48 protein-coding genes and 2 pseudogenes (1 of these 50 running past the window's edge) are annotated in these 57,059 nt (G+C 64.6%); 30 read left to right on the top strand and 20 right to left on the bottom strand.

Annotated elements, in window-relative coordinates:
- The first annotated feature begins 354 nt into the window (after positions 1-354).
- Positions 355-2,163 carry an ABC transporter ATP-binding protein/permease gene (locus JOY50_RS25225; protein WP_132845833.1) on the top strand — a complete coding sequence of 603 codons (1,809 nt, stop codon included), beginning with the start codon at positions 355-357 and terminating at the stop codon, positions 2,161-2,163.
- A 46-nt stretch (positions 2,164-2,209) separates the two neighbouring features.
- On the opposite strand, the gene JOY50_RS25230 is transcribed toward JOY50_RS25225, so the two are convergent.
- The 7 genes from JOY50_RS25230 to JOY50_RS29135 form a co-directional block, all read right to left on the bottom strand.
- On the bottom strand, positions 2,210-3,406 hold the full coding sequence (locus JOY50_RS25230; RefSeq protein WP_138736912.1) for an MFS transporter: 1,197 nt from the start codon (positions 3,404-3,406) through the stop codon (positions 2,210-2,212).
- Between the two features lie 75 nt (positions 3,407-3,481).
- On the bottom strand, positions 3,482-5,122 hold the full coding sequence (gene prpR, locus JOY50_RS25235; RefSeq protein WP_132845838.1) for a propionate catabolism operon regulatory protein PrpR: 1,641 nt from the start codon (positions 5,120-5,122) through the stop codon (positions 3,482-3,484).
- Between the two features lie 30 nt (positions 5,123-5,152).
- Complete coding sequence (locus JOY50_RS25240; RefSeq protein ID WP_132845840.1) at positions 5,153-5,926, bottom strand: SDR family NAD(P)-dependent oxidoreductase; 774 nt, start codon at positions 5,924-5,926, stop codon at positions 5,153-5,155.
- A gap of 15 nt (positions 5,927-5,941) precedes the next feature.
- On the bottom strand, positions 5,942-7,126 hold the full coding sequence (locus tag JOY50_RS25245) for an acetyl-CoA C-acyltransferase (protein WP_028613422.1): 1,185 nt from the start codon (positions 7,124-7,126) through the stop codon (positions 5,942-5,944).
- Between the two features lie 34 nt (positions 7,127-7,160).
- Positions 7,161-9,263: a 3-hydroxyacyl-CoA dehydrogenase NAD-binding domain-containing protein gene (locus tag JOY50_RS25250; protein WP_138736909.1), complete on the bottom strand. Its 2,103-nt coding sequence runs from the start codon at positions 9,261-9,263 to the stop codon at positions 7,161-7,163.
- A gap of 87 nt (positions 9,264-9,350) precedes the next feature.
- A complete protein-coding gene (locus JOY50_RS25255) occupies positions 9,351-11,138 on the bottom strand; it encodes an acyl-CoA dehydrogenase C-terminal domain-containing protein (protein ID WP_138736908.1) in 1,788 nt (595 codons plus the stop codon).
- Positions 11,139-11,249: 111 nt separating this feature from the next.
- Positions 11,250-13,907, bottom strand: coding sequence for a LuxR C-terminal-related transcriptional regulator (locus tag JOY50_RS29135; protein WP_310738234.1), 2,658 nt, complete (start codon positions 13,905-13,907; stop codon positions 11,250-11,252).
- 275 nt (positions 13,908-14,182) lie between these two features.
- Here JOY50_RS29135 and JOY50_RS25270 point away from each other — a divergent pair, with 275 nt between their 5' ends.
- The 10 genes from JOY50_RS25270 (at position 14,183) to JOY50_RS25315 (ending at position 23,366) form a co-directional block, all read left to right on the top strand.
- Entirely contained in the window at positions 14,183-15,232 is a 1,050-nt protein-coding gene (locus JOY50_RS25270; RefSeq protein ID WP_132845849.1) for a phosphotransferase family protein, read from the top strand.
- The gene (locus JOY50_RS25275; RefSeq protein ID WP_132845851.1) at positions 15,229-15,591 is read left to right on the top strand and encodes a DUF6285 domain-containing protein; all 363 of its coding nucleotides are present in this window, start codon (positions 15,229-15,231) and stop codon (positions 15,589-15,591) included. The genes JOY50_RS25270 and JOY50_RS25275 overlap by 4 nt, the downstream gene beginning before the upstream one ends.
- On the top strand, positions 15,584-16,303 hold the full coding sequence (locus JOY50_RS25280) for a histidine phosphatase family protein (RefSeq protein WP_138736906.1): 720 nt from the start codon (positions 15,584-15,586) through the stop codon (positions 16,301-16,303). Before JOY50_RS25275 ends, JOY50_RS25280 begins: the two co-directional genes overlap by 8 nt.
- A 29-nt stretch (positions 16,304-16,332) precedes the next feature.
- Entirely contained in the window at positions 16,333-17,511 is a 1,179-nt protein-coding gene (locus JOY50_RS25285) for an acyl-CoA dehydrogenase family protein (protein ID WP_049275174.1), read from the top strand.
- On the top strand, positions 17,508-18,266 hold the full coding sequence (locus JOY50_RS25290; protein ID WP_132845855.1) for an SDR family NAD(P)-dependent oxidoreductase: 759 nt from the start codon (positions 17,508-17,510) through the stop codon (positions 18,264-18,266). The genes JOY50_RS25285 and JOY50_RS25290 overlap by 4 nt, the downstream gene beginning before the upstream one ends.
- A 159-nt stretch (positions 18,267-18,425) precedes the next feature.
- Positions 18,426-19,406, top strand: a complete 981-nt coding sequence (locus JOY50_RS25295) for a quinone oxidoreductase (protein WP_028613431.1) — start codon at positions 18,426-18,428, stop codon at positions 19,404-19,406.
- Positions 19,407-19,419: 13 nt separating this feature from the next.
- Positions 19,420-20,268 carry a TauD/TfdA family dioxygenase gene (locus JOY50_RS25300; protein WP_243056039.1) on the top strand — a complete coding sequence of 283 codons (849 nt, stop codon included), beginning with the start codon at positions 19,420-19,422 and terminating at the stop codon, positions 20,266-20,268.
- A gap of 97 nt (positions 20,269-20,365) precedes the next feature.
- Positions 20,366-21,700 (top strand): MFS transporter, encoded by a 1,335-nt coding sequence (locus JOY50_RS25305; protein WP_016485854.1) that lies wholly within the window; start codon positions 20,366-20,368, stop codon positions 21,698-21,700.
- The gene (locus JOY50_RS25310) at positions 21,697-22,359 is read left to right on the top strand and encodes a DsbA family oxidoreductase (protein ID WP_243056040.1); all 663 of its coding nucleotides are present in this window, start codon (positions 21,697-21,699) and stop codon (positions 22,357-22,359) included. Before JOY50_RS25305 ends, JOY50_RS25310 begins: the two co-directional genes overlap by 4 nt.
- Complete coding sequence (locus JOY50_RS25315; RefSeq protein WP_132845861.1) at positions 22,356-23,366, top strand: YeiH family protein; 1,011 nt, start codon at positions 22,356-22,358, stop codon at positions 23,364-23,366. Before JOY50_RS25310 ends, JOY50_RS25315 begins: the two co-directional genes overlap by 4 nt.
- Positions 23,367-23,383: 17 nt before the next feature.
- On the opposite strand, the gene JOY50_RS25320 is transcribed toward JOY50_RS25315, so the two are convergent.
- A complete protein-coding gene (locus JOY50_RS25320; protein WP_132845864.1) occupies positions 23,384-24,439 on the bottom strand; it encodes an AraC family transcriptional regulator in 1,056 nt (351 codons plus the stop codon).
- Between the two features lie 244 nt (positions 24,440-24,683).
- Here JOY50_RS25320 and JOY50_RS25325 point away from each other — a divergent pair, with 244 nt between their 5' ends.
- The 7 genes from JOY50_RS25325 to JOY50_RS25355 all read left to right on the top strand — a co-directional run bounded on the left by JOY50_RS25325 (position 24,684) and on the right by JOY50_RS25355 (position 35,103).
- The gene (locus tag JOY50_RS25325; protein ID WP_132845866.1) at positions 24,684-25,250 is read left to right on the top strand and encodes an alpha/beta hydrolase; all 567 of its coding nucleotides are present in this window, start codon (positions 24,684-24,686) and stop codon (positions 25,248-25,250) included.
- Positions 25,251-25,332: 82 nt separating this feature from the next.
- Complete coding sequence (locus tag JOY50_RS25330) at positions 25,333-27,198, top strand: DUF1302 domain-containing protein (protein WP_138736901.1); 1,866 nt, start codon at positions 25,333-25,335, stop codon at positions 27,196-27,198.
- 33 nt (positions 27,199-27,231) lie between these two features.
- The gene (locus JOY50_RS25335) at positions 27,232-28,590 is read left to right on the top strand and encodes a DUF1329 domain-containing protein (protein WP_132845870.1); all 1,359 of its coding nucleotides are present in this window, start codon (positions 27,232-27,234) and stop codon (positions 28,588-28,590) included.
- A 64-nt stretch (positions 28,591-28,654) separates the two neighbouring features.
- Positions 28,655-29,731, top strand: a complete 1,077-nt coding sequence (locus JOY50_RS25340; RefSeq protein WP_132845872.1) for a YCF48-related protein — start codon at positions 28,655-28,657, stop codon at positions 29,729-29,731.
- Between the two features lie 30 nt (positions 29,732-29,761).
- The gene (locus tag JOY50_RS25345) at positions 29,762-32,287 is read left to right on the top strand and encodes an RND family transporter (RefSeq protein WP_132845874.1); all 2,526 of its coding nucleotides are present in this window, start codon (positions 29,762-29,764) and stop codon (positions 32,285-32,287) included.
- A gap of 45 nt (positions 32,288-32,332) precedes the next feature.
- Complete coding sequence (locus tag JOY50_RS25350) at positions 32,333-33,973, top strand: fatty acid--CoA ligase (RefSeq protein ID WP_243056041.1); 1,641 nt, start codon at positions 32,333-32,335, stop codon at positions 33,971-33,973.
- Positions 33,974-34,035: 62 nt separating this feature from the next.
- Positions 34,036-35,103, top strand: coding sequence for a 3-keto-5-aminohexanoate cleavage protein (locus JOY50_RS25355; protein ID WP_132845879.1), 1,068 nt, complete (start codon positions 34,036-34,038; stop codon positions 35,101-35,103).
- 227 nt (positions 35,104-35,330) lie between these two features.
- Here JOY50_RS25355 and JOY50_RS25360 read toward each other — a convergent pair whose 3' ends face one another.
- The 3 genes from JOY50_RS25360 to JOY50_RS25370 all read right to left on the bottom strand — a co-directional run bounded on the left by JOY50_RS25360 (position 35,331) and on the right by JOY50_RS25370 (position 37,423).
- Positions 35,331-35,645, bottom strand: coding sequence for a DNA-binding transcriptional regulator (locus JOY50_RS25360; protein WP_132845881.1), 315 nt, complete (start codon positions 35,643-35,645; stop codon positions 35,331-35,333).
- A complete protein-coding gene (locus JOY50_RS25365; protein ID WP_192902514.1) occupies positions 35,632-35,952 on the bottom strand; it encodes a transcriptional regulator in 321 nt (106 codons plus the stop codon). The genes JOY50_RS25360 and JOY50_RS25365 overlap by 14 nt, the downstream gene beginning before the upstream one ends.
- Before the next feature lie 187 nt (positions 35,953-36,139).
- Entirely contained in the window at positions 36,140-37,423 is a 1,284-nt protein-coding gene (locus JOY50_RS25370) for an arsenic transporter (RefSeq protein WP_243056042.1), read from the bottom strand.
- Positions 37,424-37,712: 289 nt separating this feature from the next.
- Here JOY50_RS25370 and JOY50_RS25375 point away from each other — a divergent pair, with 289 nt between their 5' ends.
- From JOY50_RS25375 to JOY50_RS25395, 5 genes are all read left to right on the top strand, one after another.
- Complete coding sequence (locus tag JOY50_RS25375; RefSeq protein WP_132845885.1) at positions 37,713-39,953, top strand: TonB-dependent siderophore receptor; 2,241 nt, start codon at positions 37,713-37,715, stop codon at positions 39,951-39,953.
- A gap of 157 nt (positions 39,954-40,110) precedes the next feature.
- Positions 40,111-40,398 (top strand): iron transporter, encoded by a 288-nt coding sequence (locus JOY50_RS25380; protein WP_132845887.1) that lies wholly within the window; start codon positions 40,111-40,113, stop codon positions 40,396-40,398.
- The gene (locus JOY50_RS25385) at positions 40,395-41,915 is read left to right on the top strand and encodes a PepSY domain-containing protein (protein ID WP_243056043.1); all 1,521 of its coding nucleotides are present in this window, start codon (positions 40,395-40,397) and stop codon (positions 41,913-41,915) included. Before JOY50_RS25380 ends, JOY50_RS25385 begins: the two co-directional genes overlap by 4 nt.
- A complete protein-coding gene (locus JOY50_RS25390; protein WP_132845891.1) occupies positions 41,912-42,250 on the top strand; it encodes a DUF3325 domain-containing protein in 339 nt (112 codons plus the stop codon). The genes JOY50_RS25385 and JOY50_RS25390 overlap by 4 nt, the downstream gene beginning before the upstream one ends.
- A gap of 111 nt (positions 42,251-42,361) precedes the next feature.
- Positions 42,362-42,901: a histidine phosphatase family protein gene (locus tag JOY50_RS25395; RefSeq protein ID WP_138736895.1), complete on the top strand. Its 540-nt coding sequence runs from the start codon at positions 42,362-42,364 to the stop codon at positions 42,899-42,901.
- A 3-nt stretch (positions 42,902-42,904) separates the two neighbouring features.
- Here JOY50_RS25395 and JOY50_RS25400 read toward each other — a convergent pair whose 3' ends face one another.
- Together JOY50_RS25400 and JOY50_RS25405 are read right to left on the bottom strand one after the other, a co-directional pair.
- Positions 42,905-43,690, bottom strand: coding sequence for a sulfite exporter TauE/SafE family protein (locus JOY50_RS25400; protein ID WP_132845896.1), 786 nt, complete (start codon positions 43,688-43,690; stop codon positions 42,905-42,907).
- Positions 43,691-43,795: 105 nt separating this feature from the next.
- Positions 43,796-44,389 carry a helix-turn-helix domain-containing protein gene (locus tag JOY50_RS25405; protein WP_028613450.1) on the bottom strand — a complete coding sequence of 198 codons (594 nt, stop codon included), beginning with the start codon at positions 44,387-44,389 and terminating at the stop codon, positions 43,796-43,798.
- A gap of 114 nt (positions 44,390-44,503) precedes the next feature.
- Between JOY50_RS25405 and JOY50_RS25410 the strand changes: the two genes are divergently transcribed.
- From JOY50_RS25410 to JOY50_RS25420, 3 genes are all read left to right on the top strand, one after another.
- A complete protein-coding gene (locus tag JOY50_RS25410) occupies positions 44,504-45,640 on the top strand; it encodes an FAD-binding oxidoreductase (protein ID WP_243056044.1) in 1,137 nt (378 codons plus the stop codon).
- 12 nt (positions 45,641-45,652) lie between these two features.
- A complete protein-coding gene (locus tag JOY50_RS25415; protein ID WP_132845902.1) occupies positions 45,653-46,030 on the top strand; it encodes a RidA family protein in 378 nt (125 codons plus the stop codon).
- Positions 46,031-46,124: 94 nt separating this feature from the next.
- Entirely contained in the window at positions 46,125-47,189 is a 1,065-nt protein-coding gene (locus JOY50_RS25420) for a hypothetical protein (RefSeq protein ID WP_132845905.1), read from the top strand.
- 152 nt (positions 47,190-47,341) lie between these two features.
- On the opposite strand, the gene JOY50_RS29360 is transcribed toward JOY50_RS25420, so the two are convergent.
- From JOY50_RS29360 to JOY50_RS25430, 3 genes and pseudogenes are all read right to left on the bottom strand, one after another.
- Positions 47,342-48,082 (bottom strand): methyl-accepting chemotaxis protein, encoded by a 741-nt coding sequence (locus JOY50_RS29360; protein ID WP_405046011.1) that lies wholly within the window; start codon positions 48,080-48,082, stop codon positions 47,342-47,344.
- Between the two features lie 114 nt (positions 48,083-48,196).
- Positions 48,197-49,273 (bottom strand): annotated as a pseudogene (mcpA, locus tag JOY50_RS29365) (methyl-accepting chemotaxis protein McpA); the annotation flags it as partial.
- Between the two features lie 97 nt (positions 49,274-49,370).
- Entirely contained in the window at positions 49,371-50,249 is an 879-nt protein-coding gene (locus JOY50_RS25430) for a LysR family transcriptional regulator (RefSeq protein WP_132845911.1), read from the bottom strand.
- Positions 50,250-50,351: 102 nt separating this feature from the next.
- Here JOY50_RS25430 and JOY50_RS25435 point away from each other — a divergent pair, with 102 nt between their 5' ends.
- Positions 50,352-50,780: a PACE efflux transporter gene (locus tag JOY50_RS25435; protein ID WP_132845913.1), complete on the top strand. Its 429-nt coding sequence runs from the start codon at positions 50,352-50,354 to the stop codon at positions 50,778-50,780.
- A 12-nt stretch (positions 50,781-50,792) separates the two neighbouring features.
- On the opposite strand, the gene JOY50_RS25440 is transcribed toward JOY50_RS25435, so the two are convergent.
- From JOY50_RS25440 to JOY50_RS25455, 4 genes are all read right to left on the bottom strand, one after another.
- A complete protein-coding gene (locus JOY50_RS25440) occupies positions 50,793-51,854 on the bottom strand; it encodes a hypothetical protein (protein WP_132845916.1) in 1,062 nt (353 codons plus the stop codon).
- Between the two features lie 234 nt (positions 51,855-52,088).
- Complete coding sequence (locus tag JOY50_RS25445; protein WP_132845919.1) at positions 52,089-52,757, bottom strand: GntR family transcriptional regulator; 669 nt, start codon at positions 52,755-52,757, stop codon at positions 52,089-52,091.
- Between the two features lie 16 nt (positions 52,758-52,773).
- Positions 52,774-53,478, bottom strand: coding sequence for a FadR/GntR family transcriptional regulator (locus tag JOY50_RS25450; RefSeq protein ID WP_019470739.1), 705 nt, complete (start codon positions 53,476-53,478; stop codon positions 52,774-52,776).
- A gap of 44 nt (positions 53,479-53,522) precedes the next feature.
- A complete protein-coding gene (locus JOY50_RS25455; protein WP_049276862.1) occupies positions 53,523-54,836 on the bottom strand; it encodes a C4-dicarboxylate transporter DctA in 1,314 nt (437 codons plus the stop codon).
- Between the two features lie 458 nt (positions 54,837-55,294).
- Here JOY50_RS25455 and JOY50_RS29370 point away from each other — a divergent pair.
- From JOY50_RS29370 to JOY50_RS25465, 3 genes and pseudogenes are all read left to right on the top strand, one after another.
- A pseudogene (locus tag JOY50_RS29370) lies at positions 55,295-55,624 on the top strand (PAS domain-containing protein); the annotation flags it as partial.
- An 87-nt stretch (positions 55,625-55,711) separates the two neighbouring features.
- Positions 55,712-56,860: a methyl-accepting chemotaxis protein gene (locus JOY50_RS25460; protein ID WP_405046012.1), complete on the top strand. Its 1,149-nt coding sequence runs from the start codon at positions 55,712-55,714 to the stop codon at positions 56,858-56,860.
- Between the two features lie 13 nt (positions 56,861-56,873).
- A protein-coding gene (locus JOY50_RS25465; RefSeq protein ID WP_132845925.1) for a bifunctional diguanylate cyclase/phosphodiesterase crosses the window boundary here: on the top strand, positions 56,874-57,059 show its beginning. Its footprint extends 1,503 nt past the window's final position; only the first 186 of its 1,689 coding nucleotides appear in the window; the start codon lies at positions 56,874-56,876; its stop codon lies beyond the right edge, outside the window.

Here is a 57,059-nt window from a genome sequence, read left to right on the forward strand (position 1 = left end):
GATGCATCGCCGATGGTAGTGTGGGGTTTCCCCATGTGAGAGTAGGTCATCGTCAAGATTCATTTCGCAAAACCCCTATCTGCGCATGCAGGTAGGGGTTTTGTCTTTGTGGGCGAAAAATCCGGCCAGCTTGAATCCCTGTGGGAGCGGGCTTGCCCCGCGAACACGGGCGAAGCCCGTGCCATCCACCGCACTGCCTGTTTCGCGGGCACGCCCGCTCCCACAGTGATCGCGCCGGTCTTTCTACTGGGAAGCAGGCCGCCTCACCGCCAATCATGAAATGTCTGTCATACACGTCTGGTAAACCCCGAGGCAATGCTACGCTCGCGGAAATACTCAGCACGGATACCCACCATGGACATGAACTGGCACCAGGCCCTGCAAGAGAGCCTGAGCTGGCTGGCAATCGCCTCGTTCATCACGCTTGTTTGCTTTACCGCTGCCGCGACGCTAGCTGTACGTTGCACGCGCTGGGGCAACCAGTTCTGGCAACTTGCCGGGCCCTATTTCAGTTTCAGGCGCAGTTGGCGGCCACTGTTGGTGTTTGCACTGCTGCTGGTGTTAACGCTGTTCTCGGTCCGCCTGAACGTGCTGTTCTCATTTTGGTACAACGGCTTCTACAGCGCCTTGCAGGGCCTTGATCAGGCCGCTTTCTGGTACATGCTCGGGGTCTTTGCCGTATTGGCCACTATCCATGTGCTGCGCTCGCTGTTCACCTTCTATGTCACCCAGGCATTCAGCATCCACTGGCGGGTCTGGCTGACCAAGCGCCTGACCCACGACTGGATGCACGGCGATGCCTACTACCGGGGTCAGTTTCTCGCCGAGCCGGTGGACAACCCTGACCAGCGTATCGAGCTGGATGCCAATGCATTTGTCACCAACTCGGTAACCCTGGCCCTGGGCGCGGTCAGTGCGCTGGTGTCGCTGGTGGCGTTCACCGGGATCCTCTGGGCGCTGTCGGCACCGCTGGCGGTTGCCGGGGTGGAAGTCCCCCGGGCAATGGTGTTCGCCGTTTACCTGTATGTCATCGTCGCCACCTGGATTGCCTTCCGCCTGGGGCGCCCGTTGATCCGCTTGAACTTTCTTAACGAGAAGCTCACCGCCAACTTTCGTTATGCGCTGATGCGCCTGCGCGAGAATGCCGAGAACATTGCCTTCTACCAAGGCGCCTTGGTAGAGCGGGGCACGTTGTTGGGCCGCTTTGGCGCCTTGATCGTCAATGCCTGGGCGCTGGTGTTCCGGAACCTGAAATTCAGCGGTTTCAACCTGGGGGTTAGCCAGATTGCCGTGGTGTTCCCGTTTATCCTCCAGGCCCCACGCTTCTTCAGCGGGGCGATCAAGTTGGGTGACGTGATGCAGACCGCCCAGGCCTTTGGCCAGGTGCAGGATTCGTTGTCGTTCTTCCGCGAATCTTACGACGCGTTCGCTCAATACCGGGCCACCCTCGACCGCCTGACCGGTTTTCTCGATGCCAACGAGCAGGCAAGCGCTTTGCCGCGTGTCACCACCGAGGCTCAGGAACATGCGCTGGAAATCACAGATCTGCAGGTACTGCGCCCGGACGGGCAGCCCCTTGTCACTGATCTTGGCCTGAGCCTGCACGCTGGCCAGGCACTGTTGATCAAAGGCCCGTCGGGCAGTGGCAAAACTACCCTGCTGCGAGCCCTGGCAGGCCTTTGGCCGTACGCTGCAGGTGAGGTCAAGCGCCCGCTAGGCCATCAGGCGTTGTTCTTGTCGCAGCGTCCCTACCTGCCGCTGGGCGACTTGCGGACGGTCATCGCCTACCCGGCAGCCAGCAAGCCCGAGGACGAAGGGCGGATGCGGCAGGCCCTGCGCCAGGTCAATCTGGCTCATCTGGCCGATCGGCTGGAGGTCAGTTGCGACTGGTCGCACATTCTTTCGGTGGGCGAGCAGCAGCGCCTGGCGTTCGCCCGGGTGCTGTTCAACCGGCCCCAGGTGGTGTTCCTCGACGAGTCCACCTCGGCAATGGACGAAGGGCTAGAGCACGCCCTGTATTCACTGTTGCGCACGGAAATGCCGGGCGCGCTGTTGGTCAGTGTTGGCCATCGCAGCACGCTGGCGGCGTTCCACACTCACCGGTTGGAGGTAGATGGGCATGGGGGCTGGTCGTTGCTCAAGCAGGAACCGGCGTTGGCCTAGTCGGGATTGAAGGGCTAATCGCCGCCCAGACCCGCTCCAGGCGCGCTCAACGCAGCAGCATCACCCCCACCAGGGTGGTGCTCGCAAGCCCTGCACCGACCAGGAAAGTTGCCTGGAACCCCGCACCATCCCACAGCAACCCTGCCACCACACTGGCCACCAGCAGTGCCACCCCGGTCAGCAGGTTGAACAGGCCAAAGCCGGTACCGCGCAGGTTGGCGGGGGCGCTGTCGGCGATCATGGCAGCAAAAATACCCTGGCTGAAGCCCAGGTGCAGGCCCCAGGCGGCAACCCCCATGGCCAGCCCGGCCCAACCAGGCAGGAGGGCCAGCAGCAGGTCGGCGCAGATCAGCAACCCCAGCCCCGCCATCAGCACGCCGCGCCGCCCCAGGCGGTCTGACAGCACCCCGGCAGGGTAGGCAGACACCGAGTAGGCCAGCGCCATCAGCACCAGCACCGCCGGCGCCCACATCGGCGCCAGCCCCATGTCCTGGGCGCGCAGCAGCAGGAAGGCCTCGCTGAAGCGGGCGAGGGTGAACAATGTGGCCAGGCCGATCAGCCGCCAGTATGCCGGGCCCAGGCGTACCCGTTCGTGCAGCGCCAGCAGTGCGCGCACGGGCCGGGTCGTGGCCGGCGTTTCAGGTTCGCGCACGAAGGCGATGAGGATATACACCGCCACGAACGCCGGGATCACCGCCACCCAGAACACCGTCTGGAAGTGGCTCGCGGTCAGCCACATCAGCACGATCGCCAGCAATGGCCCGAGGAGAGCGCCAACCGTATCCAGCGCCTGACGCAGCCCGAAGGCGGCGCCACGCAACTCGGGGGGCGTGACATCCGCCACCAGCGCGTCGCGCGGCGCTCCACGAATGCCTTTGCCGACCCGGTCGACGAACCGTGCTGCGGTCAGCCACACCAGCCCCGAAGCCATGGGGAAGACCGGCTTGGTCAGCGCGCCCAGGCCATAGCCGAGCACCGTTAGCAGCTTGCGTTTGCCCAGGCGGTCGCTGAGGGCACCGGAAAACACTTTGGTGATCGAGGCAGTTGCCTCGGCGATACCTTCGATAACGCCCACCGCCACCACCGAAGTCCCGAGCACGGTGACCATGTACAGCGGCAGCAGGGCGTGGATCATCTCCGAGGAAATGTCCATGAACATCGACACAAAACCCAGCGCCCAGACACTGCGCGGGATCTTTGGCAGCGTTCGGGTGGCGGAGCTGCTTTCTTCATTGCTGCGCATCTGGGGTCTCGTCAGCGTTGCCACGTTGAAACTGTAGGAGCCCACACGCAGGATGCAAACCGCAACCAGCAGCGCTCAGGCCAGCCTGCGCACCCGTCGCCAGACGGTACTGCGGCTGACCCCCAGGCGCCGTGCGGCCTCGTGCATGTCGCCATCGCAGCAGTCCAGCACCTGGCGCGCATGGGCCGTTTCGGCTGCTTTGCCCAGGCTGCGCAGGTTGTCAGTGGCGGCAGGGGGCAGGTTCACCGCTGCAGCCACGCCGGCCTCGAAGAGCTCCGGGAACAGCGTGGCCAGATCGACCTCGTCACCGTGGCCCAGCGTACCCAGGCACAAGGCCACTCGCTCTGCGATGTTCTCCAGTTCTCGAATGTTGCCCGGCCAAGGGTGACGCAGCATCAGTGGCAGAAGCTTCTGTATCTGCTCGTCGCTTGAAGGCGGCAAGCGACCGGCACGGCAGTGACGCGCAAGCAGGGCATTGAACAGCGGCAAGATGTCTGCAATCCGTTCGCGTAGCGGCGGTACGGCCAGCCGCAGGATGTTCAGGCGGTAATACAGGTCCTGGCGAAAGCGCTGGTCGGCGATGCGCGCAGGCAGGTCGCAATGGGTGGCCGCAATCACCCGGATGTCTACGGGCGTCGGCTCGCAGGCGCCCAGGCGCAGCACCTCGCGCTCTTGCAACACACGCAGCAGGCGGGTCTGCAGCGCCACCGGCATGTCGCCTATCTCGTCGAGGAACAAAGTGCCGGTGTGCGCCAGCTCTATCAGCCCGGGCTTGCCACCTTTACGCGAGCCGGTGAAGGCACCGTCCTCGTAGCCGAACAGTTCACTTTCAAGCAGCGACTCTGGCAGCGCCGCGCAGTTGATCGCCACAAATGGCCCCTCTTGGCGCGGGCTGGCGTGGTGCATGCTTTGCGCCAGCAGTTCCTTGCCGGTACCACTTTCGCCGGTGATCAGCACCGTGGCGTCGGCCTGTGCGTAGCGCTGGGCCAGGCCCAGCATGGCCCGAAATGCCGGCGTGTCACCGAGCAGTTGCTCGAAGCGATGGCGCGCCTTGAAGGGGCGCGCATCGGGCTGTTCACGGTTGCGCCGTGGCAGGCGGCGTGTGGGTGCCTCATCAGCTTTGGTACCCAGGGTCACCAGGCTGTCGAATGTATGGCGCAGGCTTTCGGCATCCAGCGCCAGCACGCCTTGGGCACCCGCAGCGTCGGCCAACTGGCATACCGTTGGCGAGCCGATGATGACCTCGAAGCCATCCGCGACCAAGCGTTCGACCTGATCCCTGGCCTGCTCGAGGCTGGAGTAGGTGTGCTCGCGAATGTGCACTGTGAACAGCGCCTGCATCGCTGCCAGTTCCGGGTACGGCTGGCCGAAGTTGAGAATACCCACCCGGCTGGCACGGTCGCGGGCCTGCACCAGGGCACGGATCAGGTCGAACTCGCCCAGGTGCAAGGTCCGCACCGGGGTGTTCAGGTGCTGTCTCAGGTAATCGGCGGCAGCCCCGGAACACAGGATGACATCTGTCTGCTGGCGGCTTTCCAGCTCGCGCGCCAGTGGCAGCAGGTCGGCCAAGGTGGTTTCGATCACCTCTATACGGGCCTGTTGCCGGTAGTCGGCGCTTACCTGCTCGATCAGCTGCGCCATGCGGCTTGGGCCGGCGGGGTGATGCAGGTGGGTAACCAGCGCGACCACGCGGGGCAGATAAGCGGTAACGGCCATACAGGCTCCTTGTTTACGACAATCGGCGCATTACAGAGGGTTTACCAGGTGCCCGCCATCCACGGCCACGATGCTGCCGGTCATGAATGCACCGGCATCACTGGCCAGCAACAATAAGGGGCCGTCCAGTTCGTGCAGTTGGCCCAGGCGGCGCATCGGCACCTGGCCCGTGATGTAGCCTTGGCCGGCCTCGCTGTCGAAGTAGTCTTCGTTCATCTCGGTCTTGAAGTAGCCTGGGGCAATGGCATTGACGCGGATCCGGTAGCGGGCCAGCTCCAGTGCCATGGCCTTGGTCAGCTGGACCACGGCGGCCTTGGCCGTGCAGTAGTGGCTCAGGCCGCTGCCGACACGCAGGCCGAGGATCGAGGCGATGTTGACGATGCTGCCTGGCTGCCCGGCCTTGACCAGGCGCTGGGCTGCGCACTGGGCAACATGGAACACACCGTCGAGGTTGGTCGAGAGCATGCGCTGCCAGTCCTGTTCGCTCAGCTCCAGAAAGCGCCCGGGGTCGCCGATACCGGCATTGTTGATGACCACGTCGACCACGCCAAAGCGCCCCTCTGCCTGTTCGAAGGCCTGTTCGACGCTGTCGCGGCGGGTCACGTCCAGTGCCACGGCAAGTGCTTCACCGCTGTTGGCCTGCAGTGCTTCGGCCAGCGCCTGCAGGCGCTCGACCCGGCGTGCCGCCAGCACCACACGGGCACCGGCTGCCTGGACGAGGCGCGCAAAATGCGCGCCCAGACCGCTAGAAGCACCAGTCACCAGTACGGTCTTGCCGGCCAGGGAAAATGTGTTTGCAAGCATGGTGTAGGTCCTTGGTCAAAGTACTTCGAACAGGCCGGCGGCACCCATGCCACCGCCCACGCACATGGTCACCACCACGTAGCGCACCCCGCGCCGCTTGCCTTCAAGCAAGGCATGCCCGACCATCCGCGCGCCGCTCATGCCATAGGGGTGGCCAATGGCGATAGCGCCGCCGTTAACGTTCAGCCGCGCGGGGTCGATGCCCAGCTTGTCGCGGCAATACAGCACCTGGCAGGCGAAGGCTTCGTTGAGTTCCCACAGGCCGATGTCGTCCACCTTCAGCCCATGCTGCTTGAGCAGGCGCGGCACGGCGTACACCGGGCCAATGCCCATCTCTTCCGGGGCCAGGCCGGCCACCGCGATACCCCGATACAGGCCCAGCGGCTCAAGATTGCGCTGCTCGGCCAGGCGCGCGTCCATCAGTACGCAGGCGCTGGCACCGTCGGACAGCTGGCTGGCATTGCCGGCGGTGATACAGCCGCCTTCGAGCACGGCTTTCAAGCCGGTCAGGTCCTCCAGGCGGGTCTGCGGGCGGTTGCCTTCGTCCTGCGTCAGGGTTACCTCGCGGTAACTGACCTCGCCAGTGTGTTTGTCCCGGATCAACTGCTGCGCCGTCACTGGCACGATCTCGGCCTCGAACAGCCCGTTGCGCTGGGCGGCCGCGGTGCGTAGCTGCGACTGCAGGGCGTACGCATCCTGGGCGTCGCGGCTGATGCCATAGCGCTTGGCCACGTGCTCGGCGGTCTGCAGCATCGGCATGTAGGCGTGCGACACCCGCTGGATCACGTTGCTGTCCTGCTCGTCCAATGCCCACTCCAGGTTGCGCGCCTGTACCGCGCTGATGTTTTCCTGGCCGGCGCCGACGGTCACCTGCATGCCATCGACCATGATCTGCTTGGCGGCGGTAGCGATTGCCATCAGCCCGGAGGCGCACTGGCGGTCCAGGGTCTGGCCGCTGACCGTAACCGGCAGGCCGGCAGCCAGCGCGCTCATGCGGCCCAGGTTCCAGCCAGCGGTGCCAGAGGGCATCGCGGTACCCATCACCAGGTCTTCGATTTCATCACCGGCGATGCCGGCGCTGGCCACTGCCGCCTGGATGGCGTGAGCCGCCAGGCTCGGCGAGCGGGTGTTGTTCAGCGCGCCGCGAAAGGCCTTGCCGATCGGGGTGCGGGCGGTGGAGAGAATGACGGCTTCTTTCATGTTCGGGGTTCCTTGATGACCAGGGGAGAACAGCTCAGAGGCCGGCTGTACGCAACTTCGCGCTGGATGCCAGGCGGCGCAGCAACGGGGCTGGCTGCAGCCACATGCGTCCATAGGCGCCAAGCGCTTCGCGCTGTTGCTCGATGCCCGCCAGCACGTTGTCCAGGCCCAGCTCGCGTGCATAGTGCAGTGGGCCCCCACGCCAGGCCGGGAAGCCGTAGCCGTTGGTCCACACCAGGTCGATGTCGCCGCTGCGCAGGGCAATGCCTTCATCGAGCAACTGCAGGCCCTCGTTGACCAGCATGAACAGGCAGCGGTCGTGGATTTCGGCGTCGCTGATGGTGCGCCGGGGGATGCCCAGGCTGGCCGCCAGTTGCGCCGCGATCTGCTCCACTTCCGGGTCCTCGATGCGTTCGCGGCCTTCGTAGCGGTAGAACCCGCGCCCGGTCTTCTGGCCGTGCCGGCCCAGGCTGTAGAGCTTGTCGGCCAGGCGGAAGTAGCTCGGGTCGTGGGCGATTTCACTGCGCCGTGCCTCGCGCACCAGGTAACCGACATCGATGCCCGCCAGGTCGTACATGGCGAACACGCCCATGGCCAGGCCCAGGCCGGTGAGCACCTTGTCCACCTGGGCTGGCGAGGCGCCTTCAAGCACCAAGCGGTGGGCTTCGCGGGCATAGGGCTCGAGCATGCGGTTGCCGATGAAGCCAAAGCACACGCCCGACACCACGGGCAGCTTGCCGATGCGCTTGGCGACCTGCAGCGTGGTGGCCAGTACGTCGGGCGCCGTCAGCCGGCCGCGCACTACTTCGAGCAGGCGCATGACGTTGGCCGGGCTGAAAAAGTGCAGGCCGACCACGTCCTGCGGTCGGCGGGTGCAGGCGGCGATTCGGTCGACGTCCAGGGTTGAGGTGTTGCTGGCGAGGATGGCGCCCGGCTTGCACACTCGGTCGAGGGTGCGGAACACCTGTTGCTTGATCGACAGGTCCTCGAACACTGCCTCGATTACCAGGTCGGCGTCGGCCAGGTCGGCGTAGTCGAGGGTGCCTTGCAGCAGGCTCATGCGTTGCTCGAGCTGTTCGGCGCTGAGCTTGCCGCGTTTGATGCTGCCTTCGTAGTGCTTGCGGATCTGCGCCAGGCCCCGGTCCAGTGCTTCGGGCTTGAGCTCCAGCAGGCGCACCGGGATACCGGCGTTGATAAAGTTCATGGCGATGCCGGCGCCCATGGTCCCGGCGCCGATCACCGCCACCCGGTCAATGCTGCGCAGCGCCGTGCTGGCGTCGATGCCGGGTACGCGCAGCGCCTCGCGCTCGGCAAAGAACTGGTGGCGCAGGGCGGTGGCCTGTGGGTCTTGCAGGGCTTCGTGGAATAGCGCCTGCTCGCGGGCCAGGCCCTCGGCCAGGGGCATCTCGCAGGCGGCGCGTACCGCGGCGAGCACGCGCAGGGGCGCGTTCTGGCCGGGCTTACGGGCGATCAGTTGTACCTCGCGGCTGGCGAAGAAGTCGCTTTCCAGGCCAGCGGCCAAAGGTGTTGCAGGGGCGCTTGGCAGGGCCGGTTGGGCCAGTTGCTCGCGAACCAAAGTGCAGGCTGCTTCGAGTAAGTCCTGCCCGTTTTCGACCAGGCGATCGATCAGACCCAGGGCAAGGCCCTGGCGGGCATCGATCGGGTCGCCGCTGAGCATCATCTCCAGCGCCGGGGCCACGCCGATAAGGCGCGGCAGGCGCTGGGTGCCGCCAGCACCGGGCAGTAGGCCCAGGCGGACTTCGGGCAGCCCCAGGCGTGCGGTGGCGGTAGCCAGACGATGGCTGCAGGCCAGGGCCAGTTCCAGGCCGCCGCCCAGGGCCACCCCGTCGATGGCGGCAATCAGGGGTTTTTCGATGCGGGTCAAGGCATCGAGGAGTTCGGGCAGTGCCGGCGCCTCCCAGGTGCGTGGGCCGCCGAACTCGCTGATGTCGGCACCGGCACTGAACGGCAGTTGCTGACCGTGCAGGATGATGGCCTGCACTTCGGGGTCAGCAGCGGCCCGGCTGCAGGCCTGCATCAGTGCCTGGCGCAGGTCATGGCCAAGGGCGTTGACCGGCGCGTGGCGCAGGCCGATCAGGGCCAGCTGGTTTTCGCGGCGATAGTCGATGAGTTCCATGGGGTAACCTTTCTGTTAGTGTGCCGTGGGCGCTCCGCCGACCCTGCGGGAGCGCCGCTTGCCGGGGTTTTGACCGGCGCGGTGGTATCAGCGGGCGAATGCTGCCTCGCTGATGTCCATCAGGTTGTCGCTGCCGGTGCGAATCAGTGTTTCATGCAGGTTGGCGCGTGGCAGAAGGCGCTGCAGGTAGAAGCGCGCGGTCTCGCGCTTGCCCTGGTAGAACGCAACCTCGTCGCTGCCGGCGGCCAGTGCCCGTTCGGCCACGCACGCAGCGCGCAGCCAGAGGTAGCCAAGCAGCGTGTAACCGCTGAGCATCAGGTAGTCGTAGGCGCTGGCGCCGATCAGGTTGGCATCGGTTGCGCTGGCGTCACGCAGCCAGGCACTGACTTCGCGCCAGGCAACCACTTGCTTGAGCAGGGCCTGGGCCAGGTGGGCCGGAGCGTTGGTGCTCTGGGTGAAGTCTTCGATTTCACCGAGCAGTTCGGCCAAGGCCTCGCCGCCATCGGCCAGCACCTTGCGGGTCAGCAGGTCGAGGCCCTGAATGGTGTTGGTGCCTTCGTAGATCGCGGTGATGCGCACGTCGCGCGCGATCTGCTCCATGCCCCACTCGCGGATGTAGCCGTGGCCACCGAATACCTGGATACCCAGTTGCGCGGCCTCGTTGCCAGTTTCTGTGAGGAAACCTTTTGCAATCGGCGTGAGCAACGCCAGGCGGCGCGCCGCAGCCTCGCGCACGCCGGCGCTGGCGCCGTGGTGCAGCTGGTCGACGCCCTTGGCGCAGGTGTAGGCAAGCATGCGGCCACCTTCGGCATAAGCCTTTTGGGTCAGCAGCATGCGCCGTACATCCGCATGGCCGATGATCGGGTCGGCTGGCTGGTCACTGCGCAGGCGGGGTGTGGCGCGCATCTGCACGCGGTCGCGGGCGTAGGCCAAGGCACCCTGGAACGACGCTTCGGCGTGGGCCTGGGCCTGCTGGGACACCGCCAGGCGCGACTCGTTGATGTAGGTGAACATGGCGTTCAGGCCACGGTTGGCCTCGCCCAGCAGGTAGCCTGTGGCGCTGTCGAAGTTGAGCACGCAGGTAGCGTTGCCGTGGATGCCCATCTTGTGTTCGATGGAGCCGCAGCTCACACCGTTGGGCGCGCCAAGCTGGCCTTGGGCATCGACCTGGATCTTCGGCACGGCGAACAGCGAAATGCCTTTGACCCCCGCAGGTGCGCCTTCGATGCGCGCCAGCACCAGGTGGATGATGTTCTCGGTCATGTCGTGTTCACCGGCGGAGATGAACATCTTGCTGCCGCTGATGTGGTAGCTGCCGTCGGCCTGGGGCCTGGCGCTGGTGCGCAGCAGGCCAAGGTCCGAACCGCAGTGGGCCTCGGTCAGGCACATGGTGCCGCCCCAGCGGCCGGCGATCATCGGTGGCAGCAAGCGCTGCTGCAGGGCTTCGTCAGCGTGCTCGCTGAGGGTACTGATGGCGCCACCGGCGAGGTTGCCGTACATGCCCCAGGCGTGGTTGGCGCTGCACACCATCTCGTAGTTGACGAAGCCCAGCGACGGCGGCAGGCCCTGGCCACCGAAGGCCGGGTCCTTGTCCAGGCCCAGCCAGCCGTTGTCGGCGAAGCGTTTGTAGGCATCGGCAAAGCCGGGCGGGGTGGTGACCTTGCCGTCCTGCCACTGGCAGCCGTGCTGGTCGCCCACGGCGTTGAGCGGGGCCAGCTGCTGCTCGGCGAATTTGGCGCCTTCTTCGACGATGGCGGCGAAGGTAGCCGCGTCCGGGGCTTCACAGCCAGTCAGTTGTTGGTAGTGGCGGCTCAGGCCGAGCAGCTCCTGGGCAACAAAGGTGATATCGCGCAATGGGGCGGTGTAGCTGGGCATACCGAACTCCTGGCTGGGTGGACTCGGCATGTTGTAACAGGCAGGCCCGGGCGCCGCGTCCACCCCCCGGGTGGAATGGCGGGTGGAATCGCGGCGAGGGCCAGGTGGAGGTCAGCCCAGCAGTTGCAGATCGCGCGCCGAACACAGGGCGCTGTCGCGGTCGGCCACGTCGAGCTTGCGGAACAGGTTGTTGATGTGGGTCTTGACCGTGCTCAGGCTGATGAACATCGCCTCGGCGATCTGCCCGTTGCTCTGCCCGCGGGCCATGCGCTGCAACACTTCCAGCTCACGGCGCGAGAGCGGAACAATCAGAGCGTTTTCTGCGTTTTCCTTGTTTGCCAGCAATGGCCGGAACAGGGCATTCAGGTGCTCGCGCGAGGGCGCTGGGGCTTTCAGGCCCAAGCGGTCGCGCACCTGGGGCAGCAGCAGTTGGCGCAGGGACTCCAGGCAGGCATCACCCTCGTACTGCAACAGTTGCCCGAAGCCGCAGGTGCAGGCCAGTTGCAGCGCTTGTTCGAGGCTGAGCAGGGCATCGTCGCGGGCACCAAGGTCCTGTTGCAGGGCCGCGTCGAGCAGCAGTGCGTCGAGCAGCAGGCGGCGGTTGCCTTGCGCCTGTGCCTGGGCCTGCAAGCTCTGCTGGATCTGCCACGCTTTGTCGCGTTGGCCGAGGTGGCGCTGCACCCAGGCATAGGCGAGCCACTCTTCGGGCAACAGTTGCTCGCCATACTGGCGCCGGCACCAATGCCATTGGTCGAGCCAGTCGGGCAGGTAGTCCTGGTCATTGTCGCGCAAGGCCAGGCGCGCAAGCCAGGCGCCGGCCTGCCGGTAGAGCGTGATCAAACGGTTCTGTCGGGCCAACCGGCGTACCTCTGTCCAGCGTGCCTTGGCCTGGACAGTCTCGCCCAGCGCCCAGTGCAGGCATGCCTGGTAGTGGAACACCCAGGGCAGGGCAGCGCTGTGAGGGAAGCCCAGTGCCAGCACTTCGGCCTGGGCCAGGGCGTGGCGTGCCTGGGCCAGGCGGTTGGCCTGCAACAGTGCCAGGCCTTTGCCAAGGTGGCGGAACAGTTCATAGAAGCGCCCCGAACTGCCGGCGGCAGGCAGGTCGGCCATGCCTTGCACGCGCTCCCAGGCGGCGGCGTTGGCGCCCTGGGCCAGTTCGATCTGCGCCAGCAACAGTTGCAGCAGGTTGGTGTAGCCGCTAAGGCCAAAGCCCTGCAGCTCGCGCAGGGCGCGGCTGCCTTCGGTGTGGGCCTGCTCCAGTTGGCCGAGCGCGGCCAGGCAGTTGGCGCGGTCGAAGTACAGCACCGAGCGCGCCGCGTTGTGCTGGGGAAACTGCTGCAGTGCCCGCGCCGCGAGGGCCAGGGCGTGCCCCAGATTGCCCCCCAGGTAGGCCAGGCGGCTGCGCAGAAACATCACCGTCTGCGGCACCCGCTCGGGGTGCCGCGGCACTGCCTGGCGGCGCTGCAGGGCGTAGAGCTGGCGCAGGCACTGGCAGGCCTGGGCGATATCGTTGGTGACCATCACCGTGGAAGCTTCGGTCATTGCCAAGGTGAAGCTGTCGGTACCGGCGTGCCCGGCGACCTCGTCGAGCACATCGACCAGGGTGTTGACCTTGCCCTCGCGCAGCAGCTCGAAAGCGTGCCGATCGACGATGTTGAGCACGGCGTCCAGGTCGCGGGCGCGGCCGAACTGGTAGATCGCCTCGGTGTAACGGCGCTGGGCCAGCAGCCAGTTGGCAGCCTGGCGATGCAGTTGCCGCAGGCGCTGGGGATCGCGGTGTTCCAGGCGGTGGTAGAGGCTGTTGCGCAGGGCCGGGTGGTAGCGGTATTCGGCGTGACTGCCTTGGGGGACTTCGATGATCAGGTCCAGGCGCTGCAACTGGCGTAGTGCGGCGGGCACATCGGCACTGGCGGCCAGTTCGCTGGCAAGGGCTGCATCGAACACCTGGGCCACGGCGGTGTGTTCGAGAAATGTGCGCAACGGCACGGGCAAGCGCTGCAGGCGTTCTTCTTCGAGAAACTGCCGGGCGTGGGCATAGGCCTGGCGGGTGATCGGGCGCAGGTCAGCGGGCGCCTGGCCGGTGCTGTGCAGCGCCTGACGGTAGGCCTCGAGCCAGAACAGCACACCACTGGGCCAGCCTTCGCTACCGGCGCGCAACTGGTACAGCGCATCGCTGCCCAGGTTGACGTCGCGGGCCCGTGCCAAATGGCGCGTTTCATCACTGTCCAGGGCCAGGTCCCGGGCGCCCAGCACAGTCAGCCGGCCATCGCGGCGCAAGTGGGCCAGCGGCAGCTGGGGCGGGCCTTCGCTGGCGGCGACCAGGCGCAGCGCAGGCGGCGGGTAATGCAGCAGCGTGTCCAGGTACTGCCAGGCAGGCGCGGCGTTGAGCAGGTGCAGGTCGTCGAGCAGCAGCGTCAGCGGCGCCTGGCGGGCCTCCAGGTCGGCCAGGATCAGGCTCCACAGGTGCTCGGCCTGCGGTGTGTCGCGTTGCTGCGCAGGCAGTTGCAGCGCCGCGTGCAGGTGCAGCAGCAGGGCCAGTGGCTGGTTCTCGGCACGGGTCACACGCAGCCATGCCCAGGCTCCCGCCAGGCTGCGGGTTAACTGGCCGAGTAGCGTGCTCTTGCCATAGCCCAGCGGTGCTTGCAGTAGCACGACGCTGCCGTTGTCCAGGGCGTTGACCAGTTGCTCGAGCAGCCGCGCTCGCACCACCCCTTTGGTCGGCTCGGCGGGCGGGCGCAGCTGGTTCGGTTTGAGCGCGGGAAGATGCATGGCTAGCAGGTTCCATCGGTTTGGCCAGACATCCTAGCCGAGCGCACGCCCGGCGCGGGGAAATTCTGCTGGGGGAGGGCAGTGGCTTGCTGTGCAGAATTGAACGGCGGTTTCAGCTGTGCGATGGCGCTGTTCAAGTTTGATTTGAATCGCGTTGAGTACGCGGGGAAATTAGATTCAACTCATTGATTATTAAGAATATTTGTAAATCATAGGAAGCTGGCAACCATCTTGCTTAGAGCCACGGCACTCCTGAACAGTGAGTTGGACCGACCATGCCAAGCAGTCATTTCGCGCAGCAATCCAGTGCTCGCATCGACGTATCAGACGCCCATGAGGTGCTGTCTGCCTATCTACAGGAGCGCCTGCACGGCCAGCCGGTGCGCATCACCCACAGCGAGCGCTTGTCAGGCGGCGCCATCCAGGAGAACTGGCTGCTCAAGGCCCAGGTAGCCGGTGTGCCGCAGCGTTGGGTATTGCGTACCGACGCGGCCTCCGCAGTGGCCGCCAGCATGACCCGCGAGCAGGAGTTCGCCGTGCTCTGCGCCGTTCACCAGGTGGGCGTGAAGGTGCCCGAGCCGTTGTGGCTGTGCCAGTCGCCGCAGGTGATCGGGCGCGATTTCTTCATCATGCAGGCGCTGGCCGGCAACGCCGGCGGCCATCGTTTGACCAGCGCGCAGCATGCGACCCAAGGCAATCCGGCGCTGTGCCGGGCGTTGGGGGCCAACCTTGCGCGCCTGCATCAGCTGCGCCCTCCACAGGCTTCCCTGGGGTTTCTGCCCGCGCCTGTGGCCGATGCGGTGCAGGCCAGCATCGATCAGTACCGTGCATTCCTGGACGCCTTGCCCGGTAGCCACCCGATCATCGAATGGGGCTTGCGCTGGTGCGAGCTGAACAAGCCCGTGCCCATGCCGGCGTGCCTCATTCACCGCGACTACCGCACCGGCAACTACATGGTCGAAGGCAGTGATCTGAGCGGCGTGCTGGACTGGGAATTCGCCGGCTGGGGCGACCCCCGCGAAGACCTGGGCTGGTTCACCGCACGCTGCTGGCGCTTCGCCCGGCCGGACCTGGCGGCGGGCGGCATCGGCCGCCTGGACGACCTGCTCGCCGGCTACCGCAGCGTCTCGCCACTCGACCTGGACAACCAAACGCTGCGTTTCTGGCAGGTCATGGCCCACCTGCGCTGGGCGGTGATCGCCCTGCAGCAGGCCGAACGCCATGCCTCAGGCCAGCAACGCTCGCTGGAACTGGCGTTGACCGGGCGCATGGTCAGCGAGCTCGAACAGGAACTGCTGTTGCTCACCCAAGGAGGCCGCGCATGAACCAGTCCGATGCCCAGGACTTGCTGCTGACGGCGCGTGACGCCGTGCTCAAGCAGTTGTTGCCCGCATTGCCGGCGCACTTGCACTACGAGGCGCGGATGGTGGCCAGCGCTCTGCTGATCGCCAGCCGCGAGGCTGCCCAGGGGGTGGCCTGTGCCGACATCGAACGCCAGGCCATGGCCGGGCTGCTACAAGACCAGGCCTCGCCCGAGCAAGCCCGCAGCGAGCTCGCCCAGCGCATTCGCCAGGGGGCCTACGACCATGCCGGTGAGCCCCGTGCCCGCCTGCTGGCGGCACTGCGTGCCATCAACCGCGCACAACTGAGCATCAGCAACCCCAAGGCACTGAGCCATGACTGAACAGCCTGCCCAGCCCGTGCGCCGCCGTCGTTGCTACCTGGTGCGCCATGGCCATGTTGACTATTTCGATGCCAGCGGCCTGCCCCTCGACCCGCGCAGCGTGCCGTTGTCGCCCAAGGGCGTAGCCCAGGCCCAGGCGCTGGGCCAGGTGCTGGCGCAGACACCCTTCGACCGCGCCGTGTGCTCGGACTACCCGCGCACCCGGCAAACACTCGACCAGCTCCTGGACGGCCGCGTCCAGCTTGTGGAAGAGCACGCGGGGTTTCGCGAAATCCGTGCCGGCCGATTGAGGGAAATCCCCCGCGAATGCCTGCACCGCGAAGTGGCCCAGGCCTACCAGCTCGCCGATCGCCCCGACGCAGCCTTCTTGCGCGGCGAGCCTTGGGCCGCGTTCCAGCAACGCGTGCTGGGCAGCTTCCAGCAGTTGCTGGAATCGCCTGACTGGAGCGCGCTGCTGCTGGTCACCCATGATGCGGTCAACCGCATCCTCCTGGCCTGGGCCTGCGGCGCCGGCCTCGACGCTTTGGCCGCCTTCGAGCAGGACCCGGCCTGCTTGAATATCGTCGATATCGACATGGCCGGCTCGCAGGTGCTGCGTGCCTACATCCGCACCCTCAACTACTCAGCCTACGACCCTGCCAAGGCAACGATCGACCAGACCGTCATGGAGCATGTGCACGCCTCCATCGACCCACGTCGCCTGCTCGCCTGACCCCGATCACCCTGCTAAGGAATACCACCATGCATTTCGCCCTGTCTGCCGAGTTGACTGCCCTGCAAGCCAAAGTACGGCAGTTCGTCGCTGACGTCGTCATCCCCCTGGAGCGCGACCCGCGCCAGACACCCCACGGTCCATCGCCCGAGCTGCGCCAGGTGCTGATTGAGCGCGCCCGTGAACACGGCCTGCTGACTCCGCATGCCTCGCGTGAAATGGGCGGGCTGGGCCTGAGCCACATCGAGAAGGCGATCATCTTCGAAGAGGCCGGCTATTCGCCGCTTGGGCCGGTGGCCCTGAACATCCATGCCCCCGACGAAGGCAACATACACCTGATGGAACAAGTGGCAACGCCTGCCCAAAAAGACCGCTGGCTGAAGCCGCTGGTGCAGGGCCGGATCCGCTCGTGCTTCGCCATGACCGAGCCAAGCCCGGGCGCCGGCTCCGATCCGTCGATGCTCACCACCCAGGCCGTACGCGACGGCGACGACTACGTCATCAACGGCCAGAAGTGGTTCATCACCGGTGCCGAAGGCGCGCAAGTGGCAATCATCATGGCGCGCATGGAAGACGGCAGCGCGACCATGTTCCTCACCGACACCGACCGCCCCGGTTTCATCCTCGAGCGCATGATGGACTCGCTCGACAGTTGCTTCGCCGGCGGCCACGCGGTGCTGCGCTTCGACAACCTGCGCATTCCCGCCAGCGATGTGCTGGGCGAAGTGGGCAAAGGTTTCCGTTACGCCCAGGTGCGCCTGGCCCCGGCGCGCCTGACCCATTGCATGCGCTGGCTCGGCCAGGCCCGTCGTGCCCATGACGAAGCCTGCCGCTACGCAAGCCACCGGGTGTCGTTCGGCAAGCCGCTGGGCGAGCATCAGGGCGTGGGCTTCATGCTCGCCGACAACCAAATGGACCTGCATACCACGCGCCTGTCGATCTGGCACTGCGCCTGGGTACTGGACCAGGGCGAGCGCGGCAATTTCGAGTCGAGCATGGCCAAGGTGCTCAGCTCCGAGGCCATCTGGCGGGTTATCGACCGTTGTGTGCAGGTGCTCGGCGGGCAGGGCGTTACCGGCGAGTCGATCGTCGAGCGGATTTTCCGCGATGCGCGCAGTTTCCGCATCTATGACGGCCCCAACGAAGTGCACCGCATGAGCCTGGCGAAGAAGATCCTTGCCCGCACAGCGCCGGGGGTGGCCGGATGAACCTGAACAGCTACCGTGACCAGGTGGTGATGATCACCGGCGCCGCCAGTGGTTTTGGTGCGTTGTTGGCCGAGCGCCTGGGCGGCCTGGGTGCCCGGCTGGTACTCGGCGATCGCGACGTGAGGGGGCTGGAGCGGGTGGCCGGCGCATTGCGCGAGGCCGGTATCACGGTGCTGGCGGTGCCTTGCGACGTGACCCGTGAGGTGCAGGTCAAGGCGCTGGTGGACGCGGCCATCGCCACCTTCGGCCGCCTCGATGTGGGGGTGAACAACGCCGGGATTCTTACGCCGATGAAGCATTTCGTCGACACCACCGAAGAAGAGCTGGACCGCAGCCACGCGGTCAACACCAAGGGCGTGTTCTTCTGTATGCAGCAGCAAATCCGCCAGATGCTGCCGCAAGGCGACGGGGTGATCCTCAACATCGCCTCCATGGCCGGGCTCGGCGGCGCGCCCAAGCTGGCCGCCTATGCCGCAGCCAAGCATGCGGTGGTCGGGCTGACCCGAACCGCGGCGGTCGAATACGCTCGCCGAGGCATCCGCGTCAACGCGCTATGCCCGTTCTACAGCGCCACGCCCATGGTTACCGAGAGCGATGTGGGTGAGCAGCAGGCGTTTCTCGCTCAGGGCTCGCCGATGAAGCGCCTGGGCACTCCCGAAGAAATCGTCGCGGTGATGCTGATGCTATGTGCCCGTGAAAACAGCTACATGACCGGCCAGGCGATTGCCGTGGACGGGGGCATCTCGGCCTTCTGAACCATTGTCCGCAGTGCCCCGGTGGCGAAACCGCGGGCGCTGTCATGAACTGAAAAACCGTTGTCGTCCGATGATAAGCGGCGTATTGCGCAACGGCCTAAATTGCCCTTCAAGACGAAGTTTGCTGTTCAACAAAAAACTACAAGAAGGGAGATTGGCATGGCCAAAGCGGTACGTTTTTACGAAACCGGAGGGCCTGAGGTCCTGCGCTACGAAGACGTCGAAGTCGGCGAACCAGGCCCTGGGCAGGTGCGCTTGCGCCACGTGGCGGTTGGCCTGAACTACGCCGACACTTATTTTCGCAATGGCACCTACCCGATTCCCCTGGCCAACGGCATGGGCGTGGAAGCGGCCGGTGTGGTCCAGGCGGTGGGCGAGGGCGTCAGCCACGTAGCGGTCGGCGATCGGGTGACCTACACCGGCTTCATGAATACCCTCGGCGCCTACAGCACCGAGCGCCTGATCCCTGCCGCGCCGTTGATCAAGCTGCCTGAAACCATCGCGTTCGAAACCGCTGCGGCCATGACCATGCGCGGCCTTACGGCATCGTACCTGATGCGGCGCCTGTACGACTTCAAACCGGGTGACAGCATCCTGCTGCACGCCGCTGCGGGTGGTGTCGGCCTGATCGTCTCGCAGTGGGCCAAGCTGCTGGGTCTGACCGTGATCGGCACCGTCTCCACCGAAGCCAAGGCCGAAGTGGCGCGTGCCCATGGTTGCGACCATACCATCAACTACAGCCACGAAGACGTGGCCAAGTGTGTGCGCGAGCTGACCGATGGGGTCGGCGTCAACGTGGTGTTCGACAGCGTCGGGCGCACTACCTTCATGGGCTCGCTGGACTCGCTCAAGCGCCGTGGCCTGATGGTCTGCGTGGGCACCGCATCCGGCACCATCGAACCGTTCGACCCGCAGATTCTTGCGATGAAGGGCTCGCTGTTCCTGACCCGCCCGGCGCTGGCTGATTACATCGCCGACCCGGCCGAGAAAGCCGCCCTGGCAGGCGAGCTGTTCGGCCATGTGGGGAGCGGCCGTATCAAGATCGAAATCAACCAGCACTACGCCTTGCAGGACGCAGTTCAGGCGCATCGTGATCTGGAGTCTCGCAAGACCACCGGCTCGTCGATCTTCGTCATCTGAGGAGGGCACTGCCATGCAAGTCGAACAATTGACCTGCGCCATCGGTGCCGAACTGCTTGGCGTCAGGCTGGCCGATGCGATTCATGATGACGGCCTGTTTGCCGAGGTGCGTGCCCAGTTGCTCAAGCACCGGGTGCTGTTCCTGCGCGACCAGGACATCAGCCGCGCCGAGCACGTGGCGTTCGCCCGCCGCTTCGGCGAGCTGGAGGACCACCCCGTGGTCGGCAGCGACCCGGACCACCCGGGCCTGGTGCAGATTTACAAGTCGCCGGAAACGCCGGTTGACCGCTACGAAAACGCTTGGCACACCGACGCCACCTGGCGTGAAAAGCCGCCGATGGGTTGCGTGCTGCGCTGCGTGGAAAGCCCTATGGTGGGTGGCGACACCCTGTGGACCAACATGGTGCTGGCGTATGCCAACCTGCCGACCGAGATCAAGACGCGTATCGAAGGGCTGCGGGCGCGACATAGCATCGAGGCCACTTTTGGCGCGGCCATGCCGATCGAAAAACGCCTGGCCCTGAAGGCGCGCTTCCCGGATGCCGAGCACCCGGTGGTGCGTACTCACCCCGAGACCGGCGAGAAGGTGCTGTTCGTCAATGCCTTCGCCACCCATTTCAGCAACTATCACACCCCCGAGCGGGTGCGTTTCGGCCAGGATGCCAACCCGGGTGCGGGCGACTTGCTGCGCTACCTGATCAGCCAGGCCTACATCCCCGAGTACCAGGTGCGCTGGCGCTGGAAGCCCAACAGCATTGCCATCTGGGACAACCGCAGTACCCAGCATTACGCCGTCATGGATTACCCAGCCTGCCACCGCAAGATGGAACGCGCCGGCATCATGGGGGATGCGACTTTCTGACCCGCCAGACACGTTGGGGCCGCAATGCGGCCCCAATCGCTACGCGATAGCCTGTAAGCAATAACAACAAAAAAACTCAGATATCCGAGGAGGCAGCATGGCCACCTATCACGCCAGTGCGGCAGAACCAGGCACTGATACTTCGCTCGGCATTCCACGGCGCTACGCCTGGATCGTTTTCGCCCTGACCTTCGGCCTGCTGATTTCCGACTACATGTCACGGCAAGTGCTCAACGCCGTATTCCCGCTGCTCAAGCAGGAATGGCAGCTCAGCGACAGCCAGCTCGGGCTGCTCAGCGGCATCGTCGCACTGATGGTCGGTTTGCTGACCTTCCCCCTGTCGTTGCTGGCCGACCGCATTGGCCGGATCAAAAGCCTGACCTTCATGGCCGTGATGTGGAGCCTGGCTACCTTGGGTTGCGCCCTGGCGGAAAACTACCAGCAGATGTTCATCGCACGCTTTCTGGTTGGTGTCGGCGAGGCGGCCTACGGCAGCGTCGGTATTGCCGTGGTGGTGGCGGTGTTCCCGCGTGAGATGCGAGCCACCCTGGCCGGCTCGTTCATGGCCGGTGGCATGTTCGGTTCGGTACTGGGCATGGGCCTGGGAGGGGTGATGGCCCAGCACCTGGGTTGGCGCTGGGCATTCGCCGGCATGGCGTTCTTCGGCCTGGCGCTGGCGCTGCTGTATCCGCTCATCGTGCGCGAGGCGCGCATTGCCCCCAAAGGCCTGGCGGCAACGCCCGACAAGGCTGCGCTCAAGGCAATGCGGCCACTGCGTACCCTGTATTCAAGCCGCTCGGTCATCAGCGCTTATGTCGGCAGCGGTTTGCAGTTGTTCGTCGGTGGCACGGTGATCGTGTGGTTCCCCAGCTACCTGAACCGCTACTACGCCATGAGCACCGACCGCGCCGGCGCGGTGGCTGCGATTATCGTGCTGTGCAGCGGGGTGGGCATCGTGCTGTGCGGCATGCTTTGCGACCGCATGGGGCGCAAGCGCCCGGACCACAAGATCAGCCTTGCCATCGCCTACTGCCTGGGCAGCTGTGTGCTGCTGTCAGTGGCCTTTGCCTTACCGCCGGGCATGCCGCAACTGGTGCTGATTTGCCTGGGCATGATGATCGCCGCCGGCACCAATGGCCCGTCCAGCGCCATGGTCGCCAACCTCACTCACTACACGGTGCACGGCACCGCGTTTGCCACGCTGACCTTGTGCAACAACCTGCTCGGGTTGGCCACCGGCCCGCTGATCACGGGCAAGGTGTCTGACCTGATCGGCTTGCAGTCGGCATTCCAGCTAGTGCCGTTGATCAGCATCGGCGCTGCAGCGGTGTTCATTTATGCCAAGCGTCACTATCACTTGGACATGGCACGCCTTCAGCTCGGTGAAACCGCCCAGGCACCTGTCCAGCCAGAACTGGAGGCCCGTTCGTGAAGCGTTCGTTGTCGATTGATGTGTACTTCGATTTCATCTGCCCGTGGTGCTTGATAGGCCGCCGGCAACTGCAAGCCGCCCTGGCGCAGTTCAAGGCAGCGCAGCCAGAGGTCGAGGTCAACCTGGCCTGGCAGGGCGTGCAACTGTTGCCTGAGCTGCCATTCGACGGCCAGCCGTTCGCCGAGTTTTACCGGCGACGCCTGGGCAGCGATCAGGCGGTGCGGCAACGTCAGGCCCAGGTGCGCGAAGCGGCCAGCGCCGTCGGCGAGCAGATCGAATTCAGCCGCATCGAGCGCATGCCCAATACCGCCGACGCCCATCGCCTGTTGCTTCACGCCAGTGAGCTGGGCAGTGAAGTACAGGTAGAGGCACTGCTGGAGCGGTTACTGGCTGCGTATTTCAAGCAGGGTGAAGACCTGGGCGACCGCGCTACGCTGTTGCGCATCGCCGAGCAGTGCGGCTTTGCCCCAGAGGCCCTGGCCGGCAGCTTGCGTGGCGATGGCCTGCCGTTCGTCAGCGCCAGCGCTGACATCGCCGGCCGCGGCGTGCCGTGCTTCGTTTTCGATGACCGGCTGCAAGTGGTTGGCGCCCAGCCGACCGAGATTTTGCTGGAGGCCATGCACCTGGCGGTGTCGGGCATGGCGGAGATGGAGGCATGAGTACGCTGGCGTTTGCCCAGGTCAACAACCGGGTGCGCGACCTGGCGCCTGGCCTGATCGTCAGCTTGATCGCCGCGGGTGCGGCGAGTTTCCTGGCCGAACACTACGGCGCGCCGGTGATGCTGTTTGCCCTGTTACTGGGGCTGGCACTGAATTTTCTGAGCGGGGACGGCAAGTGCAAGGCCGGTATCGAGTTTACCGCGCGCAGCGTGCTGCGCCTGGGCGTCGCGCTGCTGGGCATGCGTATCACCCTGGAGCAGATGGCTGGCCTTGGCTGGAAGGCGGTGGCGCTGGTGGTAATCTTGGTGGTGGTGACCATCGGCGTGTCGATGGTGGCGGCCAAGGCCATGGGCTTCCAGCGCCTGTTCGGCATGCTTACTGGCGGCGCCACGGCGATCTGCGGTGCTTCGGCGGCGCTGGCGCTGGCTGCTGCACTCCCCAGCCACCCGCAGAAGGAACGGGCCACGCTGTTCACGGTGATCGGCGTGTCGGCGCTGTCGACCCTGGCGATGATCCTCTACCCGATGATCGCCAATGCCCTGGGCCTGTCGCCGCAAGCCGCCGGCGTGTTCCTCGGCGCCACCATCCATGATGTGGCGCAGGTGGTGGGGGCGGGCTACAGCATGTCCACCGAAACCGGCGACACCGCCACGGTGGTCAAGCTCATGCGCGTGGCCATGCTGGTGCCAGTGATTGTCGTCGCGGCCATGATTGCCCGTCGCCAGGGCATCGACAGTACCGGCAAGCGTCCGCCGTTGCTGCCGTGGTTCGCGGTCGGTTTCCTGATCCTTGCGTGCGTCAACAGCACCGGCTGGGTGCCGCAGGTGGTACAGGGCAGTATCAACGAGCTGTCGCGTGGGTGCCTGGTGGTGTCGATCGCAGCCCTGGGCATGAAAACCCAGCTCAAGGAGCTGGCCGCCGTAGGCATCAAGCCGATTTTGCTGATGGTGGGCGAAACGGTGTTCCTGGTGCTGCTGGTGCTGGGGCTGATGCACGTCGGCATGTAACCCGCAGCCCAGGGCCGTCAGCGTACGCTGGGTGTTGCCCGGGCGGCGCTGCGGTGGCGCCTGGGTTGTGTGTGCGGCTCATGCTGCGCGCGCCAGGTGGCTGGCGGTTGGCCGAACTGGCTGATGAACCAGCGGGTGAACGAGCTGTGCATGGAATAGCCGAGCATATCGGCGATGCGCCCCAGCGAATAGCCAGGGCTTTCCAGATAGCGCACCACCAGGTCGCGGCGTACGCCGTTGACCAGTTCGCTGAAGGTCGCGCCTTCTTCTTCCAGACGCCGCTGCAAGGTGCGCACGTTCATGCCCTGGGTCTGGGCGATATGTTCGATAGTCGCGCGGCCCATGGGCATCAGCAGGAAGATCGCCTTGCGCACTTCAAGCGTAAGCGATGGCAGGTTTTCATCCTGCAGCAACCCCACATAACGCCGCGCCAGCCGCGCCATGCCTTCGTTGGCCTGGGGGTTGGTGGTGTCCAGGTCGGATGCCGAGCAGACAATCCCGTTGAAGTCAGTGTTGAACTCCAGCTTGCAGCCGAAGATGCGCCGGTGGATGGCCAGGTCAGCGGGGGCGGCGTGGGTGAAGTTGGCGCTGATCGGGTGCCAGTGCGAGCCCAGTAGCGCCGAGCAGAAGCGGTGCATCACGCCGATGGCCAGCTCGATGGCCTGGCGGCTGTGCATCGGCTGGTCGGTGATGACCTCCTGGCGGATGATCACCGTCTTGCCGATTTCCTCGATGTGGATGGCCAGTGCGTTGTTGAGCAGGTGGCGGTACTGCACGATCACCTGCAGGGCGTCGCGCAGCGAGTGCTGATGGCTGATCAGCAGGCTGACCTGGCCAAAGTCCGACAACTGGCGCAGTTCGGCCATGCGCAGGCCGAAGGCTTCGCAGCCGCTCAGCCGCGCCGACTCCTCCAGCACGTTGATGGCGGCGGCCACCGGGATGCGTTGATCGGGGGTTTCCAGCAGCGATGCACTGAGGCCGGCCTGAGCCAGCAGGCCATGGCCGTTGAGGCCCAGATGGCGTGAAACTTCCAGGTAATTGGTGAGGGTTGCAGCACGGGCGAGCACGGTCATTTTATTGTTTTCCACGTGATCTTGATGAGCTTCCGCTGCGCTGGCGGGTGGTCTTTTATAGCGGTTGTGTCGTCAGATGCAAAGCCATTTCCGAGCAGCGGAGCCCGGGGCTGGGCGGCACAGCAGCCGTGTCATCAACTGAAAAGTTCGTGACGCGCAATGTAAAGCGGCTGGCAGGGCGACTCTTTACTCTGGCTTCAAGCAGTCGGCAATCGACCGAGTTGACCAGAGCAAGGGCCCTGACGTGGAAAAACTGCAAACCGCCGCAACCGTGCTGATCGTGCCTGGCTTGCGCGACCATGTACCCGAACATTGGCAAACCCTGCTGCAAGCGCGCCTGGGCAAGGTTCGCTCGGTACCACCGCTGGAAACCGACAAGCTCAGCTGCAGCGCGCGCGTTGAAGCGATCGAGCGCGAACTGGCCAGCATCGACGGCCCGGTGATCCTGGTCGCGCACAGCGCCGGTGTGCTGATGGTGGCGCACTGGGCCGCCCGCTATCAGCGCCCGATCAAGGGCGCCGTGCTGGCCGCGCCACCGGACCTGGATACCAATTGGCCGGCCAGTTACCCCACCCCCGACACCCTGCGCGCCAACGGCTGGGCGCCGCTGCCAAGCGGCCGGCTGCCATTCCCGAGCCTGGTCGCGGCCAGCAGCAACGATCACCTGGCGAGTTTCGAAGCCGTCGCCCGCATGGCCGACGAGTGGGGCAGCGAGCTGGTCGATATCGGCGCCGTTGGCCATCTCAACCCAGCCTCGGGCTTCGGCCCATGGCCACACGCCGAGGCCTTGATCCAGCAACTCGATCGCTAAACCGCGCGGGGCACGCGCACTCAGGGTCAGGCCGGCGCCCGATCGTTGCTGGCACCTTGCACATCCCAAGCAGAGATACCGCATGAACAACAATAAGAACGTTCTCTTCTGCCTTCACCGCCGCAATCTGTTGGCCACGCTGGTGCTGGTCGCCGGCGCGCCGGCTGCCCAGGCATTTCAGCTTGACCTCGCCGACCCTGACTGGAACGTGCGCTTCGACAACACCGCCAAGCTCAGCTACGGCCAGCGGGTCGAGGGCCAGAACGCCAAGGTCGCCCGCACCGCCAACCTCAACGACGGTGACAAGAACTTCAGCGTCGGCAGCGCGGTGACCCAGCGGGTCGACCTGCTGACCGAACTGGACGTGGTGTACCAGGGCAACATGGGTATGCGTGTCAGTGCTGCGAGCTGGTACGACCACGCTTATGACGACGTGGGCTCCAACTCCAACCCGTTTCCCGGCCAGGCGGGCAATGCCGGCAACCTGGTGCTGGCCCGCCCGGCCGGTGCCCTGCCGGCCGGCACTGTGCTGCAGGGCGGCCCGTCCAGGCGCCATGGCCTGAGCAATTACAGCGACCGGTACTACAACGGCCCGTCTGGCGAATTCCTCGATGCCTTCGTGTTCTACAGCACCGAAATCGGTGACGAGTCGATGCTGAGCGGCAAGCTCGGCTGGCACTCGGTGTACTGGGGCGAGACCTTGTTCAGCGCCGCCAACGGCATCAACTATGGCCAGTCGGCACTGGACCTGGCCAAGCTGTACAACGTGCCCGGTACCGAAACCAAGGAACTGTTCCTGCCGCGCAAGCAGCTGTCGCTGAGTTACACGATCACCCCGGAACTGACCCTGGCGGCCCAGTACTTTCTCGAATTCGAAAACTCGCGCCTGCCTGAAGGGGGCACCTACATGGGCGCCTACGACATGCTTGGCGACGGTGCCGACATTTTCTGGCTGCCGGTGCCCAACGCGGTCGGCGGTGCCGGTGCCTTCTATGGCGCACCCCGCGGGCATGACATCCGTCCGCACAACAGCGGCGACTTCGGTGTAATGGCCAAGTGGAGCCCGGAATGGCTCGACGGCACCCTGGGCTTCTACTACCGCAACACCTCCGACCCGACCCCCGCGGTGCTGATCAATGCCCCCAACCTGCACACGGGCAGCCTGGAAGGCACCAGCTACATGACGGCCTATGCCGACGATATCGATATCTATGGCATCAGCCTGGCCAAGAGCGTCGGCCCGGTGAGCGTGGGGCTGGACGTCAACTACCGCGAAAACATGCCGCTGATCAGCAACTTCACCACGATCAACGGGCCGCTGTACGGTGCCCTGGCCGGCACCGCCGGCGGCACCAACCTGATCGGCGAAGTGCCAGGCCACGGTGAAACCGGGCTGGCCCGCGGCAAGACCTTGCATGTGGTACTCAACGGCCTGGTGTCGTTCGGCGCCACGCCGTTGTGGAACGCTTCGTCGCTGGCCGTGGAAGGCGCCATGACCCATCTGGTCAGTGTCGACAAGGGCGAGCAGACCTTCAAGGGCGACGCCAGCTACGAAGGCGTCGACAAGGTCACCACCAACGCCTACACCCTGGCGGTCAACTTCACCCCGACCTGGTTCCAGGCGCTGCCAGGGGTCGATATCACACTGCCGCTGTCCTACAACGTCGGCCTCAAGGGCAACTCGGCCGTGCAATTGGGCGGCAACGAAGACTCTGGCAGCTACTCGATCGGGATCGCCGCCGACGTCTACCAGAAGTACAAGTTCGACCTGAAGTACGTCGACTCCTTCGGCAAGTTCGATACCTGCGAAACCGGCACCGACAACAACACCCCGGGCACCAACGGGCGTTACCAGTGCATCCCCGGGCAGATCACTTCGCAGGCTGGGCTTGCACCGCTGCTCAAAGATCGCGGCATGGTCACGGCCTCGTTCAAGACCACCTTCTGAAGCTCCTAGTACAACAACAAGCGGAGAAACGCGATGAAGTATCTCAATAGCCTGCTGTCGGCCTCGCTTGCGGTCGTCATTGCCGGTAATGCCCATGCGGCCGCCCCGGCCCAGGACGTCGCCCGGCTAGGCAAGGACCTGACCCAGGTCGGCGCCGACAAGGCCGCCAGTGCCGACGGCGCGATCCCGGCCTACCAGGGTGGCCTGAACACCCCGCCTGCCGGCTTCAAGCAGGGCGATACCCTGCGCCCGGACCCCTTCGCCTCGGAGAAACCGCTGCTGGTGATCGACGGCAAGAACGTCGACCAGTACACGGATTCGCTGACCGCTACCACCGTAGAGCTGGCCAAGCGCTTCCCGAGCTTCCACATCGATGTGTACCCGAGCCACCGCACCGCGGCGTTGCCCAAGGTGCTGCTCGACAACACCCTGAAAAATGCCGCCAATGCCAAGTCCCTGCAGGACGGCATGGCCATCGAAAATGTGCTGCCCGGCGTGCCGTTCCCGATCCCGCAGTCGGGCGCCGAGGCCATGTGGAACCACCTGCTGCGCTACCAGGGCGTGGCACAGAAGGCCAAGTATGACTCCTGGAACGTCGACTCCGCCGGCGTCGCGGCCCTGGCCACCACGGGCCTGGCGTACAACGCCTACCCGATCTACGAAGACCTGAACAAAGTCATCGAGCCCAAGGACATCTACTTCCAGACCAAGCTGTACTTCGAAGGCCCGGCACGCCGCGCCGGTGAGTCGATGATGCTCAAGGACGCCGCCAACCCGCTGGTACAAGAGCGCCGCGCCTGGCAGTACCTGCCAGGGCAGCGCCGGGTGAAGCTGGCGCCGAACCTGGCCTACGACACGCCAAACCCAGGCACCGCAGGCTCCGGTACCTTCGACGACGTGTACGTGTTCAACGGTGCGCTGGACCGATACGACTGGCAACTGCTCGGCAAGAAAGAAATGTACGTGCCGTACAATACCTACAAGCTCACCTACATCCACGACCCGAAATCCCTGACCACACCGAACCACCTCTCGCCCGACCAGGTGCGCTGGGAGAAGCACCGTGTGTGGGTAGTGGAAGGCACCCTCAAGGGCAATGCCCGTCACATCTATGCCAAGCGCCGTTTCTACCTCGACGAGGACAGCTGGTTCGCGCTTGCTTCTGACCAGTACGACGCCCGTGGCCAGCTGTATCGCGGCTCGTTCAGCTTCTTCACCCAGAGCTACGACGTGCAGATTCCAAACAACAACCCGCACGTGGTCTACGACCTGGTCGGTGGCACTTACAACGTCAACGGCCTGATCGGCCCGCACGGCGGTATTGAGTACATCGCCCCTCTGTCCAAGGCGCAGTGGTCGCCCGAAGCCCTGGCCGGCGCCGGTATTCGCTGACCCCGACGATCCGTCTGGCGGCGGCCCGGAAGTGGTCGCCGTCGGGTATTGCAGAGGATGTGGCATGGCTTCTTTGAACAAGTATGCGCGGTGGGCGCTGGCAATCACGCTCGCCCTGGGCGGCACCTGCGGTGTGGTCCAGGCGGCTTATGTCGATGTGCTGGACCAGCCGGCCGAGCCTAGCGTGCTCGCGGTGCACAGCGCCCTGCGCGATGTGGTGCGGGCCGGTGAGCGGCTGGTCGCGGTGGGGGCCCGTGGCCACATCGTGTATTCCGACAACCAGGGCCAGGATTGGCGCCAGGCCAGTGTGCCGGTGAGCGCCGACCTCAATGCCCTGACGTTTCCAACCCCTCAGGAGGGTTGGGCGGTAGGCAACGATGGTGTGGTGCTGCACAGCCGTGATGGCGGTGTGAACTGGGCGGTGCAGCTCGATGGCCGGAAGATCGGTGCACTGGTCACGGCCCATTACCGGTCCTTGGCACAGGCCCACCCCGACGATGAGCAATGGCCGCAGTTCGCCGCCGAAGGCCAGCGCCTGGAGCAAGAGGGCGCCGACAAGCCGTTTCTGGGTGTGTGGTTCACCGACGCCCGGCACGGCTACGTAGTGGGTGTGTTCAACCTGATCTTGCGCACCGACGATGGCGGCGAAAACTGGGTGCCGATGCAGGACCGAACCGACAATCCCCAAGGCCTGCATCTCAATGCCATCCGTGCGGTCGGCGATGACGTTTATGTGGCGGGTGAGCAGGGCCTGCTGCTCAAGTGGAACGCCCGGCAGCAGCGCTTCGTCGCCTTGTCTGGCCCTTACCAGGGCACCTGGTTCGGCATTCTCGGCAGGCCTGGCGAAGTGCTCGTCTATGGCCTGCGTGGCCATGTGGCACGCAGCCTCGACGGCGGCCAGAGCTGGACCAAGGTGGACACCGGGCTGGGCCAGAGCATCACCGCCGCCAGCCTCGACAGCAGTGGTGACTACTGGCTGTTCAGCCAGGCCGGGCATGTGCTGCGCAGCCACGACGGCGGCCAGAGCTTCGCCCTGCAACCGCAGGTGCCGCTGGCACCCGTGGCGGCAGCCCTGCAGACCCGCGGCAACGGCACTGTGCTGGTAGGTGAGCGCGGCGTGCGCGTGCTGCCAGCCCGCTAAGACCCACAAGTATTCCAAGAGAGCCTCGTGATGGCCAACATCAAGCAAGACACCATGCCGGTGATCCGCCACCTGCGGGATTTCGATCCACGTTCCGGCAACCTGCTCGAACGCATGGTCTTCAACTATCGCCCGCTGTTCATGCTGTTCATGGTGCTGGCCACGCTGGTGCTCGGCTATGTGGCTGTCACCCGCCTGGAACTGCGGCCCAGCTTTGAAAAAATGATCCCGCAGAGCCAGCCCTACATCCAGAATTACCTGGACAACCGCAAGGCGCTGCGCGGCCTGGGCAACTCGGTGCGGGTGGTGGTGGAGAACACCCAGGGCGATATCTTCGACCCCGAATACCTGGACGTGCTGAAAAAGATCAACGACGAGCTGTTCCTTGCCCAGGGCGTCGACCGTGCCTGGATGAAGTCGTTGTGGAGCCCGGGCGTGCGCTGGACCGAGGTCACTGAAGAGGGCTTTCAGGGCGGTGCGGTGATGCCCGATGACTACCAGGGCAAGCCGGCCGACATCGAGCAGTTACGCCAGAACATCAACCGAGCCGGCATTGTCGGCAGCCTGGTGGCGACCGACTTCAAGTCCAGCATGCTGGTGGTGCCGCTGCTCGACCACGACCTGGCCAGCGGGCGCGGTATCGATTACCGGCAGTTCTCGCAGATGCTCGAACAGCATTTGCGCGACCAGTACGAATACGGCGGTGACAGCAAGGCGCGCGCGTCTGGCAAGGAAGGCGAGGGCAAGTACAAGGTGCGGGTCATCGGGTTTGCCAAGCTGATGGGCGACCTGATCGACGGCCTGATCCAGGTAATGATGTTCTTCGCCCTGGCGGTGGTCACCTCGCTGGTGATCATCTTCCTGTACACCCGCTGCGTGCGCAGTACCCTCTTGGTGGTGTTCTGCTCCCTGGCGGCGGTGGTATGGCAGTTGGGCATTGTCGGTTGGCTGGGCTATGCCATCGACCCGTACTCGATCCTGGTGCCGTTCCTGATCTTCGCCATCGGCGTGTCGCACGCGGCGCAGAAGATGAATGGCATCATGCAGGACATCGGCCGTGGCACCCACAAGCTGGTGGCGGCGCGCTATACCTTCCGCCGCCTGTTCGTGGCCGGGGTTACGGCGCTGCTGGCGGACGCCGTGGGCTTTGCCGTGCTGATGCTGATCGACATTCCGGTGATCAAGGACCTGGCGATCACCGCCAGCATCGGCGTGGCGGTACTGATCTTCACCTCGCTGCTGTTGATTCCGGTGTCGCTGTCTTACGTTGGCGTTGGCCGCAAGGCATCCGAACGTGCCTTGCGCATTGACCAGCGCGCCGCCGAGCACCGGGGCTTTGGCAAGCTGTGGGACGCCCTCGACCGCTTTACCACGCGCAAGTGGGCCACCGGCGCGGTGCTGGTGGCCACGTTGCTGGGCCTGGGCGGGTTCTGGGTGAGCCTGCAGCTGAAGATCGGCGACCTCGACAGTGGCGCGCCGGAGCTGCGCGCCGATTCGCGCTACAACCGTGACAACGCCTACATCACTAGCCACTACGCGTTGTCCAGCGACCTGTTCGCGGTGATGATCAAGACCCCGCCGGAAGGCTGCCTGAGCTACAAGACGCTGATCCTCGCCGACCGCCTGGCCTGGCAGTTGCAGCAGTACCCTGGCGTGCAGACCACGGTGTCGCTGGTCAACGCCGTGCGCCAGATCACCGCAGGCTCCTTCGAAGGCAACCCGAAGATGAGCAGCCTGCAGCGCAACCAGGACATGCTCAACTACGCCGCCCAGCAGGCCTCGGTCAACGCCCCGGAGCTGTTCAACACCGATTGCTCGATGATGCCGGTGATCGCCTACCTCAAGGACCACAAGGCCCAGACCCTGGACGACGTGGTGGCCATCGCCGACCGCTTCGCCCGCGAAAACAGCAGCCCCGACCGCCAGTTCCTGCTGGCCGCCGGCAGCGCCGGTATCGAAGCCGCCACCAACATCGTGGTGCGCGAAGCCAACCGCACCATGCTGCTGTTCGTCTACCTGGCGGTCACGCTGTTCTGCCTGATCACCTTCCGCAGCTGGCGCGCGACCTTGGTGGCGCTGCTGCCTCTGGTGCTGACTTCAGTTCTGTGCGAAGCGCTGATGGTGGCCATGGGCATTGGCGTGAAAGTGGCCACATTGCCGGTGATCGCCCTGGGCGTTGGCATCGGCGTGGACTACGCGCTGTACCTGCTCAGTGTGCAGCTGCACTACCAGCGGCAGGGCCGCACCCTGGGCGAGGCCTACCAGAACGCCGTGGCCTTCACCGGCCGGGTGGTCGGGCTGGTGGGTATCACCCTGGCTGCCGGGGTGGTCGCCTGGGGGTGGTCGCCGATCAAGTTCCAGGCCGACATGGGCATCCTGCTGACCTTCATGTTCCTCTGGAACATGCTCGGCGCACTGCTGCTGATCCCGGCCCTGTCGTACTTCCTGCTGCCGGACAAGCGCTTTGTCGCGGCGGCCCCCGCGCCCTGCGAAGCCGAACCGCAGCCCTGTGACAGCGCCCAGGTACCGCGCGCGCAAGCGCGGGTGCAGGCGTAGTCAGGTTTTTTAGTCGAATCGAATATGGATACTGGGAACAACGTCATGGCCAAGACAAAAATAATGCCGCCAGCAGCCGGCGCCTATGCCTACCCCTTGCTGATCAAACGCCTGCTGATGTCGGGTGTGCGGCACCAGCCGGACCAGCAGATCGTCTACGCCGACACGCTGCGCTACAGCTACCGCGAGCTCGAGCAGCGGGTGCGGCGCCTGGCCAACGTGCTGCGCGCGGCCGGCGTGCAGGCCGGTGACACTGTCGCGCTGCTGGACTGGGACAGCCACCGTTCGCTGGAATGCTTCTTCGCCGTGCCGATGATTGGCGCGGTGCTGCACACAGTGAACATTCGCCTGTCGCCGGAGCAGGTGGCCTACACCATGAACCACGCCGGGGATGATCTGGTGCTGGTGCATGACGACTTCGTGCCGCTGCTGGAGCAGCTGCGCGGCCAGCTGGGCACGGTCAAAGGCTACCTGCAACTGGCGGACGGGGAGGCTGCGGCCACGTCGCTGCCGGTGCTCGGCGAGTACGAAGCGCTGCTGGATGCAGCCAGCCCCGAGGCCGAGTTCGAGGACTTCGACGAGCAGTCGGTGGCCACGCTGTTCTACACCACCGGCACCACCGGCAACCCCAAGGGGGTGTACTTCTCGCACCGCCAGCTGGTGCTGCACACCCTTAACCAGTTAGGCACCTTCGCCGCCTACGACGGCCAGCCGTTGCTGCGTTCCAGCGACGTGTACATGCCGATCACCCCGATGTTCCATGTGCACGCCTGGGGCGTGCCCTACACGGCCACGATGCTGGGCATCAAGCAGGTGTATCCGGGCCGCTACGAGCCGGACAAGCTGGTGCGCCTGTACCGCGATGAGGGGGTGACGTTCTCCCACTGCGTACCCACCTTGCTGCAAATGATGCTCGACAGCGAGCAAAGCCGGCACACCGATTTCAGCCGCTGGAAGATCCTGCTCGGCGGCAGCGCGCTTACCCACGGCCTGGCGCGCCAGGCCAGCGAGCGCGGCATGCTGATCTTCAGCGGTTACGGCATGTCGGAAACCTGCCCGCTGCTGACCTTGACCCACCTGCGCGACGAAGACCTTGCCTTGCCCATGGGCGAGCAGGTAGCGCAGCGGATCAAGACCGGCGCCCCGGTGGCGATGGTCGACCTGCGCATCGTCGATGCGGCGGGCGTCGAGGTGGCCCACGACGGTGAGTCGCTGGGCGAGATCGTGGTGCGTTCGCCGTGGCTGACCCAGGGTTACCTGCACGAGCCGGAAAAGGGTGCCGAACTGTGGCAGGACGGCTGGCTGCACACCGGCGACATGGGCTCGATCGACCGCCACGGGGTGCTGGAGATCAAGGACCGCATCAAGGACGTGATCAAGACCGGCGGTGAATGGATCAGCTCGCTGGCGCTGGAGAACCTGATCAGCCAGCACGCGGCGGTCAATGCCGTGGCGGTGGTGGGCATTCCCGACGAGCACTGGGGCGAGCGGCCGATTGCGCTGGTGGTGTGCATGCCGGGTGGCAGCCTCGACCAGGTAGGGCTCGAAGCGCACCTGAAGCAGTTTGTAGAGAGTGGCCAGATCAACAAGTGGGCGATTCCGCGCCAGGTGCACTTCGTGGCGGACATCCCCAAGACCAGTGTCGGCAAGATCAACAAGAAGCTGATCCGCGAGATGCATTGCTGAAACCCAACAGCCGTCGGTCTGTACCGACACCTTTCCAACAATCACAATATAAGGAACACCCCATGAACTTCCTTGATGGCCACCTGTTCACCGAGAACCAGCAGCCGTTGATCATCACCGCAGCGCCCTATGCGCCTTCCTGGGTGCCGTCCGACTTCCCCGAGGACATTCCGGTGACCATGGCCGAGCAAGTACAGAAGGCCGTGGATTGCTACAACGCCGGTGCCACGGTGCTGCACCTGCATGTGCGCGAGCTGGATGGCAAGGGCTCCAAGCGCCTGTCCAAGTTCAACGAGTTGATTGCCGGTGTGCGTGAAGCGGTACCGGAAATGATCATCCAGGTGGGTGGCTCGATCAGCTTTGCCCCTGAGACCGAAGGCGCTGCGGCCAAGTGGCTGAGCGACGATACTCGCCACATGCTGGCCGAGCTCGACCCCAAGCCCGATCAGGTCACGGTGACGGTCAACACCTCGCAGATGAACGTGGTCGAGCACTGGGGCTACCAGGATGTGCGCGGGACTTCGATGGAAGACCCGGCGGTGTATGAGGCCTACAAGGAAATGACCGTGCCCGCGCAGCCCGGCTGGGTCGAGGAGCACGTGCGCCGCCTTAGCGCCGCCGGTATCCAGAGCGCCTTCCAGTGCTACAACCTGAACAGTTTCGAGTCGGTCGAGCGCCTGATGCGCCGTGGCATCTACAAAGGCCCGCTGGTGATGAACTGGGTGGCCATCGGCGGCGGCATGGACGTGCCGAATATCTACAGCCTGGCCAACATCGTGCGGGCCGTGCCGGACGGCGCCGTGCTCACCGTGGAAAGCTCGATGCGCAACGTGCTGCCAATCAACATGATGGGCATCGCCATGGGCCTGCACGTGCGCTGCGGCATCGAGGACAACCTGTGGAACCAGAGGCAGACCGAGAAGATGTCCACGGTGCAGCAGATCGAGCAACTGGTGCGCATTTCGCGCGAGTTCGGTCGGCCGATCGCCACCGCCAAAGAGGCTCGTGAAATCAGCAAGATCGGCGTGTTCTACGACACCGTCGAAGAGAGCCTGCAGGCCAATGGTTTCGCGCCCAACCGCAATGGTGGCCAGCAAGGCTTCCTGCGCAAGACGGCTGAAGCCGTGTAATCCCCGCCACGTTTGACGTGATCCTCCGCAGGGCGGCCGTGCTGGCAGCCCTGTGGGCATCCGGCTCGATCCACAACAAGGATAATGGTTGGAGAAAGGCTTGGCGCTGGCGGAAGCTGTGCTCCAAGGGTTGGAGCTAGGTTGAGTGATGCTCGGCAGGGCCGCAGAAGCGGCCCATTTCACGTTTCGCAGTAGGGTTCGAAGGCCGCAGTAACCCTCAGGCCACGTTAGCGCGATTGGAGAACTTCGCGAAATACATCCGGGCGTGAGGCGGCAATTTGCAATAGAGATCGCGCCGCGCCAGACGGTAGGCGCCTACCTTGCTCCCATTCCTGAAGCGTGCGCACCGAAACTCCAAGCATTTCGGCAAATCTTGACTGGGAAAGCCCCGTTTTGCTCCTTGCCTCGGCGGCCTCGGTCACCTCAACCTGATGTGTTGCACCATAGCGGCCAGCCTTCACGTCGCGTATGGCCTCCAGGAGTTCTTCACCAATGTTACGGTTGGCGTCGCGCAGCATCAGCTCTTTCTCAGTCAGGGGCATGGTTGAGCTCCTTTGCAATCTTGCGCAGCACGTGCGCGGGTATATTTTCGGTAGCGCTCTTGCAGTAAATGAGCAAAACGACCAGTGCGCCATTGGCGAGGTGGGCCGTGTAAATCACCCGCAGTGCTCCCCGCTTGCCTTTACTATCCAGGCTCCAGCGCACCTTGCGGCATCCTCCTGAACCGGGGATCACAGACCCGGCATCAGGATCATTCGCAAGGTAGGACATGAATGCTCCGTGCTCGTCTTCAGTCCAGTAATCAGGCCATTGTCTTGAAAAAAGTGGCGCTTCAATGATTGTCAGCATACTGCATCCCTACGTCTTTGACGTAGGAATTTTGCGTTTCTCGGCTGGTATACGAAAGTGGGAGGTTGTATCGAGTGGTTGCTGTTAAGCCCGTTCGCTGTGACATCGGCGGGGCCGCTGTGTGCGGCCCATCGCAGGCAAGCCAGCACCTGCAGCGGCCGTGCAAGCCTGCAGCTGCTCGGCAACCTCAAAAACTCAACCAAAGTGCCAGGGCCGCCAAGGTCGCCAGCAACACCGGCACGGTCAGCAGTACGCCGACCTTGAAGTAATACCCCCAGCCGATCACCACCCCTTTGCGCGCCAGCACGTGCAGCCACAGCAACGTGGCCAGGCTGCCGATCGGGGTGATCTTCGGCCCCAGGTCGCAGCCGATGACATTGGCGTAGATCATCGCCTCGCGCACCACGCCCTGGGCTTCGCTGGCATGGATCGACAAGGCGCCGATCAGCACACTGGGCAGGTTGTTCATCAGCGATGAGAGCAGCGCCGCAATCAGCCCGGTGCCCAGCGTAGCCGCCCACAGCCCATGCCCGGCGAGCCAGTCCAGTACCCCGGCAAGGGCGTCGGTCAGGCCGGCATTGCGCAGCCCGTACACCACCAGGTACATCCCCAGCGAGAACACCACGATCTGCCAGGGCGCTTCGCGTAGCACGCGGCGGGTGGCAATCACGTGGCCGCGGGCGGCGACGGCGAACAGCACGGCGGCGCAGGCCGAGGCCACGGCGCTGACCGGGATGCCCAGCGGCTCCAGCACGAACAGCGCGGCCAGCAACACAACCAGTACCACCCAGCCCGCACGGAACGTGGCGCGATCGCGCACTGCCAGGGCAGGCAAATGCAGGTCGTCGGTGGCGTACCGCAGCGGGATGTCGCGGCGAAAATACAGCCACAGCACCAGCAGCGTGGCCGTGACCGCCACCAGGTTCACCGGCACCATCACGGCGGCGTAGGCGTTGAAGCCGAGCCCGAAGTAGTCCGCCGACACGATATTCACCAGGTTCGATACCACCAGCGGCAGGCTGGCGGTGTCGGCGATGAAACCGGCGCCCATCACGAAGGCAAGGGTTGCCGTGGGGGAAAAGCGCAGCGCCAGCAGCATCGACATGACGATGGGCGTCAGGATCAACGCTGCCCCGTCGTTGGCGAACAGCGCGGATACCGCTGCCCCCAGCAGCACCATGAAGGCAAACAGGCGACGCCCGTCGCCTCGGGCCCAACGCGCCACATGCAGCGCCGTCCAGGCGAAGAAACCGGCTTCGTCCAGTAACAGGCTGATGACGATCAGGGCGATGAAGGTGGCGGTGGCGTTCCAGATGATCGCCCAGACGGTGGGGATATCGTGCAGTGACACCACGCCGCACAGCAAAGCCAGGACCGCACCAAGGGTGGCGCTCCAGCCGACGCCGAGGCCTTTGGGTTGCCAGATGACCAGGGTCAGGGTGAACAGGAAAATCAGTGCGGCTGGGAGCATGAACAGGTGGCTCGGGTCAGGAGAGGGCAAGTGTAGCCAGTGCAGGAAGCAATTACTTCAGGGTGGCGTTCTTTCCGTGCAAGCGGGAAGGCAGCGCTCTGCCACGCGGTTCAGCAAAGTTCCGTTACAAACATGTAAACTTCGTAAATACGATTTACTCTCATTTGCGATTCCCTATATTTACCACCCCTGTTGGCCACCAGACTGTGTTTGCGAGGCCGGTGGGCGAGGGCTCCCGGTTTCCGACAGGGATGTGCCGTTTCGCTCATGAATCGCAGGAGATGTACCCATGCAGTGCAGAACTTCACCCAACAGCCTGGCCTTGGCGTTCGTCGCACTGGCGTCACCGGCCATGGTGGCCACCGGGGCCCAGGCTGAAGAGCAGCGCACGGGTGAGGTGCTGGAAGTGCCGGTTGCCGACAACGCGCTAGTGATTCAGGACACCCTGATCACCGCCGAGCGCGAGGCGCGCCAGGCCTTGGGTTCGTCGATCATCACCGCCGACGACATCAAGCGCCATCCACCGGCCAATGACCTGTCCGATATCATCCGCCGCGAGCCCGGCGTCAACCTGACCGGCAACAGCGCCAGCGGCGCACGCGGCAACAACCGCCAGATCGACCTGCGCGGCATGGGCCCGGAAAACACCCTGATCCTCATCGACGGCAAGCCCTCCAGCGCACGCAATGCGGTGCGTTATGGCTGGAACGGTGACCGTGATACCCGGGGTGAAACCAACTGGGTGCCCGCCGAGGCAGTCGAGCGTATCGAGATCTTGCGTGGCCCGGCCGCCGCTCGCTACGGCTCCGGCGCCATGGGCGGGGTGGTGAATATCATCACCAAACGCCCCACCGACGAGCTCAAGGGCAGCGTCAGCCTGTTCACCCAGTTGCCGGAGGACAGTGCCGAGGGTGCCAGCCGCCGCGCCAACTTCAACCTCGGTGGCGGCCTCACCGATAACCTTGGTTTCCGCCTGTTCGGCGGCCTGGCCAAGACTGACGCCGACGACCTGGATATCAACGCCACCCACGCCAACAGCGCGCTGGTTGCCGGGCGTGAGGGTGTGCGCAACAAGGACATCAACGGCCTGCTCAGCTGGAAGCTGAACGACGAGCACCGCTTCGAAGCCAGTGCAGGCTACAGCCGCCAGGGCAATATCTACGCTGGCGACACCATGAACAGCAACGGCGGCAGCGACGTCGCACTTATTTCCAGCCTGTATGGCCACGAAACCAACGTCATGCAGCGCAGCACTTACGACCTGACCCACCTGGGCGACTTCACCTGGGGTACCAGCAAGACCACCCTGGCTTACGAATACGTGCGCAACTGGCGCCTCAACGAGGGCTTGGCCGGTGGCCCGGAAGGGGCGATCAACGACAGCGGCGCGGCGATGTCGCGGTTGCGCAACACGCGTTTGAACAGTGAGGTCAACTTGCCGTTCGCCGTGGGCAGCACCGAGCATGTGCTGACCCTGGGGGGGGAGTACCTGTACGAGTCGCTCAACGACCAGGGCTCGTTCCGTCCGCAGAGCTTCGACCCGAGTGGGTCGGGCAATGACGCGATCAGCGGTTTCGACCGCAGCGAATCGAAGATGACCGCCAAAAGTTACGCCTTGTTCGTCGAGGACAATATCGTCATCGGCGACACGACGGTGACGCCTGGCTTGCGTTTTGACCATCACGAGATGTTTGGCGACAACTTCAGCCCCAGCCTGAACCTGTCGCACAAGCTCACCGAGGCGCTGTCGGTCAAAGGCGGCATTGCTCGCGCCTACAAGGTGCCGAACCTGTACCAGTCCAACCCCAACTACCTGCTCTATAGCCGCGGCCAAGGCTGTAGTGTGGAGCAGACCAACTCCGGTGGCTGCTACCTGCAGGGTAACGCCGACCTCAAGCCGGAGATCAGCGTCAACAAGGAGATTGGCCTGCTGTACGACCGCGGCACCTGGCGTACCAGCGCCACCTACTTCCGCAATGACTACAAGAACAAGATCATCGGCGGTACCGATGTGCTCTATGCCATCAACAGCGGCCGCCGCGTGACCGAATGGCAAAACGCCGGCAAGGCGCGGGTGGAAGGCATCGAAGGCAACTTCTTCATCGAGCTGACGCCGACCCTGGACTGGAACACCAACCTGACCTGGATGCTGGACAACGACAATCGCGAGACCGGCGAACCGCTGTCGGTGATCCCGGAGTACACCGTCAACACCACCCTCGACTGGCGCGCCACCGAGCAGCTGTCGTTCCAGGTGGCGGGTACTTACTTCGGTAAACAGAAGTCGCCGACCTACAACTACCGCACCCAGGAAAACTACGACCAGGCCGCGCAGCAGGACGTCGAGGCCTATGGCCTGGTGGACGTGAGCGCCGGGTACAAGTTCAACGCCAACTACGACGTGCGGGTGGGGGTGAACAACGTGTTCGACAAGCAGATCCTGCGTGGCGGCAACGCCAGCAGTTCGGGGGCCAACACGTATAACCAGCCGGGCAGGGCGGTGTTTGCTGCGCTGAATATCAACTTCTGATCCAAGGGGCCGCTATGCGGCCCAATCGCCGGCAAGCCAGCTCCCACATGTCCCGCACAGCCCTTGAACCCTGTGCGGGACCTGTGGGAGCTGGCTTGCCGGCGATTGGGCTGCGCGGCAGCCCTGGCCTCATCACCGGACCTCAAGGAACCCTCCGATGATCAAAGCCCCTGCCTGGCTACAACTACTCTCCCGCAGCGCCGCCGCGTTGCTCGGCGGCTACGCCCTCAGCTACGCCGCCAGCGCCTGCCTGGCCCGCATCCTGCCGCTATCTGCCGCCGATGCGGTCATTGTCGCGACCCTGCCGGCGTTCATTTTTTACACCGTCGCCATCCTCTGGGCCTTCGCCTGCCGTGATGCGTTGCGCGCCTGGGCGTCGCTGGCACTGGCTGCGCCCCTTGCCCTGATCGGCTTCTGGCCGCAGGTAATGGAGCGGCTGGCATGAAGAACACCTTCACCCAATCGATGGCCTGGCTGCACACCTGGGCCGGGCTGATCTTCGGCTGGCTGCTGTTCGCCATTTTCGTCACCGGCACCCTGGCGGTGTTCGACAAGGAGCTCAACCACTGGATGCAGCCGGAAATCCCGGCCACCCAGGTGTCCCAGGCCGATGCTGCCCGGCGCGCTATCAACTACCTGCAGGCCCATGAACCAAAGGCTGGCAACTGGGGTATCAGTCTGCCGAGCGAACGCGCGCCAGGGCTGCGCGTTTCTACCGGCGAGCGCCGCCACGGCGGTGGCGTACACCTCGACCCGCGCACCGGCGAGGCCATCGAGGTGCGCGACAGTGTCGGCGGCAACTTTTTCTTCCGCTTTCACTTCACCCTCGACCTGCCACGCAACTGGGGCATTTTCGTCGTCGGCGCGTTGGCGCTGGTGATGCTTGCGGCCTTGATTACCGGCATTGTCATTCACAAGAAGATCTTCAAGGAATTTTTCACCTTCCGGCCGAACAAGGGCCAGCGCTCGTGGCTGGATTTCCACAATGCCAGTGCGGTGCTGCTGCTGCCGTTCCACCTGATGATCACCTACACCGGGCTGGTGATCTTCATGCTCATCTACATCCCCGCCGGGGTCGATGCGCTGTTTGCGGGTGACACTCGCGCTTACTTCCAGGCCCAGGGCAATGCCCGCACGGAACAGCCCCGTGGCCTGGCCAGGCAGCCGGCCGCGCTGGTGGACGTAGCACCGTTGCTGGCCCAGGCCGAGGCGCGGCTGGGGCCGATTGGCGGCTTGAATATCCGCAACCCGAACACGGCGTCGGCGCGCGTCGAAATCCGCCCCGAGCTGGGCAATCGCATCGCGCTGGCCAAGGGGCAGGCCATGGTCTTCGATGGTGTCAGCGGGCAACTGCTCAGGGACGTGCCTGAATGGCGCGCGGTGCCTTTGGCCCAGCGGGTCATGGTCGGCCTGCACTTCGCCCAGTTCGGCGGCTATCCGATGCGTTGGCTGTACTTCGTGTGCGGGCTGGTCAGCTGCCTGATGATCGCCAGCGGCCTGGTGCTGTTCTGCGTGAAACGCGGGCGCAAGTATGCCAGCGCCACTGCCGATGCTTCGGCACGGCGCTGGTACCGGGTGGCCGAGGTGTGCAACGTGGGCTTTGTCAGCGGCCTGCTGCTGGCGTGCGTGGGGCTGCTGTGGGCCAGCCGTTTGTTACCGGTGGAGCTGACACAGCGGGAGAGCTGGGAGGTGCGTGCGTTCTTTGGTGTCTGGCTGCTGGCGCTGTTGCATGCGGGTGTCCGGCCGGCACGCCGTGCATGGGCCGAGCAACTGTTGCTGACGGCGTTGCTGTGCATCGGCCTGGGTGCGTTTGGCGGCCTCGAAGACGCCATGCGCCTGGGCGTAGCGGCCTGTGCGTTGGTGCTGGGCGTGTTGGTTGGGCTGGTGGCCTGGCGGGTGCGGCAAGCACAACCGGTGCAGCAGAAGGCCCGGGCAGGGCGGCAACAGGAGGCCGAGGCATGATGATGTGGATTGCAGGCGCAGTGCTGTTCGCTTATGCCGGTATGCTCGGGCTGTGCCAGGGATTGGAGCGGCATTACAAACAGGTGTGGAATCGCACCTGCCCGCGCGTGTGGAGTATCAGCCTGCGCAGTGCCGGTTGGTTGGCGTTGCTGGCGAGCCTGACGCTGTGTGCCCAGGCCTGGGGCTGGGCCATGGGGCCGGTGGCCTGGTTCGGCGTGCTGTCGCTGGCGGGGTTGGTGCTGGTGATGTTGCTGCCGTACTGGCCGCAGCTAGCGGTGGGATTGGTGGGGGCGCTGCCGGTGTGGGGTTTGGTGCAGGTGGTTACCTATTTATGAACTGAACGCGCCTCCAAGGGATACGCGTTTGTGCGGGCGGCGACATTGTTGCAGCCAAAAGCCTCGCAGCATGCTAAACCATGGGCCCCTGCCTGTTGCGAGAGAGCCCCGGTGAAAGCCGTCCGTCTGACCCTGATCTGCCATGCCCTGACCCAGGCCCAGAAGACCGGGCGCCTGCACCGTGCCGATGACGGCATCTTGCCGTTGACCCAACACCCCGACGCCATCGTGCCCGGCATGCAGGTGCTGACTGCGCCAGAGCGGCGAGCCTGCGAGACGGCGGCATGGTTGTCGGGCTCGGTGCAAATCGAGCCGGCATTGGCCGATTGCGACCTGGGGCGTTGGCAGGGCTTGCCGTTGAAGCAGTTGCAAACCGAACAACCGCAGGCGTTGGCAAACTGGCTGCAGGACCCGGCCAGTGCGGTGCATGGTGGGGAGTCGTTTGCTGCGCTATGCCAGCGTGTGGCCGCCTGGCTGGCGGCCTTCGACACGCCGGGTGAGTGGCTGGCAGTGACTCACCCGATGGTCATGCGCGCTGTACTGGTACAGGTGTTGGGGTGCCCGATGCAGGCCAGCCAGCGTATCGACGTGCTGCCGCTTTCGCGCCTTGAGCTGAGCTTTACCGGGCAGTGGCGCTTGCGCCTGGGCTGATGGTCAGAACGCCAGCTTGTAGCCGATCAGCAGCAGCATCGCTGCCAGGCACGGACGCAGTACGCGGTCGGAGATCCGTCCGGTGAGGTGGCTGCCCAGGTAGATGCCCGGCAGCGAGCCCAGCAGCAGGTAACCCAGCAGCGACCAGTCCATGTTGCCCATGCCGGCGTGGCCCAGGCCTGCTACCAGGGTAAGCGGGACGGCGTGAGCGATTTCGGTACCGACCAGGCGGCGGGTGACCAAAAACGGGTATAGCAGGAACAGCGCCACGGTACCCAGGGCGCCAGCACCAATGGAGGTGAGGGTGACCATGACCCCCAGCACTACGCCGGTCAGCACGGTGAGCGTGTTCAGGCTGCGGTCGCTGAGGTGGTAGTGGTCGCTGGCGTGGCGGTTGGCGAAAGCCTGCAGGCGCGATTTGAACAGGATGGCCAGCGCGGTCAGGATCAGCACCACCGCCAGGCCTTGCTTGATGATGGCGTTGAGCGCCGAGGTGTCGGTGTGCAGGGTGCTGAGGAACCACAGGGTCAGCGCTGCGGCGGGCACGCTGCCCAGGCTGAGCAGCCCGGTGATCTTCCAGTCGATGTTCTTGTGGCGGGCATGCACCCAGACGCCACTGGCCTTGGTGATTGCCGCATAGAGCAGGTCGGTACCAACTGCCGTCGCCGGGTTGATGCCAAACCACAACAGGATCGGGGTCATCAGCGAGCCGCCACCCACGCCGGTCATGCCGACGATGAAACCCACGACCAGGCCAGCAATGGTGAAACCGAAAGAACCTACATCCATACGCTACTCGACTGCCCATCTTTGCCCGTTATCGGATGCAGCCAGCATATAGATTTTTTTATAGCCAAATAGACTTGTTCGTTATTAGGTTATAACCGGGCGCCTTCAGCGATCGGTCATCACCACCATCACATGCGCGTCCCCGCCATCATCACTTTCTGACAGGTAGATGTGCCCAACCTGGCTGTCGAAGTACGCGGTTTCCTGCGGCCCGATGCTCACGGCTTCACCGGTTTCGAACTCGATGCGCACGCGCCCGCTCAGCACCAGGGCGAACTCTTGCCCGGGGTGGCGGATAAAGTCGTCGAACTGGCCCCGTTCGCGGGCGATGATGCGGGCATAGGCCGGGGTCATGCGCCGCTCGGGGAAGTCGCCGGCAATGGGGTGGTAGTCGTAGGTGCCAGTGGAGTACCCCGCCGCCGCAGGTAACGAGTCGACCACCACGGTTACCGGCACCGGGGCAGTAACCGTAGCGCTGGCGCGAAACAACTGGGCAATGTCGACATTCAGGGCGCGTGCGGCGGCGGCCAGCTTCTCGTAGCTGACCGAAACTTGTGCCAGCTCCATCTTCGACAGGGTGGACACCGGCACACCACTGGCTTCGGACAATTGCTTGAGGGTCATCTGGCGCGCCTTGCGCACCTGGCGCAGGCGCTGGCCGACTACAGCGCGGTCAAGCAGGGGGAGGGCAGCGGGCATTCAGGCTTCTCGGCATACGGCGTTGGTCGGGCATCTTACCTTGGACACTTGCGTATTTCTAAATTCTCATATATTAGAATTCTCATAAATGATAATGCCCTGGCAGGAGCGTGCATGACCCCGACCTACGACACCCTGATCATCGGTGCCGGCATTGCCGGTGCCTCCTTGGGCTATCGCCTGGCTGGGCAGCAGCGGGTGCTGGTGCTGGAGCGCGAATCACAGCCTGGTTACCACTCCACCGGGCGTTCGGCGGCCATGTTCATGGAGGCCTACGGCACCCCGCAGATCCAGGCACTGACCCGCGCCAGCCGGGCCTTTTACGAAACGCCGCCGGAAGGCTTCTGCGAGCACCCGCTGCTGGAACCGCGTGGCTGCCTGTATGTGGCCAGCGTGGAGCAGCGCGAGCTGCTTGAGCAGACCCACGCGCAGAACCTGGCCAATGGCACCGCAGTCAGCCTGCTTGACCGTGACGCCGCCCTTGCCCTGGTGCCCAGCCTGCGTGGCGAGACCCTGGCCGGCGCGGTGCTTGAGCCGGGTGCCATGGACCTGGATGTTCATGCCCTGCACCAAGGCTTCTTGCGCGGTTATCGCGCTGCCGGCGGTGAGCTGCGCTGCAACGCCGAACTTGTCCAGGCCCGTTACCTGGACGGCCTGTGGCAGGTGGAGCTGGGCGACGGCAGCCGGGTGCAGGCGCACCAACTGGTCAATGCCGCTGGCGCCTGGGCTGACCGCGTGGCCGAGCAGTGCGGCGTGGCGCGCATCGGCCTGCAACCTTGCCGGCGCAGCGCGTTCACCTTTCCCGGCCCGGCAGACCAGGACTTCGCCCGCTGGCCGGCAGTGATCGGCGTCGACGAAAGCTTCTACTTCAAACCCGACGCCGGCCAGTTGCTGGGGTCGCCCGCCAATGCCGACCCGGTCGAACCCCAGGACGCCGCACCCGAAGAGCTCGACGTCGCCTTGGGCATCTACAACATCGAAGCCATGACCACCTTGGCAATCCGCCGCCCCAGCCATACCTGGGCCGGGCTGCGCTCGTTCGTCGCCGACGGTGACCTGGTGATCGGTTTCGATGCGCACGCACCCACGTTTTTCTGGCTGGCGGCGCAAGGTGGCTATGGTATCCAGTCGGCCGCCGGCGCCTCGCGCCTGGCCGCCGACCTGCTGCTTGGCCAACCCCTGTGCCCTAGTCTTGTCAGCCAGGGCGTGGCGCCCGAGCGCCTGTCCCCGGCCCGTTTCCAGCAACCCTGAAAGGAGCATCCCATGAGCAATGACATCCAGCGTTTCCCCAGCAGCCTGCCGTTTCCGTTTTCCCGTGCCGTGAAGGCGGGTGGTTTTCTGTTCCTCTCCGGCCAGGTGCCGATGAGTGCCAGCGGCGAAGTGGTGCGCGGTGATATCCAGGCCCAGACCCGCGCCGCCTGCGAGCGCATCGCCGAAAGCCTGGCAGCGTGCGGCGCGCGTTTCGACCAAGTGGTAAAGGCCACGGTATGGCTGTCGGACATGAGCCATTTCGCCGGTTTCAACGAGGTATACAAAGAGTTCTTCGGCACGGCGCTGCCAGTGCGTTCGACTGTGGCCTCGGCGTTGGCGCTGGGGGTGGATGTGGAGATTGAAGTGCAGGCGTTTGTCGGCGACGAGTAACCGAACACAGAGCTTTTGTAGGAGCAGCGCAAGGCTGCTCCTACAAGAGATATGGGGTGGCAGTAAGACAACAACAATAAATCCAGAGGTTCACATGCAAGAGCAACTGAAGATTGCCGGCGCATTTGTCGGCGTGATCGTGGGGGCAGGGTTCGCTTCAGGGCGGGAACTGTTGTTGTTCTTTGTCGACTTCGGCGTGTGGGGGTTGGCTGGCGCACTGGTCAGCGCCGCCTTGTTCACCTTCCTTGGCATGGCTTTGGCAGGGTTGGGCAACCGCCAGCAGGCCACCTCGCACAAGGATGTGATCCAGGCCATCTGCGGCCGCAACCTGGGCCTGTTCGTCGACTGGCTGATCACCTTTTTCATGTTCGCCGTCACCGTGGTCATGCTGGCCGGCGGCGGTGCGCTGCTGGAGCAGCAGTTCGGCATTCCGGCACTGACCGGTAGCGTGTTGGTAACGCTGGTGGTGGTGGGTATCGTGTGCCTGGACGTGCGCAAGGTCATCCTGGCCATTGGCGCCATCACCCCGCTGTTGATCCTGGTGGCGTCGGCAATCGCGTTGTACGCCGTGTTTACCCGCGAGCAGAGCTTCGCCGCGCTCGATCACCTGGCCAGCCAGCAGCAAGCCGGCGCCCGTCACTGGCTGCTGGGCGCGTTCCTGTATGTGTCCTACAACATCGTGGCGGGTGCGCCGATCCTGGCCATCCTGGGTGGGTCGGCCAAGGGCGAGAAAACCGCAGTGTGGGGTGGCCTGCTGGGTGGCGCGGCGTTAGGCGGCCTCATGCTGGTGATGAGTGCCGGGCTGTTGTCGCGCCTGGACAGCGTGGCCGACTTGCCCATGCCGATGCTGTCGATTGCCAACGAGGTGTCGCCGCTGCTGGGGCTGGTGATGTGCCTGATCATCTTCGGCATGATCGTCAACACCGCGGTGGGCACGATGTTTTCGTTTCTTTCGCGGCTGCTGCCGGCGGGCACGGCGAAGTTCCGCTGGGGCTCGGTGGTTACCGGGGTGGTGGCGTTTGGTTGCAGCCTGGTGGGGTTCATCAGCCTGGTGGGTGAGGTGTACCCGTTCTTTGGCTACCTGGGCTTCGTGCTGATGGCGGCGGTGTTGCTGGCTTGGGTGCGGCGGGGCAGGGCCGCGAAAGTGGCGGTGGCATAAGGGGCTGCTGCGCAGCCCAATCGCCGGCAAGCCAGCTCCCACAGGGATATGCAGGGCTTATGGCCAGCGATTTACCTGTGGGAGCTGGCTTGCCGGCGATTGGGCCAGCACAGGCGGCAACAGGCGGTGGCCGTTGCCGTCTATGACAGGGCTTAGATCCTGAAACTGCCCACCAGCTGCTTCAAGCGCCCGGCCTGCTGGGCCAGCTGGTCGCAATGGCGCAGGGTGTCGTTGAGGTTTTCCACACCCTGCTGGTTCAGGGCGTTGATCTGGGTGATGTCCAGGTTAAGGCTCTCGACCACGGCAGTCTGTTCTTCGGTGGCGGTAGCTACCGACTGGTTCATGCCATCGATTTCGCCAATGCGCTGGGTCACGCTGGCCAGGCGTTCACCGGCCTGGTTGGCCACGTGTACGGTCTGCTCGCTGGACACCTGGCTGGTGTTCATGGTGTGCACCGCTTCGCGCGAGCCTACTTGCAGGCTGGTGATCATGCGGTGGATCTCTTCCGCCGATTCCTGGGTGCGGTGAGCCAGGTTGCGAACCTCGTCGGCCACCACGGCAAAGCCACGGCCGGCCTCACCGGCACGGGCTGCCTCGATGGCGGCGTTCAGGGCCAGCAGGTTGGTTTGCTGCGAGATGCCCTTGATCACGTCGAGGATCTTGCCGATTTCGTCGGTGCTGGCGTTAAGCGTTTCAATCTGCGCGCAGGACTCGCTGATGCGCTGGGACAGGGCGGTCATGGCGCTGATCGCCTCTTCGACCACTGCACGGCCACCGTGGGCCTGCTCGCTGGCGCCGCTGGCATGCTGCGAGGCATCGGCGGCGTTGCGGGCGATTTCCTGGGTGGCGGCACCCAGTTCGTTGATGGCCGCGGCCACGCTGTTGGTGCGCATGCTCTGTTCTTCAGAACCGCTGATCGAGGCGTTGGACGCGCTGACCACTTTCTCCGACAGGTCATGCACCAGGCGGGTGGCCGAAGACACTTCGCTGATCGAGGCATGGATGCGTTCGACAAAGCGGTTGAACGAGGTGGCCAGCTCGCCGAATTCGTCCTTGTTCTGCACGGTAAGGCGACGGGTAAGGTCGCCTTCACCCTCGGCGATGTCGCGCATGGCGCGGCCCATGGTGGTCAGCGGGCTCATCAGCACCGGGATCAGCAGGCCGAGCAGGCCGGCGATGGCCGCCACGGCAATCAGCATGGCGATGATCGCCGAGGTGCGGAACTGGCTGAGCGCGGCGTAAGCCTTGTCTTTGTCGATCGACAGGCCAATGTACCACTGCGCCGATGGCAGCCCGGCCACCGGGGCGAAGGAGATGATCCGGTCCTGGCCGTTGAGGGTGACATCCTGCATGCCGGCGGCAACCCGCAGATTGCTGCCGGGGTAGATGTCCTTGAGGTTCTTCATCACCTGGTCTTTATCGGGGCTGACAATCACCTGGCCATTGGCGTCGGCCAGGAAGGCGTGGCCGATGCCGCCGAAATCGACCGAGTTGATGATCTCCACCAGCGTGTCCAGGGTCACGTCACCGCCGACCACGCCGATCAGTTCGCCATTGCTCTTGCTCTTCACCGGGGTGGCGATGGTCACCATCAGGCCACCGACAGCGCCCTGGTACGGGGCTGTCAGCACGGTCTGCCCGGCGCTGGCGGCGGCGCCATACCAAGGGCGCTGGCGCGGGTCGTAACCGGCAGGCATCTGGGTATCAGGGCGCTGGGTGAATACACCGTTGGCCTGGCCCAGGTAGGTGAACAGGAAATTGCGCGTGTAGGAAGGCTGCTCGATCAGCCCGGCCAGGGTCTCACCGGCACCTTGCTGGCCGATGTCCTGGGCCAGGTTTTCCAGCACCAGGATGCGCCCGCTCATCCAGTTTTGCACGCTGCTGGCGGTCAGTGCGCCGGACTGCTGCACCGAGGCTTCGATGTTCTGGCGGATCGTGTTGCGTTGCAGGTAGTCGTTGTAGAGCGTGAACAGGGCAAATGCCAGGACCACGACGCCGCAGGCGCTGAGCAGGATCTTGTGGCGAAATTTCAGGTTCATGTTTCGAGACCTTGAGCCAATGAGGGGAGGGCGCATCACGCTCATGACGCGATGCGGGGCCTATCGACCGGGATATCGGCTCAAGGGGTAAAAGATTGAAGCACTTACATTAATTTCTTCTGGGCGTTTCGACAGACGGCAGTCACTGATTCGCCAGCTGTTCGATCAACAGCCGTGCAGCCTGGTGCAGCGGTTGTTGTTTGCGCCACAAAATGTGCACCGGCAGCTGTAACTCGTTGCGGGTATTGCGAAAATCCAGGCGCACCAGGCGGCCGCTGGCCACTAGCGGCGCGACCCGCGACAGTGGCAGGTCGCCCCAGCCCAGGCCGGCTTCCACCATTTGCAAAGCCAGGTCGAAGCTGTCGGTGGACCAATGTGTTGCACCGATCAGCGGGCGCGGGTCGGCCAGCGGCAGGTCGCGGCTGCGCACCAGAATCTGACGCACCCGGGTCAGGTCTTCGAGGTAGTGAATGCGCCCCTCGCGCAAGGCCGGGTGGGTGGGCGACAGGGTGGCCACCAGCGACTCCATGCCGATGTGCTGGAAGCCTCGGCGGGCATCGACGTGCAGGCCTGCAAAGGCTACGCAGAGGTCGGCCCGCCCGCTGTCCAGCAAGTGCAGGGCTTCTTCCTGCGGGGCGCTGAGCAGGGCGATATCCAGCAACGGGTGGCGCTCGCCCAGGCTGGCGATGGCCGCCAGCAACGGGCGGTGGTCGATGTCTGGCACAACGGCCACGCTCAGGCTGCTTTCCAAACCCTGGGACAGCTCCAGGGCATGAACCTGCAGCAGCCCCAGTTGTTCGGCAATCAGCCTGGCGTGCGGCTCAAGGGCCAAGGCCCGTGCGGTTGGGCGAACTTCACGCGAGCCGCGTTCGAACAGGCTGTAGCCAAGTTCAGCCTCTAGGTTGCCGATGGCCATGCTCACGGCTGAGGGCACCCGCTTAAGGGCGCGCGCGGCGGCGGAAAACGACCCGCGGTCGAGCACGGCGAGAAACAGCTGGATGTTGTCGCTGGAAAAATTCATGGCAGCCTCCTGTCAGTAGATCTGACAGCTGCCGACTTTTTCTGTCAAGCCTGGTGAAGCATGATCGCCCCTCATCGCTTTTGTCATTGGAGGAAATCCCGGGTGCAGGGACTGAAACGCAAACTGGTCTACGTGACTTTCTATGAATTGATCGGGCTGTGCATGTCGACCCTCGGGCTGGCCTACCTGTCGGACACCCAGGCGTCGCATACGGGGCCGCTGGCCGTGATGATCACCACCATCGCCATGCTCTGGAACCTGGTCTACAACACCCTGTTCGAGTACTGGGAGAGCCGTCAGGCCCAGCGCGGACGCAGCGTGGCGCGCCGAGTGGCGCATGCCATCGGTTTCCAGCTGACCCTGGTGGTGTACCTGATTCCGCTGATTGCCTGGTGGCTGGACATGACGCTGATGGAGGCGCTGCTGGTGGACATGGCGTTCATCATTCTGGTGCCGTGCTACACCTTTGCCTACAACTGGGCGTTCGACCGGGTTTTCGGGCTGCCAAGTTCTGCCATGGCTACTGCTTGATTGAGCCCGTACTCACTCAGGCGGCAGGCGAATGATCAGAGGTTCTTGCTGCTTTACCTGTTGTTCCACGGGTTGCTCAACTGGCCGTGGTGCGCTAGCCAGCAGGCTGTCCTCAACCTGCCCGGACAGGTAATACACCCCCGCCATTGCCCCGCTCTGGCGGTTCTCCATCAACTCCTGCCATTCCTGGTTCAGCGCCACGTTGAGGATCACCCGCAACTGCTCGACCATCTGCGGCTGTTCACGGTCATGGGTCATCATGCCGTAGCCGGCCGCAGCGATCGAAATCATCGCCCCTGCCACTTTGCCGACTGCCGATGCAACGGCGCTGGCGATGCCGCGTGGGGCCAAGGTAGCGCCGAGTTTGTCGCTCGCCTGGGTAGCCACCGAACTCAGCCCGACATCGGTCCTGCCGGGGCCTTTGCTGGCCAGTTGGTGAAGGTGCTGGCGCATGGCTTGCCAGGCTGGCTGCTGGTCCAGCGGCTTGGCTCGTAGCAGTTGATACAGGCTGGCATTGCGGGCATCCGGTGGCCCCAGTGCGATGGCGGGGATGCGGTTGAGGCGCTGGCTGAGCTGCTCGGGCGGCGCGTTGTAGCGGCTGATGATGGCTGGCAATTGCTGGCCGAACAGTTGCAGGTACAGCTCGCAGGCGCGGTCGCGGATGCCCTCGGGGTTGATCTGTTCGGCCACCGGCTCGATCACCCGCTCGTGGTACTGCTCCTGCAGGTACAGGGCCAGGCGCTTTTCTGCCGGCTCCCGGCCTTTGCCACTGTCGAGTTTGTACCAGGCCACCTTGAGGGTCAGCCACTGCTGGGTCCAGTAGCCGGTGAACCACGGGATGAAGTCACTTTCGGTGCGCTGTTGTACCTGCTCCCGCCACACCCGCATGGAGCGCCGGGCATAGTCGTTGGCCGAACCGGCGGCGCCGACCGAGGCGTCGATCAGTTCCTGGTCGATGCGTTGCCAGGCGGCCGGTGTGAGCACCGCAGGGGGTGGCGGCGCAGGCGGGCGCTTGCCCGCGCAACCGGCGAGCGCCAGTAGAAGGCACAGCAGCAGAGGGATTCGAGAGCTCACGCAACCGCCTCCCTGGTAGAGGCTGGGGTGGTTCTTGCAGTATAGGGTGGGGTTTTTGGGGTTGCTATGCAGCCCATCGCCCGGTCATCGCGGTCCCTGTAGGAGCGGCCTTGTGTCGCGATGGGCCGCGCAGCGGCCCCAGGATTTCAGCTTTGCAGCGGAAATTGCCGGGGCCGCTTTGCGACCCATCGCGACACAAGGCCGCTCCTACAGGGACCGCGTCAGCATGAGCGGCTATTTCAGGTCGAGTTTTTCTTCCAGGCGGTCGAGGTGTTTGTGCATCAACCCCAAGGCAGTCTCGGCATCGCCTTGCTCCACGGCATCGATGATCGCCGCATGTTCTTGCCAGGCGCAGTGGTCGCAGCACGGCGATTCGTAGCGGGCGATGATCAGCGAGGTCATTGGCACCAGGCCATTGAGAAACCGCGCCAGTGGCGCATTGGCTGCCACCTGCGCCAGTTTAAGGTGAAACTCGCCGCCCAGGCGGATCGCCGCGCAACGTTCGCCGCCTTCATGGTGCTGGCGCTCGCGGTCCACCAGTTGCCGCAGCTGGCGTACCTGCGCCGGCCGGGCGCGTTGGGCGGCCAGGGTGATCAGCGTGGTTTCGGCCAGGCGCCGGGCACTGAGCACCTGGCGCGCCTGGTCCGGGTCGGGCGCGGCCAGGTGCGCGGTGTGGCTGGGGCGCTGCACCACCACCTGCTGGTCGGACAGGCGCCCAAGCACACGGCGTATCACGGTGCGGCTCACACCAAAGGCATGGCCCAGCGCCTGCTCGGGCAACAGGGCGCCTGGGGGCAGGCGCTGTTCGAGAATGGCGTCGAACAGCCGAGGGTAGATTTGCTCGGCCGACAAGCGGGTTTCTCCAGCAGCAAGCAGCGCTGGCAGGTGGGGGGCGGCATTCATGGTCGCTCTCCTGGGGTCATGGGCGCGGGTGTTCGTCCGGGATGTTCAGCGGGATGCCCATGCGCTGGCCTTCGGCCAGAATGTGCTGGCGCATCTGGGCGCTGGCCTGGGCACTGTTGCGTTCGCGAATGGCGCGTACCACGGCTTCGTTTTCCTTGAGCCGTGCCGCCAGGTGTTCGGGCGAATTGCGCAGCATGTCGGCACTTTGCTTCAAGGCATTGCCGGTCTGCTGCACCACGCTTTGGAAGATCGGGTTGGTGGTGAGGGTGAACAACGCCTCATGGAATGCGATGTAGGCTTTTACCCCGGCTTCGCTGTCATCGGCCTCCAGCGCTTCACGCATGTCCATCAGGGTGAGGCGCAACTGGCCGACGTCCTGGCTGTTGGCCGACTGTGCCACCAGCCCGACAATGAAAGGTTCGAGGGTGTAGCGCAGTTCCAGCACATCGGCCAGGCTGGCCGCGGCGCCGGTGTCCATGCCCGGTTCCTGGGTGGCGGCGTCGGCATCCAGCACCAGTACGCCCTTGCCCGGTAACGAGCGCACCAGGCCCAGGGTTTCCAGTACGGTAACCGCTTCGCGCAGGCTGGGCCGGCTGATACCCAGCTGTTCGGCCAGCTCGCGCTGGCCCGGCAGCATGTCGCCGGTGCGCCATTGGCCCCGGGCCAGGGCCTGGCGCAGTTTTTCCACCACTGAGGTGACGACGGTCGATGAGCTGATCACGGTTTGCTCCTGCAAGGGCCGGCGTCATCGCCGGCCACTTTCGGTCAAAATTCCTGTTGATGGTGGGCGTTTGGCTGCTTGCGTGGCGTTGGGGTAAAGCCAAGCTTGCCGTCGAGCACGTTCTGCGCGCGCTCCAGGTCAATGTCCTTTTCCCAGCGGGCGATGGCCACGGTGGCCACGCAGTTGCCAATCAGGTTGGTCAACGCCCGGCCGATGCCCATGAACCAGTCCACCGCCAGCACCAGCACCAGGCCCACCACCGGAATCGCCGGCACGGCTGTCAGGGTGGCGGCGAGGATTACCAGCGCCGAGCCTGGGATGCCGTGAGCCCCCTTGGAAGTCACCAGCGACACCAGCAGGATGGTCAGCAGGTCGGTCATTTCCAGCGGCGTGCCGGTGGCGTTGGCGATGAACACGATGGCCAGGGTCAGGTAGATGGAGAAGCCGTCGAGGTTGAACGAGTAGCCTGTGGGGATGACCAGGCCGACCGTGGAGCTGCCAATGCCCAGGTGCTCCAGCTTGCGCATGATCTGTGGCAGCACGGCGTCGGAAGACGCGGTGCCAAGGACGATGGTCAGCTCTTCACGCAGGTACTTGATCAACGGCAGCAGCTTCAGGCCCGACAGGCGCATCACCGTACCCAGCACGATCAGCACGAAGCCGGCGCAGGTCAGGTAGAACAGTGCCACCAACCCGCCCAGGTGCTGCAGCGATTCCAGGCCGTACTTGCTGGTGGTGAAGGCGATGGCGCCGAATACGCCGATGGGGGCCAGGCGCACGATCATGCCCATGATGCGGAAGATCACATGGCTCAGTTCGTTGATCAGCCTGGAGATGCCCGCGGCCGAGTCACCCACCAGGTTCAGTGCGCTACCGAACAGCACCGAGAACAGCAGCACCTGGAGAATGTTGTTGTCGGCGAAGGCACCGACCACCGAGGTGGGGATCAGGTCCATGAAGAACGCCGTGGCGCCATGGATGTGCTGGCCGCGCTCGGCCAGGCCGTTGGCATCGGCACTGGACAACTGGTCCAGGTGGATGTTGGCACCGCTGCCGATGCCGCTGCTGAAGGCGAACACCAGGCCGATCACCAGCGCCAGGGTAGTCAGCACTTCGAAGTAGATCACCGATTTCAGGCCAATGCGCCCGACCTTTTTCAGGTCGCCCGCGCCCGAGATACCGCTCACCACCACACAGAACACGATCAGGCCGATCAGCATCTTGATCAGCTTGATGAAGCCGTCACCGAGGGGTTTGAGTTGCAGGGAAAGGTCGGGAAAACTTAGACCGCAGGCAATGCCGAGGGCAAGGCCGAGCACGACTTGCAGGAATATCGAACGCGAGCACCATTTGAGCATGGGAGGAGTCTCTGATCGGTGTCCTTGCTTCGGTAGCCGCACGGGGCGAAAGAGCGCAGGACTTAATTATTGTGGTCTTACCGGTTTGTTCAGCGCGAAGCCATAAAAGCGCGAAAAATCCTACTTTGCAAGGATTTTTGGCCTTACCGGTCTGACCAGTTATGGGGCAATTTGGCTTGCCAGGCTCTACTTCGGTGCGTGCCGTGAGGGGCGCCCGTACGAATTTGTGCAGGGCCTGGCCAGTGCCGGGAGTACCGCTGCAATCAGCTTGCCAAGCGCGGCAGCGAGCGTTGAAACATGGATAACGCCATGATCCGTAAGGTTTATTTGCTTTATGTGCCGGGGCTCGTAGAATCCGCGCCTGACTGGGCAGTCACCAAGCAGGTGTTTGCAGGAGCATTTATTCCGCAAAGCGCTCGACAGCGCGCGCCTGGTACCCCCATGAATGGAGTCTGATTGTGCGTCTCAACCTGCCGGTAACCCCGGTCGAGCAACGTTTTCCCTCTGATCAGCGGCTGATTTCTGCTACCGATACCGCCAGCCTGATCACCTATTGCAACCCCGAATTTGCCGCCATCAGCGGCTACAGCGATGCCGAACTGATCGGTAGCCCGCACAACCTGGTGCGCCACCCGGACATGCCGCCGGCGGTGTACGAGTTGATGTGGCGTTACCTGAAAGCCGGCAAAAGCTGGATGGGCATCGTCAAGAACCGCTGCCGCAACGGCGACTACTACTGGGTCAACGCTTACGTCACGCCCATCCTCGAAGGCGGGCGGGTGGTCGGCTACGAGTCGGTGCGGGTGTGCCCCACGCGTGAGCAGGTGGCCCGCGCCGAAGCTCTGTATGCGCGGCTGCGCAATGGTCAGCCGGCAGTGTCGGCGCCGCGCCGGCTGAGCTTGCTGGCCCAAGCCCTGACCCTGCCACTGACCGGTGGGCTATTGGCGCTGGGCGCCAATCAGCTGTGGCCGGGCCTGGCCGGGCAGGGGCTCACCGTGGGGCTGTTCGTGGCCTATGGGCTGTGGGCGCGCACTGCACTTGCACGGCAATTGCGACAGGTGGTGCAGGGTGCCGAAGGTGCCTTCGCCGACCCGGTCGCAGCCTTGACTTACAGCGACCTGCCCGGTGCCGCCGGGCAACTGCAACTGATGCTGATCAGCGAAGAGGCACGCCTGAAAACCGCGTTGACGCGCTTGAGCGACCTGGCCGTGCAAATGGCCGTCGCGGCCGACGATGCCGGGCAGTTGTCGCGCAGTACCGAGGCGGCATTGCTGAAGCAGCGTACCGAAACCGACCTGAGCGCCACGGCGATGAACCAGATGGCCGCCTCCATCGGCGAAGTGGCCAACCACGTGCAGTTGACCGCCGCCGAGGCCCACACCGCGCACCTGCTGGCCGCGCAGGGCAGCCAGGTGGCCGATGCCAGCGGCGCGGCGATTCGTACCTTGGCCAGCACCGTGACCCAGATCAATCAGGCGGTCAGCCATCTGGCTGGTCAGACCGGTGCGATCGCCGAGGCTGCCGGGATGATCCGCGGCATTGCCGAGCAGACCAACCTGTTGGCGCTCAACGCGGCAATTGAAGCAGCGCGTGCGGGCGAACAGGGCCGTGGTTTTGCTGTGGTCGCCGATGAGGTGCGGGCACTGGCTGACAAGACCCGCCAGTCAACCCTGCACATCCAGGCTATCATCGATACCCTGCGCGATGGCGCCGAGCAAGCCGTGGCAATTGCCAGCCAAGGCATCACTGGCGCCGAGCAGGGCGTTGCCCAGGTCCAGCAAGCCCGGCAGGCACTGCATGGCATTCGTGATGCGGTGCAGCGTATCAGCGACATGAGCCAGCAGATGGCTACGGCCTCGCAGCAACAGTCGGCGGTGGCAGAAGACGTTTCGCGGCAGATCAACGGCGTAGCCGGTATTGCCCAGCAAAGCGCCCACAGCGCCAACGCCGCCGCCTCGCGCGGCGCCGAACTGGAACAGGTGTGCGCCGGATTGCGTGCCCTGGTGGAGCGCTTCAACCGCTAAGGCAGGATGCTTTATGGATGATAACTATCGCGCGGCCGTGGATGCGGCCGCGATCTTTTCCGAAACCGACCTGCGTGGGAACATCACCTACGTCAACCAGCAGTTCTGCAGCATCTCGGGCTACAGCCGTGAAGAGCTGCTGGGGGCCAACCACCGCATCCTCAACTCCGGCTTGCACGAGCCGGCGTTCTTTGTCGGC

Origin of the sequence: Pseudomonas sp. BP01, assembly GCF_022760795.1 — a bacterium.
Taxonomy (GTDB): Bacteria; Pseudomonadota; Gammaproteobacteria; order Pseudomonadales; family Pseudomonadaceae; genus Aquipseudomonas; species Aquipseudomonas putida_Q.

Bases quoted from the DNA above. Each gene is read 5' to 3' on its own strand.
- JOY50_RS25225 (WP_132845833.1), top strand. From the start codon at position 355: ATGGACATGAACTGGCACCAGGCCCTGCAAGAGAGCCTGAGCTGGCTG.
- JOY50_RS25230 (WP_138736912.1), bottom strand. From the start codon at position 3,406: ATGCGCAGCAATGAAGAAAGCAGCTCCGCCACCCGAACGCTGCCAAAG.
- prpR (WP_132845838.1), bottom strand. From the start codon at position 5,122: ATGGCCGTTACCGCTTATCTGCCCCGCGTGGTCGCGCTGGTTACCCAC.
- JOY50_RS25240 (WP_132845840.1), bottom strand. From the start codon at position 5,926: ATGCTTGCAAACACATTTTCCCTGGCCGGCAAGACCGTACTGGTGACT.
- JOY50_RS25245 (WP_028613422.1), bottom strand. From the start codon at position 7,126: ATGAAAGAAGCCGTCATTCTCTCCACCGCCCGCACCCCGATCGGCAAG.
- JOY50_RS25250 (WP_138736909.1), bottom strand. From the start codon at position 9,263: ATGGAACTCATCGACTATCGCCGCGAAAACCAGCTGGCCCTGATCGGC.
- JOY50_RS25255 (WP_138736908.1), bottom strand. From the start codon at position 11,138: ATGCCCAGCTACACCGCCCCATTGCGCGATATCACCTTTGTTGCCCAG.
- JOY50_RS29135 (WP_310738234.1), bottom strand. From the start codon at position 13,907: ATGCATCTTCCCGCGCTCAAACCGAACCAGCTGCGCCCGCCCGCCGAG.
- JOY50_RS25270 (WP_132845849.1), top strand. From the start codon at position 14,183: ATGCCAAGCAGTCATTTCGCGCAGCAATCCAGTGCTCGCATCGACGTA.
- JOY50_RS25275 (WP_132845851.1), top strand. From the start codon at position 15,229: ATGAACCAGTCCGATGCCCAGGACTTGCTGCTGACGGCGCGTGACGCC.
- JOY50_RS25280 (WP_138736906.1), top strand. From the start codon at position 15,584: ATGACTGAACAGCCTGCCCAGCCCGTGCGCCGCCGTCGTTGCTACCTG.
- JOY50_RS25285 (WP_049275174.1), top strand. From the start codon at position 16,333: ATGCATTTCGCCCTGTCTGCCGAGTTGACTGCCCTGCAAGCCAAAGTA.
- JOY50_RS25290 (WP_132845855.1), top strand. From the start codon at position 17,508: ATGAACCTGAACAGCTACCGTGACCAGGTGGTGATGATCACCGGCGCC.
- JOY50_RS25295 (WP_028613431.1), top strand. From the start codon at position 18,426: ATGGCCAAAGCGGTACGTTTTTACGAAACCGGAGGGCCTGAGGTCCTG.
- JOY50_RS25300 (WP_243056039.1), top strand. From the start codon at position 19,420: ATGCAAGTCGAACAATTGACCTGCGCCATCGGTGCCGAACTGCTTGGC.
- JOY50_RS25305 (WP_016485854.1), top strand. From the start codon at position 20,366: ATGGCCACCTATCACGCCAGTGCGGCAGAACCAGGCACTGATACTTCG.
- JOY50_RS25315 (WP_132845861.1), top strand. From the start codon at position 22,356: ATGAGTACGCTGGCGTTTGCCCAGGTCAACAACCGGGTGCGCGACCTG.
- JOY50_RS25320 (WP_132845864.1), bottom strand. From the start codon at position 24,439: ATGACCGTGCTCGCCCGTGCTGCAACCCTCACCAATTACCTGGAAGTT.
- JOY50_RS25330 (WP_138736901.1), top strand. From the start codon at position 25,333: ATGAACAACAATAAGAACGTTCTCTTCTGCCTTCACCGCCGCAATCTG.
- JOY50_RS25335 (WP_132845870.1), top strand. From the start codon at position 27,232: ATGAAGTATCTCAATAGCCTGCTGTCGGCCTCGCTTGCGGTCGTCATT.
- JOY50_RS25340 (WP_132845872.1), top strand. From the start codon at position 28,655: ATGGCTTCTTTGAACAAGTATGCGCGGTGGGCGCTGGCAATCACGCTC.
- JOY50_RS25345 (WP_132845874.1), top strand. From the start codon at position 29,762: ATGGCCAACATCAAGCAAGACACCATGCCGGTGATCCGCCACCTGCGG.
- JOY50_RS25350 (WP_243056041.1), top strand. From the start codon at position 32,333: ATGGCCAAGACAAAAATAATGCCGCCAGCAGCCGGCGCCTATGCCTAC.
- JOY50_RS25355 (WP_132845879.1), top strand. From the start codon at position 34,036: ATGAACTTCCTTGATGGCCACCTGTTCACCGAGAACCAGCAGCCGTTG.
- JOY50_RS25360 (WP_132845881.1), bottom strand. From the start codon at position 35,645: ATGCCCCTGACTGAGAAAGAGCTGATGCTGCGCGACGCCAACCGTAAC.
- JOY50_RS25365 (WP_192902514.1), bottom strand. From the start codon at position 35,952: ATGCTGACAATCATTGAAGCGCCACTTTTTTCAAGACAATGGCCTGAT.
- JOY50_RS25370 (WP_243056042.1), bottom strand. From the start codon at position 37,423: ATGCTCCCAGCCGCACTGATTTTCCTGTTCACCCTGACCCTGGTCATC.
- JOY50_RS25375 (WP_132845885.1), top strand. From the start codon at position 37,713: ATGCAGTGCAGAACTTCACCCAACAGCCTGGCCTTGGCGTTCGTCGCA.
- JOY50_RS25380 (WP_132845887.1), top strand. From the start codon at position 40,111: ATGATCAAAGCCCCTGCCTGGCTACAACTACTCTCCCGCAGCGCCGCC.
- JOY50_RS25385 (WP_243056043.1), top strand. From the start codon at position 40,395: ATGAAGAACACCTTCACCCAATCGATGGCCTGGCTGCACACCTGGGCC.
- JOY50_RS25390 (WP_132845891.1), top strand. From the start codon at position 41,912: ATGATGATGTGGATTGCAGGCGCAGTGCTGTTCGCTTATGCCGGTATG.
- JOY50_RS25400 (WP_132845896.1), bottom strand. From the start codon at position 43,690: ATGGATGTAGGTTCTTTCGGTTTCACCATTGCTGGCCTGGTCGTGGGT.
- JOY50_RS25405 (WP_028613450.1), bottom strand. From the start codon at position 44,389: ATGCCCGCTGCCCTCCCCCTGCTTGACCGCGCTGTAGTCGGCCAGCGC.
- JOY50_RS25410 (WP_243056044.1), top strand. From the start codon at position 44,504: ATGACCCCGACCTACGACACCCTGATCATCGGTGCCGGCATTGCCGGT.
- JOY50_RS25415 (WP_132845902.1), top strand. From the start codon at position 45,653: ATGAGCAATGACATCCAGCGTTTCCCCAGCAGCCTGCCGTTTCCGTTT.
- JOY50_RS25420 (WP_132845905.1), top strand. From the start codon at position 46,125: ATGCAAGAGCAACTGAAGATTGCCGGCGCATTTGTCGGCGTGATCGTG.
- JOY50_RS29360 (WP_405046011.1), bottom strand. From the start codon at position 48,082: ATGCGCACCAACAGCGTGGCCGCGGCCATCAACGAACTGGGTGCCGCC.
- JOY50_RS25430 (WP_132845911.1), bottom strand. From the start codon at position 50,249: ATGAATTTTTCCAGCGACAACATCCAGCTGTTTCTCGCCGTGCTCGAC.
- JOY50_RS25445 (WP_132845919.1), bottom strand. From the start codon at position 52,757: ATGAATGCCGCCCCCCACCTGCCAGCGCTGCTTGCTGCTGGAGAAACC.
- JOY50_RS25455 (WP_049276862.1), bottom strand. From the start codon at position 54,836: ATGCTCAAATGGTGCTCGCGTTCGATATTCCTGCAAGTCGTGCTCGGC.